44 protein-coding genes, 1 tRNA gene and 1 rRNA gene (1 of these 46 running past the window's edge) are annotated in these 57671 nt (G+C 72.8%); 18 read left to right on the top strand and 28 right to left on the bottom strand.

What is annotated here, in order from left to right; all coding sequences use genetic code 11:
• The 5 genes in view from ADK41_RS06130 to ADK41_RS06110 are tightly spaced (at most 44 nt apart) and all read left to right on the top strand, a layout consistent with a single transcriptional unit that may run on beyond the window.
• A protein-coding gene (locus tag ADK41_RS06130) for a lantibiotic dehydratase (RefSeq protein ID WP_030826047.1) crosses the window boundary here: on the top strand, positions 1–2069 show its 3' portion. The gene continues 541 nt to the left of window position 1, outside the view; 2069 of the gene's 2610 nt are visible here — the last part of the coding sequence; its start codon lies beyond the left edge, outside the window; its stop codon occupies positions 2067–2069.
• Positions 2066–3994: a hypothetical protein gene (locus ADK41_RS06125; RefSeq protein WP_051843147.1), complete on the top strand. Its 1929-nt coding sequence runs from the start codon at positions 2066–2068 to the stop codon at positions 3992–3994. The genes ADK41_RS06130 and ADK41_RS06125 overlap by 4 nt, the downstream gene beginning before the upstream one ends.
• On the top strand, positions 3981–5900 hold the full coding sequence (locus ADK41_RS06120; protein ID WP_030826041.1) for a TOMM precursor leader peptide-binding protein: 1920 nt from the start codon (positions 3981–3983) through the stop codon (positions 5898–5900). Before ADK41_RS06125 ends, ADK41_RS06120 begins: the two co-directional genes overlap by 14 nt.
• Positions 5897–7402, top strand: a complete 1506-nt coding sequence (locus ADK41_RS43850) for a nitroreductase family protein (protein WP_030826038.1) — start codon at positions 5897–5899, stop codon at positions 7400–7402. Before ADK41_RS06120 ends, ADK41_RS43850 begins: the two co-directional genes overlap by 4 nt.
• 44 nt (positions 7403–7446) lie before the next feature.
• A complete protein-coding gene (locus tag ADK41_RS06110) occupies positions 7447–8376 on the top strand; it encodes a thiopeptide-type bacteriocin biosynthesis protein (protein ID WP_030826035.1) in 930 nt (309 codons plus the stop codon).
• Between the two features lie 88 nt (positions 8377–8464).
• Here ADK41_RS06110 and ADK41_RS06105 read toward each other — a convergent pair whose 3' ends face one another.
• The 3 genes from ADK41_RS06105 to ADK41_RS06095 all read right to left on the bottom strand — a co-directional run bounded on the left by ADK41_RS06105 (position 8465) and on the right by ADK41_RS06095 (position 10926).
• Entirely contained in the window at positions 8465–8989 is a 525-nt protein-coding gene (locus tag ADK41_RS06105) for a YceI family protein (protein ID WP_030826032.1), read from the bottom strand.
• 108 nt (positions 8990–9097) lie between these two features.
• The gene (locus ADK41_RS06100; RefSeq protein ID WP_030826029.1) at positions 9098–9931 is read right to left on the bottom strand and encodes an ABC transporter permease; all 834 of its coding nucleotides are present in this window, start codon (positions 9929–9931) and stop codon (positions 9098–9100) included.
• Positions 9928–10926 carry an ABC transporter ATP-binding protein gene (locus ADK41_RS06095; protein WP_030826026.1) on the bottom strand — a complete coding sequence of 333 codons (999 nt, stop codon included), beginning with the start codon at positions 10924–10926 and terminating at the stop codon, positions 9928–9930. The genes ADK41_RS06100 and ADK41_RS06095 overlap by 4 nt, the downstream gene beginning before the upstream one ends.
• A 299-nt stretch (positions 10927–11225) precedes the next feature.
• On the opposite strand from ADK41_RS06095, the gene ADK41_RS06090 reads away from it, so the two are divergent.
• Positions 11226–12506, top strand: a complete 1281-nt coding sequence (locus tag ADK41_RS06090; RefSeq protein ID WP_051843146.1) for an FAD-dependent monooxygenase — start codon at positions 11226–11228, stop codon at positions 12504–12506.
• Positions 12507–12677: 171 nt separating this feature from the next.
• Here ADK41_RS06090 and ADK41_RS06085 read toward each other — a convergent pair whose 3' ends face one another.
• Positions 12678–13085 carry a MazG nucleotide pyrophosphohydrolase domain-containing protein gene (locus ADK41_RS06085; RefSeq protein WP_030826020.1) on the bottom strand — a complete coding sequence of 136 codons (408 nt, stop codon included), beginning with the start codon at positions 13083–13085 and terminating at the stop codon, positions 12678–12680.
• Between the two features lie 85 nt (positions 13086–13170).
• On the opposite strand from ADK41_RS06085, the gene ADK41_RS06080 reads away from it, so the two are divergent.
• Positions 13171–14166, top strand: coding sequence for a TAXI family TRAP transporter solute-binding subunit (locus ADK41_RS06080; RefSeq protein WP_030826017.1), 996 nt, complete (start codon positions 13171–13173; stop codon positions 14164–14166).
• On the opposite strand, the gene ADK41_RS06075 is transcribed toward ADK41_RS06080, so the two are convergent.
• Both ADK41_RS06075 and ADK41_RS06070 read right to left on the bottom strand, forming a co-directional pair.
• Positions 14145–15578, bottom strand: coding sequence for a sensor histidine kinase (locus ADK41_RS06075; RefSeq protein ID WP_030826014.1), 1434 nt, complete (start codon positions 15576–15578; stop codon positions 14145–14147). The two genes, ADK41_RS06080 and ADK41_RS06075, sit on opposite strands and share 22 nt — an antisense overlap.
• A gap of 9 nt (positions 15579–15587) precedes the next feature.
• A complete protein-coding gene (locus ADK41_RS06070) occupies positions 15588–16274 on the bottom strand; it encodes a response regulator transcription factor (RefSeq protein ID WP_030826011.1) in 687 nt (228 codons plus the stop codon).
• 285 nt (positions 16275–16559) lie between these two features.
• On the opposite strand from ADK41_RS06070, the gene ADK41_RS06065 reads away from it, so the two are divergent.
• The 5 genes from ADK41_RS06065 (at position 16560) to ADK41_RS06045 (ending at position 21881) form a co-directional block, all read left to right on the top strand.
• On the top strand, positions 16560–17336 hold the full coding sequence (locus tag ADK41_RS06065) for an amino acid ABC transporter ATP-binding protein (protein ID WP_030826008.1): 777 nt from the start codon (positions 16560–16562) through the stop codon (positions 17334–17336).
• 80 nt (positions 17337–17416) lie between these two features.
• Positions 17417–18259: a glutamate ABC transporter substrate-binding protein gene (locus tag ADK41_RS06060; protein ID WP_030826005.1), complete on the top strand. Its 843-nt coding sequence runs from the start codon at positions 17417–17419 to the stop codon at positions 18257–18259.
• A gap of 132 nt (positions 18260–18391) precedes the next feature.
• Entirely contained in the window at positions 18392–19069 is a 678-nt protein-coding gene (locus ADK41_RS06055) for an amino acid ABC transporter permease (RefSeq protein ID WP_030826002.1), read from the top strand.
• Positions 19066–19968, top strand: coding sequence for an amino acid ABC transporter permease (locus ADK41_RS06050; RefSeq protein ID WP_030825998.1), 903 nt, complete (start codon positions 19066–19068; stop codon positions 19966–19968). The genes ADK41_RS06055 and ADK41_RS06050 overlap by 4 nt, the downstream gene beginning before the upstream one ends.
• A gap of 293 nt (positions 19969–20261) precedes the next feature.
• Positions 20262–21881, top strand: coding sequence for an FAD-dependent monooxygenase (locus ADK41_RS06045; protein WP_030825995.1), 1620 nt, complete (start codon positions 20262–20264; stop codon positions 21879–21881).
• 97 nt (positions 21882–21978) lie between these two features.
• Here ADK41_RS06045 and ADK41_RS06040 read toward each other — a convergent pair whose 3' ends face one another.
• Positions 21979–23025 carry a TerC family protein gene (locus tag ADK41_RS06040; protein WP_030825992.1) on the bottom strand — a complete coding sequence of 349 codons (1047 nt, stop codon included), beginning with the start codon at positions 23023–23025 and terminating at the stop codon, positions 21979–21981.
• A 470-nt stretch (positions 23026–23495) separates the two neighbouring features.
• On the opposite strand from ADK41_RS06040, the gene ADK41_RS06035 reads away from it, so the two are divergent.
• Complete coding sequence (locus ADK41_RS06035) at positions 23496–23834, top strand: helix-turn-helix transcriptional regulator (RefSeq protein WP_234318745.1); 339 nt, start codon at positions 23496–23498, stop codon at positions 23832–23834.
• Positions 23835–23957: 123 nt separating this feature from the next.
• On the opposite strand, the gene ADK41_RS06030 is transcribed toward ADK41_RS06035, so the two are convergent.
• Positions 23958–24485 (bottom strand): universal stress protein, encoded by a 528-nt coding sequence (locus ADK41_RS06030; protein WP_234318742.1) that lies wholly within the window; start codon positions 24483–24485, stop codon positions 23958–23960.
• A 492-nt stretch (positions 24486–24977) separates the two neighbouring features.
• On the opposite strand from ADK41_RS06030, the gene ADK41_RS06025 reads away from it, so the two are divergent.
• The gene (locus ADK41_RS06025) at positions 24978–25823 is read left to right on the top strand and encodes a DUF4397 domain-containing protein (RefSeq protein ID WP_030825986.1); all 846 of its coding nucleotides are present in this window, start codon (positions 24978–24980) and stop codon (positions 25821–25823) included.
• 5 nt (positions 25824–25828) lie between these two features.
• A complete protein-coding gene (locus tag ADK41_RS06020; RefSeq protein WP_030825985.1) occupies positions 25829–26509 on the top strand; it encodes a class F sortase in 681 nt (226 codons plus the stop codon).
• A gap of 86 nt (positions 26510–26595) precedes the next feature.
• Here ADK41_RS06020 and recX read toward each other — a convergent pair whose 3' ends face one another.
• From recX to ADK41_RS05985, 7 genes are all read right to left on the bottom strand, one after another.
• Positions 26596–27381, bottom strand: a complete 786-nt coding sequence (gene recX / locus ADK41_RS06015; protein WP_030825983.1) for a recombination regulator RecX — start codon at positions 27379–27381, stop codon at positions 26596–26598.
• A gap of 3 nt (positions 27382–27384) precedes the next feature.
• Positions 27385–28503: a recombinase RecA gene (gene recA, locus ADK41_RS06010; protein ID WP_030825980.1), complete on the bottom strand. Its 1119-nt coding sequence runs from the start codon at positions 28501–28503 to the stop codon at positions 27385–27387.
• Between the two features lie 242 nt (positions 28504–28745).
• Positions 28746–30005 carry an AI-2E family transporter gene (locus ADK41_RS06005; protein ID WP_199822380.1) on the bottom strand — a complete coding sequence of 420 codons (1260 nt, stop codon included), beginning with the start codon at positions 30003–30005 and terminating at the stop codon, positions 28746–28748.
• Between the two features lie 59 nt (positions 30006–30064).
• The gene (locus ADK41_RS06000; RefSeq protein ID WP_030825974.1) at positions 30065–30259 is read right to left on the bottom strand and encodes a DUF3046 domain-containing protein; all 195 of its coding nucleotides are present in this window, start codon (positions 30257–30259) and stop codon (positions 30065–30067) included.
• Positions 30260–30709: 450 nt separating this feature from the next.
• Entirely contained in the window at positions 30710–31018 is a 309-nt protein-coding gene (locus ADK41_RS05995) for an AzlD domain-containing protein (protein ID WP_030825972.1), read from the bottom strand.
• Positions 31015–31635 (bottom strand): AzlC family ABC transporter permease, encoded by a 621-nt coding sequence (locus ADK41_RS05990; protein WP_030825969.1) that lies wholly within the window; start codon positions 31633–31635, stop codon positions 31015–31017. Before ADK41_RS05990 ends, ADK41_RS05995 begins: the two co-directional genes overlap by 4 nt.
• Positions 31632–32630: an AraC family transcriptional regulator gene (locus ADK41_RS05985; RefSeq protein ID WP_030825966.1), complete on the bottom strand. Its 999-nt coding sequence runs from the start codon at positions 32628–32630 to the stop codon at positions 31632–31634. The genes ADK41_RS05990 and ADK41_RS05985 overlap by 4 nt, the downstream gene beginning before the upstream one ends.
• Positions 32631–32709: 79 nt before the next feature.
• Between ADK41_RS05985 and ADK41_RS05980 the strand changes: the two genes are divergently transcribed.
• Both ADK41_RS05980 and ADK41_RS05975 read left to right on the top strand, forming a co-directional pair.
• Complete coding sequence (locus ADK41_RS05980) at positions 32710–37581, top strand: ATP-dependent helicase (RefSeq protein ID WP_030825963.1); 4872 nt, start codon at positions 32710–32712, stop codon at positions 37579–37581.
• Between the two features lie 61 nt (positions 37582–37642).
• Entirely contained in the window at positions 37643–38473 is an 831-nt protein-coding gene (locus tag ADK41_RS05975; RefSeq protein ID WP_030825959.1) for an Fpg/Nei family DNA glycosylase, read from the top strand.
• Here the strand turns inward: ADK41_RS05975 and ADK41_RS38795 are convergent.
• The 10 genes from ADK41_RS38795 to ADK41_RS05930 form a co-directional block, all read right to left on the bottom strand.
• A complete protein-coding gene (locus tag ADK41_RS38795) occupies positions 38441–38716 on the bottom strand; it encodes a hypothetical protein (RefSeq protein WP_078661928.1) in 276 nt (91 codons plus the stop codon). The genes ADK41_RS05975 and ADK41_RS38795 overlap by 33 nt on opposite strands.
• Positions 38717–38842: 126 nt before the next feature.
• Positions 38843–39313, bottom strand: a complete 471-nt coding sequence (locus ADK41_RS05970) for a Dps family protein (RefSeq protein WP_030825957.1) — start codon at positions 39311–39313, stop codon at positions 38843–38845.
• A gap of 185 nt (positions 39314–39498) precedes the next feature.
• Positions 39499–39879 carry a helix-turn-helix domain-containing protein gene (locus tag ADK41_RS05965; RefSeq protein ID WP_030825954.1) on the bottom strand — a complete coding sequence of 127 codons (381 nt, stop codon included), beginning with the start codon at positions 39877–39879 and terminating at the stop codon, positions 39499–39501.
• 109 nt (positions 39880–39988) lie between these two features.
• Positions 39989–40534 (bottom strand): CinA family protein, encoded by a 546-nt coding sequence (locus ADK41_RS05960; RefSeq protein ID WP_030825952.1) that lies wholly within the window; start codon positions 40532–40534, stop codon positions 39989–39991.
• Positions 40531–41403: a CDP-diacylglycerol--glycerol-3-phosphate 3-phosphatidyltransferase gene (gene pgsA, locus ADK41_RS05955; RefSeq protein WP_030825949.1), complete on the bottom strand. Its 873-nt coding sequence runs from the start codon at positions 41401–41403 to the stop codon at positions 40531–40533. Before pgsA ends, ADK41_RS05960 begins: the two co-directional genes overlap by 4 nt.
• Entirely contained in the window at positions 41400–42875 is a 1476-nt protein-coding gene (rimO, locus tag ADK41_RS05950; protein WP_030825947.1) for a 30S ribosomal protein S12 methylthiotransferase RimO, read from the bottom strand. Before rimO ends, pgsA begins: the two co-directional genes overlap by 4 nt.
• Positions 42876–42968: 93 nt before the next feature.
• A complete protein-coding gene (locus tag ADK41_RS05945) occupies positions 42969–43805 on the bottom strand; it encodes a helix-turn-helix domain-containing protein (protein ID WP_030825944.1) in 837 nt (278 codons plus the stop codon).
• Positions 43806–44057: 252 nt separating this feature from the next.
• Positions 44058–46805, bottom strand: coding sequence for a DNA translocase FtsK (locus ADK41_RS05940; protein WP_030825942.1), 2748 nt, complete (start codon positions 46803–46805; stop codon positions 44058–44060).
• Between the two features lie 156 nt (positions 46806–46961).
• Positions 46962–47639, bottom strand: coding sequence for a response regulator (locus tag ADK41_RS05935; protein WP_030825940.1), 678 nt, complete (start codon positions 47637–47639; stop codon positions 46962–46964).
• Between the two features lie 307 nt (positions 47640–47946).
• Positions 47947–53418 carry a HAMP domain-containing protein gene (locus tag ADK41_RS05930; RefSeq protein ID WP_106979453.1) on the bottom strand — a complete coding sequence of 1824 codons (5472 nt, stop codon included), beginning with the start codon at positions 53416–53418 and terminating at the stop codon, positions 47947–47949.
• Positions 53419–53831: 413 nt separating this feature from the next.
• Between ADK41_RS05930 and ADK41_RS05925 the strand changes: the two genes are divergently transcribed.
• Positions 53832–56585 carry a SpoIIE family protein phosphatase gene (locus ADK41_RS05925; protein WP_030825937.1) on the top strand — a complete coding sequence of 918 codons (2754 nt, stop codon included), beginning with the start codon at positions 53832–53834 and terminating at the stop codon, positions 56583–56585.
• A gap of 62 nt (positions 56586–56647) precedes the next feature.
• Here ADK41_RS05925 and ADK41_RS05920 read toward each other — a convergent pair.
• The 3 genes from ADK41_RS05920 to rrf form a co-directional block, all read right to left on the bottom strand.
• Positions 56648–56720: transfer RNA gene (locus tag ADK41_RS05920), tRNA-Thr, on the bottom strand.
• A 78-nt stretch (positions 56721–56798) separates the two neighbouring features.
• Entirely contained in the window at positions 56799–57461 is a 663-nt protein-coding gene (locus ADK41_RS05915; protein ID WP_037804189.1) for a DegT/DnrJ/EryC1/StrS family aminotransferase, read from the bottom strand.
• Positions 57462–57576: 115 nt separating this feature from the next.
• Positions 57577–57671, bottom strand: a 5S ribosomal RNA gene (rrf, locus tag ADK41_RS05910); the annotation flags it as partial.

Raw genomic sequence — 57671 nt, 5'->3', positions numbered from 1 at the left:
TGGTGCGCACCAGCCCGCTCTCCCGGTTCACCGCGGTGGGCATCGCCGAACCCGCCCCCGCCGGCGACCCGGAGGCCGTCCGCCCCGGCGACGTGTCCTTCACCGGCGCGCTGGCCGTACCGGGCCTGGACCGGGTGATGCTGCACTACGTGCTCGGCGGCCTGCCCACCGCCGACGGGGCGGACCCGACGGACCTGTGGATCGGCCTGCCGCCCACCTCGGCGCCCGACCCGGAGAGCGGCAAGCTGTTCTTCCTGAAGTTCTCCGAGCAGGGCATGCACCGGCTCGCACTGCCGCTCGACGGGCCCGTCGCCGACCTGCTCGACGCGCTGTCCATGGGACCGCGCCGCTTCCCGGCCGTGGTCGCGCACGTCGCCACGCGGGCCGGCTGCTCCGAAGGGGACGCCGACCGGCGCGTGCGGCAGGCGCTCCAGCAGGGCGTGCTGTGCACCTTCGGCCAGCCGGAGGAGCGCGCGGGGGCCGCCGACTACGACGAGCTGCTCCCGGCGGCGCGGGACACCCCCGCCGGGGAGCTCGCCGACCGGGTCCGTGCCGGACTGCCCCGGGTCGCCGAGGCGCCCGCCGGGGAGCGGGGCGCGGTCCTGGCCGGACTGCGCGGGGACCTCGGCCGGTTCAGCCAGGCCGCGGGCCGCCCGGCGCACATCACGGTCGAGGAGGACTACGTCATGCCGCCGCTGAAGGTGGCCACCTCCGACTGGCACGCCCCGCTGACCGACCTCGGGCCCGCCGTGGAACTGCTGTCGGTCTTCGACTGGCTGCACGACGTACGGGTCCTGATGACCGCCGCGTTCACGGAGCGGTTCGGGGCCGGGGCCAACGTTCCGCTGGCCGAGCACGCGCCGTTCGTCGTCGGGGAGGTCTCCCGGCGGGCCGCCGCGATGGCCGCCGTGTACGGACCGCAGGGCTCGGGCGAGCCGGCCGCGCTGACCGGCATCGGCCCGGCGGACGGCTCGCTGGAGCGCATGTACCTGCTGCGCCGCGAGCTGTCCGAGGAGGTGCACGCGCTCCTCACCAAGACCGCCCGGGCCGGCGAGGACACCCTGGCCCTCAGCGCGGCGGACGTCGCCGGGCTGACCCGGTCGCTGCCCGACCGCTTCCGCCGGGACCCGCTGATCTACGGCGTGCTGCTCCAGCAGGCCGGCGGCAAGCTCGTCCTCAACGACGGCCTGCCGGGCCACGGCATGCTGTACGCGCGGTTCCTGGAGGCCGACCGCCGCCAGGGCGGCCGGGCGCTGCCCCGGCTCGCCGCCCACCTGCGGCGCTTCTACGGCCACGACGGCGCCCGGGTCACCGAGGACCTCGGCCTGCACCGCCTCAACGTCAACGCGCACGCGCCGGTGCTGCCGGGCGGTCTCACCCCGGAGGACTGGTTCACGCTGCGGCTGGCCCACGACCCGGAGACGGACTCGCTGCGGGTCGAGGACGCGGACGGCGCGCCCCTGCGGGTGCTGCCGCTCGGCACGGGCCATCCCGGCCTGTTCCCGCCCCCGCTGTCGGTGGCCTCCGGGCTGGCGATCAGCGGCCGGCTCTTCAACAGCCTGCCCAACTCCTGGCACGCGGCCACCCCGTGGGACGGCGAGCGCACCCGCACCGCACCGCGCATGGCGGTCGGCGACGTCCTCATCGGCCGCCGCCGCTGGTACGGCGGGGCCGAGCTGGACGCGGCGGTCGCCGCCGGCCCCGACGAGCACGAGCGGCTCCTCGCGCTGACGGCGTGGCGGGCCCGGCACGGGGTCCCCGAGGAGGTCGTCATCAAGGCGGCGCCCGAGGACGAGGGCCCGCTGTCGGTCGGCGCCCCGGACGTCCAGTCCAAGCGCCTCCAGCAGAAACCGCAGTACGTCGACCTGTCGAGCGCCCTCGCGGTGCGGGTCCTGCCGCGGATGCTGGAGCGCCGCGGGGAGGGCGCGAGCTACCTGGAGGAAGCGCTGCCCGGCGTCACCGACGGCACGCACGCGACGGAATGGGTGCTCGAGGTCGGGCGCACGGCCGGCGGACGGTTCGTGTACGACCCGGCCAACCACACGGAAGCGGAAGGAGCTCGGTCGTGACGGTGACCGATCTGGACAGGGCCCCGGCCACGACGGCTCCGGGGACGGACGCCCCGCTGCGGGCCCGGCCCGGGCTGCACTACGCGCCGGTGCCCGGGGGCGTGTACTTCAGCGGCACGCGCGGGCAGTTCGTGCTGCGCGGCTCGGAACTCATGTACGCGGTGGCGGACGGCTGCGTACCGCTGCTGGAGGCCGGGACGACGGAGGACGCCCTGGTCGCCGAGTTCGGCACGGAGCGTGCCCGTCCGGCCGTGCGGCACCTCGTCGCCCGGCTGCGGGAGAACGGCCTGCTGCTCGACCCGGCCGCGTTCACCGAGCCGGAGCCCCCGGCCGAGGTGCGCGCCCGCCACGCCGACGCCCTGGCCCGTCTGACCGCCCGCCTCGACGACCCGTACGCGGCGTTCGCCCGGCTGCGCCGGGCCCGGGTGGAACTGCGGGGCCCGGACACGGCGACCGCCCCGGCCCGGCGCGGCCTGCTGCGCACCGGCGTGACCCGGGTGACCCCGGCCGACGGGAGGGCCACGCCTTCCCCGGCCCTCGTACCGGTCTGCGACCCGGCCATGTACGCGGACCCCTCCCTCCTGGTTCCGAATCCCGCCGGCGGCCCGGCGGTGCGCGAACCCTCGACCCCCGCCGGCGGCCCGGCGGTGCGCAAGCCCGGAATCCACACCCCCGCCGGCGGCCCGGCGGCGGAAGGGACCGGCACCACGACCCCCGTCGGCGACCCGGCGGTGCACAGGGACCGGGCGGCGATTCCCGTCGGCGACCCGACGGTGGACTTCCCGGGGTCCGGTGGTGCGCCCCGTGCCGTCGTCGAGTTCCTCACCGGCGACGAGACCTGGACCGAGCGGCACGGGACGCTCCACGTGCCCGTGCTGCTCGGCCCGGGTCCGGTCCTCGTCGGACCGGTCGGGACGTCGCCCGCCGTCTGGACGGCGTTCCGGGACCGGGCCCGCGTCTGGGCCGGCGCCGAGGGTGTCGAGCCCCCGGCCGGACCCGTCGCCCACTCCCTCGCGGGAGCCCTCGCCGCCCAGCTCCTGGCCGACACCCTCACGGGTGTCGCGGAGCCCGGCGAGGCCCATGTCGTGCACGGCCCCGACCTCACCGCCGACCGCGTCACCGTCACGGGCGGCCCCGTGGACGAAGCGGTCGTGGTCCGGCTCGACGACGCCCCCGCCGAACCCCTCCCCGAACCGGCGGCCGCACTGGAGGAGGCCGCCGTCCTCACCGCCCGCTGGACCGGACTCTTCGCCTCCGCGCAGGGCGAGCACCTGCCGCAGATGCCCCTCGCCCTGCGCGCGGCGGAGCACCGCACGGACCGCACGGACACCGTCACCGCCTGGGCGACGCACCAGGAGACGGCGACCGTCGCCGCCGCCCTGGCCGCCCTGCGCGACCGCGCCGCCGGCGCCGCCGGGCTCACCCGCGAACACTGGCTGCTGGACGGTGCGCTGCGGCGGCTCGCCGAACGCCGGGACCGGTTCGAGCGGCTCACCGACACCGCTCCCCCGCTGCACGCCGAGGGCGAGCGCATCCTCGCCGCCCTGCGCGCGCGGCTCGGGCCGGCCGTCCCCGTGCTCACCCTGGCCCGGCCCGCCGGAGTCGACTGGCCGCTGGCCGAGGTCACCGCCGACGGCCGGCCGCTCGGCGCCGGCTGGGGACCCACGGCCGTCGACGCGACGTACGCCGCGCTGTGCACGGCGCTCGCCGCCGTCCAGGCCGACGGCACCGTCGCCGCCCTGTCCACCGACGCCCTGCTCACCGCCGACGACACCACCCGCACCGCACTGAGGAGGCAGCTCACCGCGCTCGCCACGATCCGGGGACAGGCCCGCCGCACGGACCCCGTGCTCGGCGGACTCCCCTTCTGGCACGGCCCGGTGACCGCCCGGACGGCCCAGGAGCCCACCGATGCCGACCACTGACCCGATCACCGAGAACCCGGTCCAGGCGGGCCCCGCGCTGCCCGCGGCGGCGCACGACGACTGGCTGCCCGCCTTCGCCGGACTGGCCCGCGCCACCGGGGCGACCGTCTCCGTCAACCTCGGCTGGGACCTCGCCTGGGAACGCGGCCCCATCGACGCGGCGCACGGCCCTCACCTCTCCGTCCGCCTGTACGACGACGAGGCGATGGTCGGCCCGCTGTGGGCGCCGGGCACCTCGTCCGGCTGCGCCGCCTGCGCCGAGGTGCGCGAACGCACCGTCCTCGACCACCCGCTCGTCGGCGACCTCACCCGGGCCACGCGGGTCCCCGCCGCCCCCGCGCCCCTGCTGCCCGAACTCCTGCGCACCGGCCTGGCCCACCTGGCGGACCGTCCCCTCGCACCCGGCGAGGCCTACTCGGTGACCGTGCGCGGCACCCGCCGCCACCGCATCGCACGCAGCTTCCACTGCCCGGTGTGCGGCCCCGCCCCCGAGGACCTGGTCAGCACCGGAGCCCCGGCGCCCCGCGCCCTCCGCTCCCGCCCGGCCGTCCCCGGTGACGCCACCCGCACCGCGGCGAGCCGGCTCGTCGAGCCCGGCTTCCTGCGCGACCGCCTGGTCGACGACCGCTTCGGACCGGTCCGGGCGATCCTGCGCGAGTCCCACGCCCCGTTCGCGATGAGCATGGCCGTCGTCGCCGACGCCCCGGCGATGGGCCACGGCCGGGCCCGTACGTTCGCCGAGACCGAACCGGTCGCCGTCCTGGAGGCCTACGAACGGCTCGCCGGGTACCCCTACGACATCCCCCTGGTGACCCGGCGCTCCTACCGCGAGGTCGCCGGCCACGCGGTCGACCCGGACACCCTCGGCCGCTACACCGCCGAGCAGCTCGCCCACCCGACCAGCAGGGCGACGCCGTTCACGGCCGACACTCCGATGGACTGGGCCTGGGGACACGACCTCGCCGATGGCCGCCCCCTGCTGGTCCCGGCCGACCACGCCTTCTACCAGTACGAGTACGCGTTCCGCCGGGACCGCAGGGCGGCCCGCGTGGCCGGCGCCGCGAACCGGCGGCACTACTTCTTCGACTGCTCCAGCGGCTGCGCGGTCGGCGCCAACTACGAAGAGGCCGCCCTGCACTCGCTGTTCGAACTGGCCGAACGGGACGCGTTCCTGACGTCCTGGTACCGGGCCGCGCCGCTCCCCCACGTCCCGGTCGCCTCCCTCACCGATCCGACCAGCCGGGCCATGGTCGAGCTGATCCGGGCGCGCGGGTTCGACGTCCACCTGCTGGTCGCCACCCGTGACATCGGCCTGCCGGTGGTGTGGGTCATCGCCGTCAACGAGAAGAACCCGTTCCCCGCCACCTTCTCCTCCGCCGGTTCGGGGGCGGACCCCGAGGCGGCGATCCGGGGCGCGCTGCGCGAGGTGGCCCAGCTGGTCACCAACCCGGTCGACTGGACCCGCGAGCAGGCCGAGCGGATGGCCGAGGATCCGTGGCTGGTGGAGGAACTGGAGGACCACGTGCGGTTCTCCTCGATCCCCGAGACCCGCGACCGCGCCCTGGCGGGGCTCGGCGGCCCGGCCGTCACCCTGGAGGAGGCCTTCCCCGACTGGCCCGGCCGGCTCGAACGGGCCGCGGCCGGCGACGTGCGCGGCACGCTGGAGTACGTCGTCTCCCTGTTCGCCGACGCGGGCCTGGAGCGCATCGTCGTCGTCGACCAGACCACCCGGGAGCACGCGGACGCCGGCATCGCGGTCACCCGCGCGGTCGTCCCCGGCATCCTGCCCATGTGCTTCGGCCACGCCCAGCAGCGCCTGGACGGACTGCCCCGGCTCCAAGCCGCCCTGCGCGGCACGGACCAGGAGCACCGGGCGATCCCCTACGACCCCCACCCGTTCCCGTGACCGCCCCCGCCCCGGAGTGGACCCGGCGCGCCCCGGTCGACCTGCCGGGTCCCGAGGGCGACAACAGCATCGCGCGCGAACCGCTCTGGCACGCGTACGGCCGGGGCGACGACCGCCCGGAGCCGCCGCCCTGGACCTGGGCGAGCACGCCCCCGCCCGACAGCCACGTACCGCCGGATCCGCCGCGTCCCGCGGGGCCGAGCCGGGTGCTGCCGACGGGCACCGCCGAGCGGCTGTCGGCGCTCGCGTACCCGCGGGTCCCGGCCGCCGGGCCGATGGCGCCGGACGCCCTGCCGCACGCCCTGACGGCGGCGTTCGGTCCCGTGCGCCGTGAGCCGGAGAACCCGTACAACGAGCACCGTCCGTACGCCTCGCCGCGCTGCCTCTTCCCCGTCCACGCCTTCGTGGGCGACGGGGCGGCGTGGCGGCTGCTGGAGCCGACCCGCCACGCGCTCACCGGGCCGGACACCGGAGCGCCGCCCACCCGCATCGCGCTCACCGGCCGCTACACCGCGATCCCGGTGGCGTACCAGTGGTTCCGCGGGTCGCTCGTCTCCATCGAACTCGGCATGGTGCTGAGGGCGTTGAGCCTCGGCCTCGAACTGTTCGGGGTACCGGCGACCCTCACCCCGCCCTCCGGCGGCGGGGCCGGACTGCTGCGCGAGCTGGGTCAGGAGCGGACCTGGGAGTGGTCGCTGCCCTGGCTCGTCGACGTGGCCGGGCCCGGTCCCGTGGCGCGTGCCGGGCGGGACGCGCCGGCGCCCGCCGGCGATCCCTCGCTGGCGGACGTCGTACGCGTCGACCGGGAGCAGGCGTACCCGGCGGGCGCGGCGCCGCTCACCACCGCCGTCCCGGCCGGCCTGCCGGACAGCCCGGTCGCGCCCGACTGGGCGGAACTGCTGTGGCGGCGCCACTCCGGCCGCATGCCCCGTGCCCTGCACGGCATGGACTCGGCGCCGCGTCCCGCCCCGGTCCCGGCCCGGCATCTGGCCGCCGCCCTCGCCTGGCTCGGCGTCCCGCCACCGCACCCGGTGCTCGCCGCCGCCTTCGACGCGGTCACGGTCACCGCCGTGGTGCAGCACGTCGAGGGGTACGCGGCCGGGGTGCACCGCTTCGAGCAGGGCGCGGCACACCTGCGAAGGGCCGATCCGACCGCCCCCGCGGGGCTGGAGGCGAACTACGGCTACGGGTTGTCCCCCGTCAACGGCTGCGGCATCGCCAAGGCCCCGCTCACCGTCTTCTTCTCGGTGCGCCCCCGCGAGCTGTCCGCCCGCCTCGGTCCCACCGGCTGGGGCGCCGCTCAGCTCGCCTGCGGCTGGGCCGTCCACGGACTGTGCCTGGCGGCGGCCGCCGCCGGTCTCTTCGCGCGGCCCGTCCGGGCGTTCAAGGAGATCCCCACGAAGGAGGTCATCGGCCTGGCCGAGGACGAGGCGATCGTCCTGTCGGCGGTGGTGGGGGTACCGCGCGACACCGGGGGCGACCAGCTCGACCTGCGCACGTGAACCCACTTCTCCGCACGCCGTCCGGACGACAAGGAAGCCCGCCCATGCCCACACCCGCCACCACACCGCACCGCTGGAGCGCCTGGCACCTCCACCTCGCCACCACCGCCCGCAGCGCCCACGACCGTGTCCTCACCGACGTCGTCGGACCCACGGTCCGTGAACTTCCGCCCGGCGCCGAGTGGTTCTTCATCCGCTACTGGCAGTCGGGTCCCCATCTGCGGCTGCGGATCGCGGACCTCGCCCCGGACGCCCGCGCGCGCGTCGAACACGCCCTGCGCGACCGGCTCGCCTCGGCGGGCCGGCTCGCGCCCGGGGAGGAGCCGCTGGCCGCCGGCGCCTACGCGCAGAGCGCGGCCCGGCTCGCCGCCGCGGGCGAGACCGGCGTCGACTCCACCGTCCGGGCACTGCTGCCGCCCGGTGTGCACCGCGCCGGCTACGACCCCGAGTTCGAACGCTACGGCGGCCCCGCCCTCATGCCGGCCGCCGAGTCGCTGTTCCACCTCTCCAGCGAACTGGTGCTGCGGTTCGCCCCCGGCATCACCGACGAGGCGCGACGCGCCCGGCTGGCGCTGCGCGGCACCCTGTCCGCCGCCGTCGCGCTCGGCGGCGGCGTCGAGCGCGCCCACTACTTCGCGCGGGGCCTGGACGCCTGGCGGGCCTGGGCGTCCGACGCGGGCCACCCCGACGCCCTGCTCGACCGGATCACCCACGTCGGCCAGGACCCGGACGCGGTGCGGGTCACGCCCGAGGCGCACGGCCCGTTCACCGGCTGGTACGAGAAGCTGGCGGCCCACGCCGACGACGTCCGGCGGCACTCCCCGACCCACCCCGGCATGATCCTCTTCTCCCACGCCCACATGCTGCACAACCGGCTGGGCCTGAGCCTGCTGGAGGAACTGCGCACCTACGCCTGGCTGTCCCACGTGTTCCCGGTGCGGCGGCCGGCCCCCGACCCGGCGCCCGCGGGGTGATCCCCCGCACCCTGCGGGCGCCGACGCGGAGGCCCGGCCGGATTCCCCCTCCGGCCGGGCCTCTTTCCGCGTGCGTCCGCCGCAGGGCTCATGACCGCCGCACAAAGACGGCCCGCACCCGCACCAGGAGCTCCGCTCCGACCAGACCGCGCAGGGCGCCGACCCCGCACGCGTGCCGGTCGACGCGCGCGGTGGCCCGTACGGTGGCCCGCTCGCCGTCGACGGTCAGCTCGTCGACCGTGAACGTCACGGGCGTCTTGCGGCCCTTCACCTCCAGCAGTCCGGTGACGCCCGGCCCGGGGACGAGGCGCTCGCCGGTGAAGCGCAGTTCGGGGAAGCGCCCCGCGTCGAGGAACCGCGGGCCGCGCACCGCCGTGTCCCGCTGCGGGTTGCCGCTCTCGAAGCCCGCGGCGCCGACCGCGGCGTCCAGGCCGGCCAGGGTGCCGTCGGCGGCGAGTTCGGCGCGGCCCGCGCGCACGGGCAGGGAGCCCCGCACGGGCAGGAGGAAGAAGTGTCGGCCGGTGAACTCCACGGTGGAGTGGGCCGGTTCGAGGTCCCAGTGGCCGGCCGGGGCGTCGACGGTCCGCGGGCGGGCGGTGGGGTTCGTGGACATGGTGGGGGTCCTTTCAGTGCCGTGGGGGTTTTCCGATGGGTCGGGAGAGCCGCGAGGGGGCCTCACAGAGGCCCCCTCGACGTGGCGGTCCCGGACGGGCGGCCCGGTCTACTCGGGGCGCGGGTCCCAGCGGAACCGGCGCACCGCGATCAGGGCGCCGACGACGCCCCAGGCCGCGAGCACCGCGAGCTCCTTCCACTGGAAGCCGGCGCCGTGCGCGAAGGACGCCAGCATGGCGTCGTTGAAGGGCTTCACCGGCAGCAGCCCGGCGATCTCGTTGAGGACGCCGGAGTGGATGGGGAAGTAGCTGCCGGAGATGAACACCAGCGGGAACTGGATGAACTGCACGACCGCGGGCGCCGCCTCGGAGTTGCGGATGAGCGAGGCGACCCCGACGCCGAGCGCGCAGAAGCCGGCCGCGCCGAACACCAGGGTGACCGCGAGCGCGGCCCACTGGGTGGGCCACGGCACCCCGTACAGGCGCCCGATGCCGATGACGAGCGCGACGTCGACGATGCTCACGACGACGCAGTGCACCAGCAGGCCCGCGAAGTACACCCAGGCGGGCAGCGGGGTCGCGTGCAGCCGCTTGAGGACGCCGGTCTGCCGGCGCATGGCGAGCACGATCGCCAGCTGGCCGTAGCAGGCGCCCAGGACGGACACGGCGGCGATGGTCGGCGTGTAGTACTGCATGCCGCTCATGCCGAAGAAGAAGTCCTCGCCCTGGCCGCCGCCGAACACGGCGCCGAAGATCGCGATGATCACGACGGGCAGGACGAAGGTGAACACCATCGACTGCGGGTTGCGCCAGAACGACAGCTGCTCGTAGCGGATCTGGTGGGCGAGCAGGACGAACGAACCGCGCTCGTCCGGCCGTTCGGCGCCGGGGCGCGCGGAGCGCCGGCCGGGTGCGGTGGCCGTCGGGGGAAGGGTGCTGGTCATCGGCTGCTCCGTCCGGGTCGGCGCCCACGGCGTCCACGGACCGCCGGGGCCGGGTCCTGGCCCCGTTCGATGGACGGGGACGAGGCGTCCTGCTGTGCGTACGAACTGGTCAGCCCCAGGTAGACGTCCTCCAGGGTGGGCTGTTCCACGGTCAGCCGCTCCAGCGGCGTGCCGCGCTCCAGCGCCCAGGAGGTGAGCCGGTGCAGGACCGCCGTCGGCTCCTCCGCCTCGGCCGTGACCAGGCCCTCCTCGGCGTCGCTGACCGGGATCGGCAGGTCGCCGATGGCGGCGCCGGCCGGCAGTGCGAACCGGATCCGGGCCAGCGCGCTGTCCCGGCCGCCCAGGGTGTCCGGTGTGCCGGAGGCGACGATCCGCCCGCCGGCGATGACGGCGACCGAGTCGGCGAGCGCCTGCGCCTCGTCCATGTAGTGCGTGGTCAGCATGATGGTCGTACCGGCGTCGCGCAGGTTGCGCACGACCTCCCAGGCGCCGCGTCGGGCGCCCGGGTCGAAGCCGGTGGTCGGCTCGTCCAGGAACAGCAGCCTCGGGTCCCCGATCACGCCCAGGGCGAGGTCGAGCCGCCGCTTCTGCCCTCCGGACAGGTCCTTGACCTTCGCGCCCTCCTTCTCCCGCAGCCCCACCAGGTCGATGACCTCGTCGGTGTCGCGCGGGGCGGGGTAGTAGCCCGCGTTGCGGGCGATGGTCTCGCGCACCGACAGGTACGGCTCCACGGCGATGTCCTGGAGCACGAGCCCGATGTGCCCGCGCAGCCACCGCCCGTCGGCCTTGTCGCCGGGGTCGCGGCCGAGGACGCGCACGCTGCCGCCGTCCCGCTGCCGGAAGCCCTCCAGGATCTCCATGGTGGTGGTCTTCCCGGCGCCGTTCGGTCCGAGGAGCGCGAAGATCTCGCCCTCCTCGACGGCGAAGTCCACGCCGCGGACGGCCTCGTGGTCCCCGTACTTCTTGAGCAGGCCGTCAACGGCCACCGCGGTCACCGCGGTCGCTCCCGTCGTCGTTCACCTGTCACCGCGTGCCTCCAAGGGTGTCGTGCGTAACCGGCTGTCTCCTCCAGGAAGTTAGGGCCGGCCGAGGGCCCGGCAGCAGGGGCGGCGGGGGGATCGATGACGTCCGTCACGCGAGCGGCGACAGTTGTCAGTGACGGGCCGGCGGACCGTTGCCGCGCGGTGCGGCGCGGCCCATGCTCGGCACACGACCGATGACAGTGCGCTCACGCCGCGCACCCATCGCGACGGTGAACGGGCGTGGAGCGAAGACGCGGAAGGCGGTCCCAGACGTGCGGTTGGGGAGCAAGAGCGGAGCGCAGCGGCGGCCCGGCGACTCCGGGAGCGCCGCGGACCGGGAGCGGCCACGGGTCGCCGTCGTCGGCGCCGGCATCGGCGGACTGGCCCTGGCCGGCGCGCTGGCCGCGAACGGCACGCCGTACGTGGTCCACGAGCAGACCCGCGTGCTGTCCGAGGTGGGCGCGGGCGTGCAGCTCTCGCCCAACGCGGTCCGCCCGCTGCTGCGGCTGGGCCTCGGCCCCGCGCTGGACGAGCACGGGGTGCGCATCGAGGCGATGGAGGTCCGCGGCTGGAACGGCCGGCCCGTCGCGCGCACGCCGCTCGGCGCGGAGTGCGAGCGCGTGTTCGCGGCGCCGTACCTGACGATCCACCGGGCGCATCTGCACGAGGCGCTGCTCTCCCTGACCGGCCGGGACCGCCTGCGCCTCGGTGAACGGCTGCGAACGGCGGAGGAGACGGCGGACGGCACGGGCGTACGGCTCGCCTTCGACGACGGCACGGTCCGCGAGGCGGACGTGGTGATCGGCGCGGACGGCATCCACTCCACGGTCCGCGAGACCCTGCGCACCGACGCGCCGGTCTTCTCGGGGCTGGGCATCTACCGCGGTCTGGTGCCGGCGGACGCGCTGCCGGCGGGGGCCCGCGAACGGCTGGTACGGCTGTGGCTCGGGCCGGGCGGGCACTTCGTGTGCTATCCCGTGGCGTCCGGCGCGTATCTCAGCTACGCCGCGACCGTGCCACTGACCACGGACGCCCCGCCGCGCGAGTCCTGGTCCCGGCCGGGCGACCCGGACGCGCTGCGCGCGGTCTTCGGCGGCTGGACGGGACTCGTCGCGGACGTCGTCGCGGCGGTCGACTCGACCCACCTGTGGGCCCTGTACGACCGTCCGCCGCTGCGCACCTGGTCCACGAACCGCATCACGCTCCTCGGGGACGCGGCCCACCCGATGCTGCCGTTCATGGCACAGGGCGCCAACCAGGCGATCGAGGACGCGATGGACCTGGCCGCCTGTCTGGCGGACGCGCCCGCCCGGGCGATCCCGGAGCGCCTGGCCCGCTACGAGTCCCTGCGCATCCCGCGCACCGCCGAGATCCAGCGCGGCTCCCGGGGCAACGCGGGCATCCTCCACCTCCCGGACGGCCCCGCCCAACGCCGCAGGGACGCCCACATGGCGGTCCACGCCGCCCTCCACGACCGCACCCCCCTCTACGCCCACGAAACGGGCCGCGACGTCGTCACACCCCCACCCCGCGAACCGGCCCCGACCGGCTGACCCCACCCCGACCGCACCGCCGTAACCGCGGGCAGCCGCACCGCCGTAGCCGCGGGCAGTCGTGCCGCTGGGGCGGCACGGGTGGGCGCGGCGGCGCCCCGCAAGCGCCGGGGCAGCGCGCCCCGCCCCGGCCGAGGGTCGCACCCCCGGCCGTGCACCCCGGGGCGCCGCTCAGGCCGCCCCGCCCGGCACCCACCCCTGCCGCCGCAGCACCGCCGACACGTCCGGCGCCTCGTAGTGGTCCCCCTTGAGCACCTTGCCGTCGGCACGACGACTGACCTGACCGTCGGGCCCCAGCTTGGTCATGTTGGAACGGTGCACCTCGGCGATCACCGCGTCGAGGTCGATCCCGTGGACCAGCGCCGTCCCGTACGCGACGTACACCACGTCGGCCAGCTCGTGCGCGAGCCGGTCGAGCGGCCCCGTCACCGCCACCTCGCCCACCTCCCGGGCCTCCTCGGCCAGCAGCTCACCGCGGTGCGCGGCGAGTTCCGGCGAGACCTCGGACGGGGTGTCCCGGGCGTCCAGCCCGAAGGCACGGTGGAACTCACGGACCAGGTCGGCGGGCGAAGAACTCATGCCGCGACTGTAGCGGCCGCCCCGGCCGCCCCTCCTGTGAGCTCCGCCCTGGTCAGCGGGCACCCCGGCTGGCAGGATCGCACGCATGTCCCCCATGCTGTCCCGGATCGGCAGGCGACGGGCCCTGCGGGGCGCGACCGCCGGTTTCGTGGTGCTCGGACTGCTGCTGTGGTGGCTGGCGCCCTGGGACGAGGAGCCGCCGGGCGGGACGATCACGCTGAGCACGGGCACCCGCGCGGGGGTCTACCAGAAGTACGGCGAACTCCTGCGCAGCTCGCTCGGCAAGCACATGCCCGACCTCGACGTGCGGCTGGAGACGAGTGACGGGTCGCAGGAGAACGTGCGCCGGGTGGCGACCGGGGAGGCGGACTTCGCGATCGCCGCGGCCGACGCGGTGGAGACGTACCGGCTGAGCGGCCGGCCGGGCGCCGGCCGGCTGCGCGGGGTGGCGCGCCTGTACGACGACTACGTGCAGCTCGCCGTCGCGCCCGACTCGGGCATCCGCTCCGTCGCGGACCTGCGGGGCAAGCGGGTGGCCATAGGGTCGCCCAAGTCGGGCGTCCGGCTCATCGCCGACCGGGTGCTCCGGGCGACCGGCATCGACCCGGAGACGGACATCAGGCCCTCCTCCGACGGCATCGACACCGGCCCGGAGCGGCTGGGGCACGGTCTGGACGCCTTCTTCTGGTCGGGCGGACTGCCCACGGACGGTCTGAAGACGCTCGCCGAGCGGTCCGCGATCCGGTTCGTGCCGATCGACGCCCGCCTCGTCTCCGAGCTGCACAGGGAGGGCGGCGCCACGCGCCACTACCGCGCCACCAACATGCCGGAGTCGGCCTACCCGGGCAGTCAGCCCGGCTCGGCCGTCCCGACGATGGCGGTGTCCAACCTCCTGATCGCCCGGGCCGACGCCGATCCCCGCCTCACCGAGTGGCTGACCCGCGTCGTGCTCAGGAGCCGGGACAACATCGGGGCGCACGTCCACTCCGCGCAGCTGGTCGACGTGCGCACCGCGATCTACACCGACCCGCTCCGGCTGCACGAGGGCGCCCGCCGGTACTACCGGTCCGTCAAGCCCTGACCCGTCGCCTCACCCGTGGGGGCGTTCCTCGGCACCGTCACGGTCACCCGCAGCCCGTGCGGTTCGTGACGCCCGTACGCGATCGAGCCGCCGCCCGCCGCGAGCAGCGCCCGGGAGATGGACAGGCCCAGGCCCGAGCCCTTGACGTTCTGGTGCCGGCCGCTGCGCCAGAAGCGGTCGCCGACGCGGGTCAGCTCCTCCTCGGTCAGTCCCGGACCGTTGTCGGTGACGACGACGGTGCACACGTCGCCGTCGGAGGCGACGGCGACCTCGACGGTCTCGCCCCCGGGCGTGAACTTCACCGCGTTGTCGATCACCGCGTCCAGGGCGCTGGACAGCGCCACCGGGTCGGCCCACGCGGTCGTCGGCGGACAGGCGCCGGTCAGCCGGACGCCCTTGGCCTCGGCGGTGGGCGACCAGGCCGCCACCCGTTCGGCGGCCAGGGCGCCGATGTCGGCGACCTGGAGGTCGGCCTCGCTGTGCTCGGCGAGCGCCAGACCGAGCAGGTCGTCCAGGACCTGCGCCAGACGCTTGCCCTCGGCCTGCACGGAGGCGATCTCCTCGTTGCCCTCGGGCAGCTCCAGGGCGAGCAGCTCGATGCGCAGCAGCAGCGCCGAGAGCGGGTTGCGCAGCTGGTGCGAGGCGTCGGCGACGAAGGCGCGCTGCTGCTCCAGCACGCTCTCGACGTTGTCGGCCATCTCGTTGAACGACCGGGCGAGCCGTCTGAGCTCCGGCGGTCCGCCGGCCGCCGCGACCCGGGACTTCAGCCGTCCGGTGGCGATGTCGTGGGTGGTGGCGTCCAGGACCCGTACGGGCTTGAGCACCCAGCCGGTCAGCCGCAGGGCCGCGCCGACCGCGAGCAGCATCGCGGCCGCCTCGCCCGCGGCGATGACCAGCCAGCCCTGGAGGATGCGGGAGCGCATCTGTCCGGTCGGCGAGTCGGTGACCACGACCGCGACGACGTCGCCGTCCCGGATGACCGGCGAGGCCACCACCAGGCTGCGCCGCTGCCACGGCCACACCTGCTCGGGGTCGTGGCTGCGGCGGCTGAGCAGCGCCTCCTCGAAGGCGTCGCGCACCTCGCCCGTACGGGGCGGGAGCCAGTCGTCCGGGGCGTGCGCCATGGGCGAGTCGTTGCGGTAGAAGACGCCCGCGCGGATGCCGTAGACCGTGTGGTAGCTGCGCAGCTCGCTGCGGAGCGTCTCGCGGCGCTCGTTGATGTCCGCGCCGGCCGGGTCGGTGGGCTCGGTGACGAACTGGGCGAGGGCCGCGAAGCGCGCGGTGTCGTCGATCCGGTCCACGACGACCCGCTGCTGCTGCGCGCCGGCCAGGCTGACGGCCAGCGGGACGCCGAGGGCGAGCAGGACGGCCGCCATCAGGACGGTGAGCAGCGGAAGCAGCCGCGTGTGCACCCGGCCCCGCTATGCCGTCGGCGCGACGAGCCGGTAGCCGACGCCGCGCACGGTCTCGATGAGGGCGGGCATGCGGAGCTTGGCCCGCAGGGAGGCGACGTGCACCTCCAGGGTGCGCCCGGTCCCCTCCCAGCTGGTGCGCCACACCTCGCTGATGATCTGTTCCCGGCGGAAGACGACCCCCGGCCGCTGGGCGAGCAGGGCGAGCAGATCGAACTCCTTGCGGGTCAGTGGGACGGCCGAACCGTTGACGCTGACCTGGCGGGTCGGCAGCTCGATACGGACCGGGCCGAGCCGCAGCTCGGTCTCCGTGCCGCCCGTGGCCTCCTCGTGGACGGTGCGCCGGCTGACGGCGTGGATCCGCGCGAGCAGCTCCCCCGTGTCGTACGGCTTGACCACGTAGTCGTCGGCGCCGAGGTTGAGGCCGTGGATGCGCGAGCGCACGTCGGAGCGCGCGGTGACCATGATCACCGGCGTGCCGGTGCGTTTGCGGATCTTGCCGCAGACCTCGTAGCCGTCCTGGTCGGGCAGTCCCAGGTCGAGCAGGACGACGCCGAAGCCGTCGCCCTCGGGGACGAGCGCCTGGAGCGCCTCCTCGCCGCTGCGCGCGTGGGTGACGTCGAACCCGTGCCGCGCCAGGACAGCCGACAGGGCGGCGGCGACGTGGTTGTCGTCCTCGACGAGGAGCAGTCTCACCAGGGCCCCCTTCGGTTCATCGGCCGTACGCCCCCCTCGGGTAGGAGAACGTGTGCACGGGCGGGTGCACCTTGCAGTGACGCCGATGAACGAGGACGGCGTCAAGAGGGTTCCGGTTGCTCTTTCGTACCGTTACCCGGCTGGAATCACCCCTGCTCGCAAGTGCTACGGCAGGTGTCCGATTGCTATCGGATCGTGATGCTCAGATTCCCCTCAGATGTAATGACGCAGGTCCGACGGGTTACTACTGTCCTCCGAAACCGAGGAGGACGGAGCCCGAGAGCGATGACCGAAGTATCGGTGGCCAAGGAAGATGTGGCCGCGACCGGCGATCTGGTCGTCCTGAAGAGCGTCAACAAGCACTTCGGCGCGTTGCACGTACTCCAGGACATCGACCTGACGATCGCCCGTGGCGAAGTCGTCGTGGTCATCGGACCCTCCGGGTCCGGCAAGTCCACCCTGTGCCGCACCATCAACCGTCTGGAGACGATCGACTCCGGTTCGATCGCCATCGACGGCAAGCCCCTGCCCCACGAGGGCAAGGAGCTCGCCCGGCTGCGGGCCGACGTGGGCATGGTCTTCCAGTCCTTCAACCTCTTCGCGCACAAGACCGTGCTCGAGAACGTGACGCTGGGCCAGGTCAAGGTCCGCAAGAAGGAGAAGAAGGCGGCCGAGGAGCGGGCCCGTGCCCTGCTCGACCGGGTCGGTGTGGGCGCGCAGGCCGAGAAGTACCCCGCACAGCTCTCCGGCGGCCAGCAGCAGCGCGTCGCCATCGCGCGCGCCCTGGCCATGGAGCCCAAGGTCATGCTCTTCGACGAGCCGACCTCGGCGCTCGACCCGGAGATGATCAACGAGGTGCTGGAGGTCATGCAGCAGCTCGCCCGGGACGGCATGACCATGATCGTCGTCACCCACGAGATGGGCTTCGCCCGCTCGGCGGCGAACCGCGTGGTGTTCATGGCGGACGGTCGCATCGTCGAACAGGCTTCGCCGGACCAGTTCTTCAGCAATCCGCGCAGCGACCGCGCCAAGGACTTCCTGTCGAAGATCCTGCACCACTGAGGCGCGCCCCGCGCCCCGACGACCTGCGTCACCGGACACCGCCCGGGCCGCATCACCTCACCAGCCAAAGGATGTGCACCATGAAGCTCCGCAAGGTCACCGCCGCCTCGGCCGCCGTGTTCGCCCTCGCCCTGACCGCGACCGCCTGTGGCGGCGACGACAGCGGTGACAACGGTTCGTCCTCCTCGGGCGGCGGCGGCAAGATCAAGATCGGCATCAAGTACGACCAGCCCGGTCTGGGACTGAAGACCCCGCAGGGCTACGAGGGCTTCGACGTGGACGTGGTGACCTACGTCGCCAAGGAGCTCGGTTACGAGCCCGACCAGATCGAGTGGGTCGAGACCAAGAGCGCCGAGCGCGAGAACGCCCTCTCCCGCGGGGACGTGAAGCTCATCGCGGCGACGTACTCGATCACCGACGAGCGCAAGCAGAAGGTCGACTTCGCCGGCCCGTACCTGCTGGCCCACCAGGACCTGCTGGTCAAGGCGGACTCGGACATCTCCGAGGCCACGGACCTGAACGACAAGAAGCTCTGCTCGGTGACCGGCTCCACCTCGGCGCAGAACGTCAAGAACGACTTCGCGCCGAAGGCCCAGCTGAGCAACCGCGGCGGCTACTCGGAGTGCCTGTCCGCCCTGCAGAACGGCCAGGTGGACGCGCTGACCACCGACGACTCGATCCTCGCCGGCTACGCCGCGCAGGACCAGTACAAGGGCAAGTTCAAGCTCGCCGGCCTGAAGCTGAGCAACGAGAACTACGGCATCGGCGTCAAGAAGGGCGACACCGAGACCGTGGACAAGGTCAACAAGGCGCTCGAGAAGATGGTCAGCGACGGTTCGTGGGACAAGGCCGTCGAGGAGAACTTCGGCCCGGCGAACTACAAGAACGAGCGCGCCCCGAAGATCGGCCAGCTCGTCCAGTAACGCGGGACTCCGCCGACGCAGGATCCCCGCGGCGGACGCGGGGATCCGCAGACGCGCCGCCGCCCACCACCGGTCCGGCGGCGGCGCGTCACGTCCGCCACGTACGTCACACACCCGGAAGCGCGGGAGATCGTGTTCGACTTTCTTTCAAAATATGACGACCCGTCCCTGCTGGGCGCTTTCTGGGTCACGGTGCAGCTCACCGTCTTCTCGGCCGTCGGCTCCCTGGTCTGGGGCACCCTGCTGGCGGCCATGCGGGTCAGCCCCGTCCCCCTGATGCGCGGCTTCGGCACCGCCTACGTGAACGTCGTCCGGAACATTCCCCTGACCGTCATCATCGTCTTCACGTCGCTCGGCCTCGCCGACATCTTCGGCATGACGATGGGCGCGCGGGACGACTTCGACCTCATGTACTTCCGGCTGGCCGTGCTCGGCCTCGTCGCCTACACCGCCGCCTTCGTGTGCGAGGCGATCCGCTCCGGCATCAACACGGTGCCCGTCGGACAGGCGGAGGCGGCACGGGCCCTCGGGCTGAGCTTCAGCCAGGTGCTCGGCCTCGTCGTGCTGCCGCAGGCGTTCCGCTCGGTGATCGGCCCCCTGGCCAACGTGCTGATCGCGCTGACCAAGAACACGACCGTGGCGGCCACCATCGGTGTGGCGGAGGCCGCGTTCCTGATGAAGGGGATGATCGAGAACGAGGCACAGACGCTGCTCATCGGCGCGGTCTTCGCCTTCGGGTTCGTGGTACTGACCCTGCCCACCGGTCTGATCCTCAACTGGCTGAGCAAGCGCCTGGCGGTGAAGCGATGACTTCTGTCCTCTACGACGTACCCGGCCCGAAGGCCAAGCGGCGCAACCTGGCCTTCTCGGTCGTCTTCTTCGTCCTGCTCGCCCTGCTGCTGTGGTGGATCTGGCAGGTGCTGGACGACAAGGGCCAGCTGGAGTGGGCCCTGTGGAAGCCCTTCACCACGTCCGAGGCCTGGACGACGTACCTGCTGCCGGGTCTGGCCGACACGCTGAAGGCGGCGGCCCTCGCCATGGTCATCGCCCTCCCGCTGGGCGCGGTCCTCGGCATCGCGCGCATGTCGGACCACCGCTGGGTGCGCGTCCCGGCCGGCGCGGTGGTCGAGTTCTTCCGGGCCATCCCGGTGCTGCTGCTGATGCTGTTCGCCAACGAGTTCTTCGCCCGGTCCACGGACGTCACCAGCGAGGCCCGGCCCCTGTACGCGGTCGTCACCGGCCTGGTGCTCTACAACGCCTCGGTGCTCGCCGAGGTGGTCCGGGCCGGCATCCTGTCCCTGCCCAAGGGACAGTCCGAGGCGGCCCAGGCGATCGGCCTGCGCAAGAGCCAGACGATGAGCAGCATCCTGCTGCCGCAGGCGGTCACGGTGATGCTCCCGGCGATCGTCAGCCAGCTGGTCGTCATCGTGAAGGACACCGCGCTGGGCGGCGTGATGCTCGGCTTCACCGAGCTGCTGAACTCGCGCGCCACGCTGGCGGCCAACTACGCCAACGTCATCCCCAGCTTCATCGTGGTGGCGGTCGTCTTCATCGCCCTGAACTTCCTCCTCACCTCGTTCGCCTCCTGGCTCGAGGGACGGCTGCGCCGCAGCAGGCGCGGCACGGGCGCGGTGCTCGGCGCGGAGGACGTCGACGACCTCAACGCGGCGGAGGTCGGCGGCACGTTCAAGACCGGCGCGGACCAGTGACACGCGCCTGACGCACGACATGACTGTGGCCCGCCGTATCCCGGCGGGCCACAGTCATGTCGCGTTGCCGGCCGCCCCCGGCGGTACGGAGGAGCGGTGCGCACCGGACTCGTGCGAGGAACGGTCGAGTGGTGTGACGGGCCCCGGCCCACTTCATGATCGCCACTGGCCTTCGGTCACTTGACGCAAGCACCGGCAATAGGTTGCATACGTTCTGTGATCGTGCACCCTGCTCCATCTTCCTGTTCCTCCACGTCCCTTCAGACGTCACTTCGAGCAGGGGGCGCCGCGCCGTGGACCCGGTGATCATCGTCGGAGCGGGGCCCGTCGGGCTCGCGCTCGCACTGGCGCTGGCACGCCAGGAAGTACCGTGCGTGGTCCTCGACGAAGGCGCGGGCAAGGACGAACCCCGCCCGGCCCGCACCATCGTCCTGCGCGAGGAGACCGCCGCGCTCATGGAGCGGCTGACCGGAGTGCCGCTCGTCCACGCCGGTCTCCGTTGGGCCGGATGGCGGTCGATGCGGCGCAAGCAGGTGACGGCCGAGGTCGCCTTCGGCGACACCGAGCCCGCTCCCCTGCACATCGCCCAGCACGTCCTGACGGGCGCCCTGCGCGCCGCCCTCGCCGGCGAACGGCTCGTCGAGGTCGCCGCGAACAGCCGGCTGGACGCCATGGAGCAGGAACCCTCGGGCGTCGCCGCCCACACCCGGGGCGCGACGGGCACCTGGTGGCGCGGCAGCTACCTGGTCGGCTGCGACGGCTCGCGCTCGACCGTGCGCAAGCTCCAGGACATCCGCTTCCCCGGCCGCACCGCGGTGGAACGTCACGCCGTGGCCGCCCTGCGCACCGAGCTCCCCTGGCACGACGAGGCACTGCTGCACCGCACGCCGCCGTGGCGCACCTCGGGCCCCTCGGCCGGGGAGATCACCGCGCGCCCGCTGCCGGACGGGGTGTGGCGCCTGGACTGGCTGCTGCCGCCGGGCAAGGACCTGGTCACGCCCGAACTGCTGCTGGGCCGGATCCGGGAGACCCTGGCCGGCTGGGCGGGCGGTCCGACCCCGCCGTACGAACTGCTGGACACCGGGGTGCACACCGTCCACCACCGGCTGGCCCGGCGCTGGCGGGCCGACCGGGTGTTCCTCGCCGGGGACGCGGCCCACCTGCTCGGCGCGCTGGGCACGCACGGGCTGGAGGAAGGGCTCCGCGACGCCGACAACCTCGCCTGGAAGCTGGCGCTGGCCTGGCATCACGGTCCGCACGAGGCGCTGCTCGACAGCTACCAGACCGAGCGCCGCGCGGTCGTCGCCGCCCGGCTGCGCGCCGCCGACCAGGCGCTGCCGCTGGTGCGCGGCGGCGGAGGGCTGCGCTCCTACGTTCCCGGGTCCGCGCGGGGGCACGACGCCCTGCTGATGGACGGCCATCTGGGGCGGGGCGCGCTGGGCGCGCCGGGGACGTACGCCGGCTCGCCGCTCACCCCCGGCCGCCTCGAGGGCGAGACACCCCTGCCGACGGCCCCCGGGTCGGCGGTGACGGACGTACGGGTCACGGCGGAGGACGGCACCTTCGTCCGGCTGCGGGACCGGCTCGGCCGGGGCGCGCTGCTGGTGGTGCTGATCGCGCCCGGCACGGGGGTGTGGGAGCGCCGGCACTGGGTGTCCGCCGGGATCATGCCCCGGCTGGCGGCGGCCGTCTCGGCGCTGCCGCACCGGGCCGAGCTGCTGGTCGCCGAGAGCTATCCGGGTGCGGCGGCCCACACCGTGCTGCTGGTGCGCCCCGACGGGCACCTGGTGACGGCGCTGAGCGGGGTCCGCCCGGCGGATCTGTACGCGGCGGCGCAGGCGGCGGTCGGCGGTCCCGCCGCGGCGGGGGCGGAGACGGACGCCACGGCGGACGCCGGGGCGGCGTCGCGCTGAGGTTCCGGCTCCGCGCGTCGCCGTGCCGCGTCGGCCCCGGCACGGACAACGGCCGTGGACGCGACGCCCACGAGAGCAGTGGAGCGGGCGGCGACCGCTACGGTCGGCGCGGTTGCGTACCGTGCGAGCGGGTGGAGGGGGGAGAGCCCGCCCCGGTCACCCGGTCGGCTTCGGCGCCGTCCGCGCGGTCCGTACCCGGCGTGGTGCCGCCGTCGTCGTCACGCGTGGCGATGAGGGACCAGCCGATGGACACCGTGATGGTGGCGGCGATGACGCCGAGGGTGAGGGGGATGGGCAGCTTGCCCACAGGGGTCTCGGACAGGATCAGCTTGACTCCCGCGAAGGCGAGCAGCACCGCGAGCCCGTAGTGGAGGTAGGCGAAACGGCGCAGCAGCCCGGCCAGGCAGAAGTACAGGCTGCGCAGGCCGAGCACCGCGAAGGCGTTGGCGGTCCACACCAGGAAGGTGCTGGTGGTGATCGCCAGGATCGCGGCGACGGAGTCGACGGCGAAGATCAGGTCGGTGGCCTCGATCGCGACCAGGGCCACGAACAGCAGGGTGGCCACACGCCTTCCGTTGATCTTCGTGAAGAACCGGCCGCCGTGGAACGTCGGGTCGGTGGGGACGACCTTCCTGACCAGACGGACGACGACGTTGCGGTCGGGGTGGACTTCCTCGTCCTTGGAGACGGCCATCTTGTAACCGGTCCAGATGAGGAACGCGCCGAACAGGTAGGCGGTCCAGAAGAAGAGCTGCAGCAGTTCGGCGCCGACGAAGATGAACACCAGCCGGAAGACCAGAGCGCCGATGACACCCCAGAACAGGACCTTGTGCTGGTAGGCGTCGGGCACGGCGAAGAAGGAGAAGACCAGGGCGAAGACGAAGACGTTGTCGATCGACAGTGCCTTCTCGATCAGGTATCCGGCGTAGTAGGTGGAGGAGACCTCTCCGCCCTGCCAGACGAGCAGGACCAGGCCGAAGGCCAGGCCGATCGCGATCCACACCCCTGACCAGACGGCCGCTTCCTTGAACCCGATGACGTGGTTGTCGCGGTGAGCGATCAGATCGACGGCGAGCATGACGGCGATGACGAGCGAGACCGCGGCCCACACCCACAGCGGAACGGGGAACGACAGATCATTCATGGGACATCGACTTCCTCGGGCACAGCAGGAGGACGGAGGGCGGTGGTCAGGCGTTGCCGGGCCGACGTCCACATGTCGCGCACCTCGGCGGGCGCCGGAGCGGCCGGTCCCGCACCGCCTCCGCGGCGGGCTCCGGCCGAGGAGGCGGGTCCCCGGCCGGAGGCGACCACCAGCGGCGGGTAATGCCGCCCGGCCGGCTGCCGCCGGACGGGCAGGACGGCGGACAACGGCATTGGCGCATCGCGGGCGGCGGCCGGGCGGGCCGCCGCGTCGACCCCAGCGAGGTCGTCGGGCCGGGTACGGAGGGACATCGGGGACCCCTTCCATCGGGACCGAGGAAGGACATCGGGGTGTGTCCAGCATCACTCGACACTTCAAAGCACGTCAAGACTTACGCGAAAAAGTTTTCATAAATCGAGTTTCGCGAAATACTGTTGGTCAGGCGAAGCCCTCTTCGTATGATGAAGGCCATGAGCCACCCTTCCTCCGCACGCGGTGAGCACTGGACGTTCCTGACCAACCACGCCCGGGTCCTGATCGCTCTCGCCCAGGACCCCGAAGCGCGGCTCCGGGACGTCACCGACCGGATCGGCATCACCGAACGCGCCGTCCAGTTGATCGTCGCCGACCTCGAAGCGGCCGGATACCTCACCCGCACTCGCGTCGGCCGCCGCAACCACTACACGATCGACCCCACCGTCGCCCTGCGCCACCCCACCGAGGCCGATCACCCCGTCGGCGACCTGCTGGCCACTTTCATCCACCGCGAGGAGCCCCCCGCAGCCGACTCCGGACACACCACCTCGTAACCCTCCCCGGCCCGGACAGCGCCCGAGGCGCGGCATCGGCCATGACCGCCTCCTGACGTGCGGGGCGCGGCCCGGGGCCGTCCCCCGTTCGCACAGCCCCTCCGGCGGCTCGATGCGTCCGCGTCAGGCGGGAGGCCGGTGCTCGACCAGCGGCGCCCAGGGCATCGGCGGAGCCGCATGGATGAACGGGCCACCCCGGATGGCGGCCGCCTCCATCACCGTGCTCGCGTCCAGCTCCGTCGGCCCACTGCGGGAGACCACCAGCCACGAACAGCCGTGGGCGACGGCCACGTCCAGCAGCCCCTTGGCCGCGCACAGCCGACCGCCTTGCCCGGCGGGACGGTGACAGACGGCCGGCTGGTACCCGATCCCGGCGCGGGCCAGGCGCGGCAGGGCACGCCCCAGCACCGCGCGAACCGTCGCCCCGTCCGGCCGGGGCGCCACGGACCGCGGCAGCAGCGGCGGCAGCACCGCGATCAGCAGGAGCGGCGCGCCACGTGCGACGGCGAGCCGGACGGCCTCGTCCACCACGGGGACGTCATCGAGCCGGTCGGCCAGCACCGCGGCCACCGGCCGCCGAGGGCGCGAACGACCGCGCGCCGCAACAGGGTGCGCGCCGGGCGAGGAGGGCGGGCGGAGGGAACTCATCATCGTCACACCTTCCGGGCGAAGGGGGAGAAATGGTCCTTCCAGGGTCCCCTCCCTCAAGAAAGCGCGTCAACAGTCACCTGAAATTTTTTTCGCGTAAGCGAAGTCTCCTGTCGGTCGGCGCCGTCGGTGAGGACGGCCGGGCGGGCGCGCCGTTTTCGATGGGGACGCACGTGACGCAAGTGACACAAGTGGCGCAATGCCGCATGGTCTCCCACAATGGATCAGGTGTCCCGGGGAGCAGGCCGCTCGACGAAGAGCACACGCACTGCCCAGTAGCCCGACCACGCACACGACATCACTCCCGACAGCGCCCCGACCCACACCCGTGATGCCGACCGCGGCAGCGCGCCACACGCGAACGGACGCCGCCGACCGGCCGGTGAGGGCCCCTGGGCATCAGGCCGAAGAACTCGTCGCGGGACGCGTCCGAGAAGCCGCTCATCCGGAAGCCGGGCCCCATGTACGACCGGGCCCCCCACGGAGGGAGTTCCGATGCTGAACTCGCGCAACAGGAAGATCGCCGCCACCACCGGTGCCTGCGCACTGTCCCTCGCCCTGGCCGTCCCCGCCTCCGCCTCCGCGGACGCTACGGCGCAACAGGACGGCAAGGCGTCCGTGTCCGTCTTCCACGGCGTCCCGGGACTCACCGTCGACGTGTACGCCAACGGGGACGAACTGCTTCCCGACTTCAAGCCTGGCACCCTGACCGAGCCGCAGCCCCTGGACCCGGGCACCTACGACATCGAGATCTTCGCCAACGGCGAGGGCCCCGACGGCGATCCCGCCATCCAGAAGAGCGTCGATGTCCCGGCCGGGGCGAACGCCACGCTCGCGGCCCACCTCGACGCGAAGGGCACCCCCACGCTCACCGCGTTCGTCAACGACACCTCCGAGGTCCCGGCCGGCCAGTCGCGGCTGACCGTCCGTCACGTGGCCGCGGCCCCCGCCGTGGACGTCCGCGCGGGCGGCAAGCCGGTCATCGAGGGGCTGACCAACCCGAACGAGAAGTCGCTCGAGGTGCCCGCCGGCACGGTGAACGCCGATGTCGTCCTGGCGGGGACCGACACCGTGGCCATCGGCCCCGTCGACCTCGACCTCGCCGAGGGCGCCCACACGGTCGTCTACGCCTGGGGCAGCGCCAAGGACGACAACCTCGCGCTGAAGACACAGACGATCAGCGGCATGGCCTCCGCCCCGAACGGTGTGAACGCCGGTGAGAGCGGTGCCATGGCCTCCGACAACGAATCCGCCACCGTCTGGCTCGCCTGGGGCGCCGCGGGCGCCGTCGCGGTCGCCGGTCTGCTGGCCGCCCGTCGCCGACGTTCCCGGAGCGGCTGACGGCCATGCGTTCCTCCGCGAGGAGCGGACGGCCCTCCGCGGCGGCCGTCGGGGCCGCCGCGGTCGCCGCCGTCGTCCTGGCGGCGCTGCTGGTCTGGTCGCTGTGGCCGTCCGGCGCCTCGGTGCCGCCGGACTTCGGCTCCCGGCCGCGGGCCCAGGAGCCCGCGGCCGGGAGCTCGTTCGGGATCCACGACGACGCACCGGGCGAGGCGGGGAACACATCCGGCCCTCCACCCGAACCGACGACACTGCGCGTCCCGCGGGTCTCCCTGGACGCCCGGGTCATGGGCGTCGGCGTTCAGGACGACGGCACGGTGGAGATCCCCGACGACGCGGAGCAGGTGGGCTGGTACCGCTACGGCCCCGCGCCGGGCGCCCTCGCCGGGTCCGCCGTCCTCATCGGCCACGTGGACGACCGCACCGGCGACCTGGGCGCTTTCGCCAAGCTGTACGGGGTCCGGAAGGGCGACGACGTCACCGTCGTCCGCGAGGACGCGCCCCCCGTGCGGTACGAGGTGACGGCCCGCGAGGTGGTCGACAAGGACAGGCTCCCCGACGAGGTGTTCCGGCGCCACGGACGTCCGGTCCTGACCCTGGTCACCTGCGCGCCCCCGTACGACCGCGAACGCGGCGGCTACCAGCGGAACCTGCTGGTGTACGCCGTCCTCGCACAGAAGAACGGCTAGGGGCGGCCCGGTCGCCGGTGGCGCCCCGCGCCCGCGTAGGGCGTCGCAGCGGAGCGACCGGTACGGGGGCCGTGTGTCCCGCCGCCTCAGACCCCCTCGCCGCCGAGGAACTCCGTGTCCTCGCCCTCCTCCTCCAGCGCCTGCCGGACGACGCGCAGGGCGAGGCCCTCGGGGTAGCCCTTGCGGGCGAGCATGCCGGCGAGGCGGCGGAGCCGCTTGTCGCGGTCGAGTCCGCGGGTGGCGCGCAGCTTGCGGACGACCAGTTCCCGGGCGGTCGCCTCCTCCTGCTCGGAGTCCAGCCGGGAGACGGCCGCGTCGATCAGCGTGGGGTCGACCCCCTTGGTGCGCAGCTCCCGGGCGAGCGCGCGCCGGGCGAGTCCCCGGCCGTGGTGCCGGGACTCCACCCAGGCGTCCGCGAAGGCGCTGTCGTCGATCAGTCCGACCTCCTCGAACCGGGACAGCACCTCCTCGGCGGCCTCGTCCGGGATCTCCCGCTTGCGGAGGGCGTCGGCGAGCTGTTTCCGGGTGCGCGGGGTCCCGGTGAGCAGGCGCAGACAGATCGCCCGTGCCCGCTCGACCGGGTCCGCCGGAGGTTCCTCCCGTTCGGCCCTCGACGAGGAGGAGTCGCCCCCGTCCTCCGCGGCCGCTTCGCCGAAGGTCCGGCGTCTGCGCCCGCGTCCACCGCGCGGCCCGCCGTCACGCGAGCCGCCCGCCCGTGCGCCACCCCCGTGACGGGGGCCGCCCCCGCCGGTGGTGTCGCCGTACGCCGCGTCACCGTCCGCGGCTGAGTCGTCGCCGCCTCCGGTGCCCCTCCCCCGTGGGGCACCGGAGGCCGCGAACCCGTCCTCGGCCCAGTCGGTTCGTCGCGTCACGGGTCAGCTCTTGGCCGCCGCGGCCTTGGACTTGGTGGCCTTGGCCGCCGGTGCCGGTACGGCGGCCGGCTCGGCCGGAGCGGTGCCCGCGGCGTCCGCGCCCGGCTCGGCGGCGGTCTCCTCGGGCCGTACGCCGACGCCCAGCTTCGTCAGGATCTTCTTCTCGATCTCGTTGGCGAGGTCGGGGTTGTCCTTCAGGAAGTTACGGGCGTTCTCCTTGCCCTGGCCGAGCTGGTCGCCCTCGTACGTGTACCAGGCGCCGGCCTTGCGGACGAAGCCGTGCTCCACGCCCATGTCGATCAGGCCGCCCTCGCGGCTGATGCCCTGGCCGTAGAGGATGTCGAACTCCGCCTGCTTGAAGGGCGGCGCCACCTTGTTCTTGACCACCTTGCAGCGGGTGCGGTTGCCGACCGCCTCGGTGCCGTCCTTCAGGGTCTCGATGCGCCGGATGTCGATGCGCACCGAGGCGTAGAACTTCAGCGCCCGGCCACCGGTCGTGGTCTCCGGGGAGCCGAACATCACGCCGATCTTCTCGCGGAGCTGGTTGATGAAGATCGCGGTGGTCTTGGACTGGTTGAGCGCGCTGGTGATCTTCCGCAGGGCCTGGCTCATCAGACGGGCCTGCAGACCCACGTGGCTGTCGCCCATCTCGCCCTCGATCTCCGCACGCGGCACGAGCGCGGCGACGGAGTCGATGACGATGAGGTCCAGGGCGCCGGAGCGGACCAGCATGTCCACGATCTCCAGAGCCTGCTCGCCGTTGTCCGGCTGGGACAGGATCAGGTTGTCGATGTCGACGCCGAGCTTCTTCGCGTACTCGGGGTCCAGGGCGTGCTCCGCGTCCACGAAGGCGACCTGGCCGCCGGCCTTCTGCGCGTTCGCCACCGCGTGCAGGGTCAGGGTCGTCTTGCCGGAGGACTCCGGCCCGTAGATCTCCACCACACGGCCGCGCGGCAGGCCGCCCACACCGAGCGCCACGTCCAGCGCGGTCGAGCCGGTCGGGATGACCTCGATGGGCTCGTTCGTCCGGTCACCCATGCGCATGACCGCGCCCTTGCCGAATTGCCGTTCAATCTGTGCGAGCGCGGCGTCGAGCGCCTTCTCGCGGTCGGTTCCTGCCATGGGTTCCACCCGATTTGCTTGATTCGATCGCTTCACGTCAAAGACGCTAACGCCTGCCACTGACAACGCGCCCCGACGCACCTCCGGCCTGTGGATAACACGGGTGCATCCCTCCCCGAACCGGGGCAGAACACCCGCCGTCGAGCCTCACCGGCACATCCATGAGAATAGATGTTCGATTTTTGTGTCAAGCGCACCACGCGGCACCACGGTCCGGTGTGTCGCGGAGGGGGCGCCCTCCCTCAGGGAGTCCCGGCGTCTCCGTCGCGGGGCCGCTGCGGGTCCGTCCGGCGGGCCCACAGCCGGCGGACGCGGGTGAGGGCGCCCGGCCCGCCGGGGCCGCGGTGGCCGAGCACGCGGGGGTCGTCCGTGACGTCGTACCGCCGTACGTACGCGCCCAGGAACGCCTGGAGGGTGGCGACGGCGGGGATGGCGATCAGCGCGCCGACGGCACCGAGCAGGGCGGTGCCCGCGACGACCGAGCCGAAGGCGACCGCCGGGTGGATGTCGACGGTCTTGGAGGTCAGCTTGGGCTGCAGCACGTAGTTCTCGAACTGCTGGTAGACCACCACGAAGATCAGCACCCACAGCGCGTACCAGGGGTCGACCGTGAAGGCGATCAGCATGGGCAGGGCGCCCGCGAGATAGGTGCCGATGGTGGGGATGAACTGCGACACCAGACCCACCCACACGGCGAGGACGGGCGCGTAGGGCACCTCGAGGAACTCCAGCAGAACGTAGTGCGCCAGGCCCGAGACCAGCGCCATCAGTCCGCGCGAGTAGAGGTAACCGCCCGTCTTGTTCACGGCGATCTCCCACGCGCGCAGCACCTCGGCCTGCCGGGCGGGTGGCAGCAGGGAGCAGACGGTGCGCCGCAGTCGCGGGCCGTCGGCGGCGAAGTAGAACGAGAACAGCCCCACGGTCAGCAGCTGGAAGAGACCGCCGAGGACCTGCGTGGAGACGTCCAGGACACCGGTGGCGCTGTTCTGGACGTAGTTGCGCAGCCAGTCGGAGCGCAGCAGGCCCTCCTGGATGTCCACGCGCCGCAGTTCGGTGTGGAAGTGCGTGTTGATCCAGTTGATCACGGAGTCGAGGTAGTCCGGGAAGTCCTCGACGATCTTGATGATCTGTCCCGCCAGCATGGACCCGAGCAACGTGACGAAGCCCGCCGCGGCGATCAGCACGCCCAGGAAGACGAGGAAGGTGCCCAGGCCCCGACGCACCCCGCGTGCGGCCATCCAGCTCACCGCGGGCTCGACGGCGAGCGCCAGGAAGAACGCGATGAGGATGTTGACCAGCAGGCCGACGAGCTGGTGGAAGACCCAGCTGCCCAGCTGGAACAAGGCGAACAGCGTGAGGGCGAGCACCATGGCGCGCGGCAGCCAGCGCGGCATGCGGGCGCCCGGCCCGGATATGGGGGCCGACGGGGGCCCGGCGGGAGGCGGCGCGCCGGGCGTGGTGGGATGCCGGGCCGCCTGCCCGGTCTCGTCAGTGGGTGCCACGGATCAAGTCTCGCCCACGCCGGCCGTGCCCATGCGCTCCCCTGCGCCCTCTGTGACGATCAGCGCTTCTCCGCGGGAACGTCCATGACCGCGCAGACCACCTGCCAGACGTCCTTGACGTTCCAGCCGGCCGCCAGCGCCTCGTGCACGGTGCGCCCGCCGAGCTCGGACATGACATGGTCGCGCGCGAAGGTGTCGGCATAGCCCGCGCCGAAGCACTCCGCCATCCGCTCCCAGAAAACCGTCAACCGCATGCGCCCAGTATCCCGCCTGCGGGGGTGGCTCCGAGCCGGGGCGGCCTGCCGGCGCCGCTCTCCGCCCGCTGCCCCCGCTCGCACGGGCGGAGCGGTTCGTCCGGCTCACCGCGCGGGTGCTCGAGCAGCATTTCTTCGCCCGCCGCTTCCGGGGCGGCGGCACCGGTGGAGGCCCGCCCACGGTGACGATCGAGTCCCCGCGCACCTCGATGGCGCACGGCCGCACCGCCCGACTGAGCGGACGGCGTGACGACCGCAGCTGCGGGCGGTCGTGCCTCCCCCCAGCGCCTTGAGGGCCTGGGAGGCACCCCCAGGGCGATGGGGGTCCCCCCGCTCATGGGGGTCCCCCCGCTCGAGCGAAGCCGAGAGTGGGGGAGAAGCCGAGCGGGGGGAGAAGCCGAGCGCGGGGGAGGCACCCCGCAAGCGCGGGTAAGCGGAATCCGCTCCCGGTCACCCGCCCAGCGCCCGCACCCCCGCCGTCACCACGACGGCCGCTCCGACGACGAGCAGGAACGGGGCGCGCAGGATCAGCGCCACGGCGGCGGCCGCCACCCCGGCCGCACGGGCGTCCAGGACCAGGGTCTGGCCGTCGGAGAAGGTCTGCTGGGCCGTCAGGGCGGCCAGCAGGGCGACCGGGAGGAGCGCGGCGAGACGCCGCACGAGGGGCCGTTCCAGGACCCCGGCGGGCACCATCAGCCCCACGAGCTTGACGGCGTAGCAGCCGAAAGCGGTCACGCCGATCGCGATCCAGATGTTCAACGGTCCTCCTCCGCCGTGTCACCGCGCGAGGCGCTCTTCCGACCCCGCGCCCACAGGACGGCCGGCGCCGCGAGCGCGGCCACCAGGACCGGCACTCCGGCCGGCAGCACGGGCAGCAGACCCAGCCCCAGGAGGACGGCGACCCCGGCGACGGTCCGCTCGGCGCCGGTGCGCAGCATCGGCGCGAGGAGCGCCAGGAAGACCGCGGGGCCGGCCGCGTCCAGTCCCCACGCGTCGGTGTCCCCGATGGCCTCGGCGCCCAGTGCGCCGAGCAGCGTGGTGAGGTTCCACAGGACGTACAGGCTGAGCCCGGTCACCACGAAACCGATGCGCGCGCCGCGCCGGCCGGGCTGGGCGAGCGAGACGGCGGTCGTCTCGTCGATCACCCACTGGGCGGCGAACGGCCGCACCGCGCGGGGCAGCGCCAGCAACTGCGACAGCCGCAGCCCGTAGAACGCGTTGCGCACCCCCAGGAAGAACGCCCCCGCGGCGGCCGTGAAGGGCCCTCCCCCCGCCGCCAGCGCCCCCACCAGGGCGAACTGGGAGGCGCCGGTGAACACCAGCAGGCTGAGCGCGCAGGTCTGGAGCAGGGTGAGCCCGCTGCCCGCCGAGGTCACGCCGAAGGCGAACCCGGAGAGTCCGACGGCGACCCCGACGCCGAGGGCGTCCCGTACGACGGCGCCGTCCGGCTTTCCTCCTCCGTCGTCCCGTACGTCTGTGAGCGTTTCCGTCCGTTCCACTGCCACGCCCCGGACGGTACGGGCGGACCGCCGCGCGCGTCTTGTACGTTCTTGCGCTCGCGCTGGTAGGCGCCCGGGGGCACACCGACGATCCGGCTGAAGTGCCGGTTCAGGTGCGGCTGGTCGGTGAACCCCACCGCGAGGGCCGCCTCCGACGGCGCCGTGCCCGCGTCCAGCAGCCGCCGTGCCCGCCGTACGCGCGCGTCGGTGAGCCAGGTGTGCGGCGGCATCCCGTAGGTGTCCCGGAAGGCGCGCAGCAGCGCGAACGGACCGGTGCCCAGCTCACCGGCCAGCCGCTCCAGGGTCGGCGGGTCGGCCATCCGGTCCTCCAGCACGGCACGCGCGCGCGTGGCGATCCGGGCCCCCGCGGTGCGCACCTCGCGCCGCGGCAGCGTCCCTCCGTTCAGCCGCAGCAGCCGGGTCACCGCGACCCGGAGCAGGGTGTCGGCGGCAAGCGCGTTGCCCTCGTCGGTGGCCCGCAGCACCTGGTGCACCAGACGGACGGCGTACGGATCGTCGAACACCGGCGTCACGAACCCCGGTGTGCCGCGCAGCGCGGTGGTCTCGGCGGCGATGGCGGCCACCACCTCGGGCGACGGGTACACCGCCCCGTACCGCCAGCCCTCGGGAACGCCCGCCCGGCCGGTGTGCGGGGTGTCCGGGTTCACCAGGGCGAGGGCCCCGGCCCCCGCGTACTGGTCGCCGCCGCCGTGGTGGAAGACCTCCACGCCGTCGGCGATGGCGGCGATCACGAAGTGCTCGTGGGTGTGCCGGACGAACGTCTTCCGTATGTACCGGGCACGCAGCAGATCGACACCGGGCAGTTCGTCGTACCGCCAGTGCCGCGCCCGCTCCTCGCGTGATTCCGCCATACGGCCATTGTCACGCGGCCCCGACTGCGCCGGTCCGGCCCCCGGCCCGATTGTCAGTGGCCGGGTGCACGATGGACGCATGGTCAGCGATCCGCACCGAGCCCTGGACGGCTTCTCCCCCGCGACCCGCGGCTGGTTCACGGGGGCGTTCTCCGCGCCCACCGCCGCCCAGGCCGGAGCGTGGCGGGCCATCGGGGAGGGTTCGGACGTGCTGGTGGTCGCCCCCACCGGTTCCGGGAAGACCCTGGCCGCCTTCCTCGCCGCCCTGGACCAGCTGGCCTCCGCGCCGCCGCCCGCCGACCCCAGGAAGCGCTGCCGCGTGCTGTACGTCTCGCCGCTGAAGGCGCTGGCCGTCGACGTCGAGCGCAACCTCCGCAGCCCTCTGACCGGCATTCGCCAGGAGTCCGTGCGCCTGGGACTGCCCGAACCCGAGGTGAAGGTCGGCATCCGCTCCGGCGACACCCCGCCCGCCGAGCGCCGCGCCCTGGCCACCCGGCCGCCGGACATCCTGATCACCACGCCCGAGTCCCTGTTCCTGATGCTGACGTCCGCCACGCGCGAGGCGCTGACGGGCGTGGAGACGGTCATCCTGGACGAGGTGCACGCGGTCGCCGGCACCAAGCGCGGCGCGCACCTCGCGCTCACCCTGGAGCGGCTGGACGAGCTGCTGCCCCGCCCGGCCCGCCGCATCGGCCTGTCGGCGACGGTGCGCCCGGTCGACGAGGTCGCCCGCTTCCTCTCCCCGCGCCGCAAGGTGGAGATCGTGCAGCCGGAGTCCGGCAAGGAGTTCGACCTCTCCGTGGTGGTGCCGGTCGAGGACCTGGGCGAGCTGGGCGGTTCCCCGGTCGCCGACGGCTCGGAGGGCGCCGAGCGCCCGTCGATCTGGCCGCACGTCGAGGAGCGGATCACCGACCTGGTGCAGTCGCACCGCTCGACCATCGTGTTCGCGAACTCCCGCCGCCTCGCCGAGCGGCTGTGCAACCGGCTCAACGAGATCGCCTACGAGCGGGCCACCGGCGAGCCCCTGGCCGAGCACCACTCCCCCGCCGAGCTGATGGGCGGCTCCGGGGCCGCCCAGGGCGCACCCTCGGTCATCGCGCGCGCCCACCACGGCTCGGTGTCCAAGGAGCAGCGCGCCCTGGTCGAGGAGGACCTCAAGGCGGGCCGGCTGCCCGCGGTGGTCGCCACCTCCAGCCTGGAGCTGGGCATCGACATGGGCGCCGTCGACCTGGTGGTGCAGGTCGAGTCACCGCCGTCCGTCGCCTCCGGTCTCCAGCGCGTCGGCCGCGCGGGACACCAGGTGGGCGCGGTCTCCACGGGCGTGGTGTTCCCGAAGTACCGGGGCGACCTGGTGCAGGCGGCCGTGGTCACCGAGCGGATGCGCACCGGGGCGATCGAGTCCCTGAGGGTCCCCGCCAACCCCCTCGACGTCCTGGCCCAGCAGCTCGTCGCCATGACGGCCATGGACACCTGGCAGCTCGACGACCTGCTCGCCGCGGTCCGCCGCGCGGCGCCCTTCGCCTCCCTGCCCGAGTCCGCCTTCACGGGCGTCCTGGACATGCTCGCCGGCCGCTACCCCTCCGACGCGTTCGCGGAGCTGCGCCCGCGCGTGGTGTGGGACCGGGTCACGGGCGAGATCACCGGCCGCCCGGGCGCCCAGCGCCTGGCCGTCACCTCCGGGGGCACGATCCCCGACCGCGGCCTCTTCGGGGTGTTCCTGGCGGGCGCCGACCCCAAGAAGGGCGGCGGACGGGTCGGCGAGCTGGACGAGGAGATGGTCTACGAGTCCCGCGTGGGCGACGTCTTCACCCTCGGCACCAGCTCCTGGCGCATCGAGGACATCACGCGCGACCGGGTCCTGGTCTCCCCGGCGCCGGGCGTGCCGGGCCGGCTGCCGTTCTGGAAGGGCGACCAGCTGGGCCGCCCGCTGGAGCTGGGCCGCGCGGTGGGCGCGTTCCTGCGCGAGGTGGGCTCGCTGTCCCGGGACGACGCCCGGCTGCGGCTCCGCACCGCGGGCCTCGACGCCTGGGCCGCGGACAACGTGCTGTCCTACCTCGACGAACAGCGCGAGGCCTGCGGCCACGTCCCCGACGACCGCACCATCGTCGTGGAGCGCTTCCGCGACGAACTGGGCGACTGGCGGGTCGTCGTGCACTCCCCGTTCGGCGCCCAGGTGCACGCCCCGTGGGCGCTCGCGCTCGGCGCCCGCCTCTCCGAGCGGTACGGCATGGACGCACAGGTGATGCACGCCGACGACGGCATCGTGCTGCGCCTGCCGGACGCCGACCTGATGGGCCTCGACCTCCTCGACCAGGAGCCGGTGAGGACCGGCCCGGAGTACGACGCGGACCAGGCCCCCGTGGGCGCGGCCGACGTCGTCTTCGACAAGGGCGAGGTCGACCAGGTCGTCACCGACCAGGTCGGCGGCTCGGCCCTGTTCGCCTCCCGGTTCCGTGAGTGCGCCGCCCGCGCGCTGCTGCTGCCGCGCCGCAGCCCCGGCCGGCGCACGCCGCTGTGGCAGCAGCGTCAGCGCGCCTCCCAGCTGCTCCAGGTGGCCGGGGAGTTCGGCTCGTTCCCGATCGTCCTCGAGGCCGTCCGCGAATGCCTCCAGGACGTCTTCGACGTACCCGGACTCGTCGAGCTGATGGGCGACCTGGAGGCGCGCAAGGTGCGCCTGGTCGAGGTCACCACCCCCGAACCTTCCCCCTTCGCCCGTTCCCTCCTCTTCGGATACGTCGCCCAGTTCCTGTACGAGGGCGACTCCCCGCTCGCCGAGCGCCGCGCCGCCGCCCTGTCGCTGGACTCGCGGCTGCTGGCCGAGCTGCTCGGCCAGGCGGAGCTGCGCGAACTGCTCGACGCCGAGGTGCTGACCGAGCTGGAGCGCGAGCTGCGGTGGCTCACCGAGGACCGGCGCGTCAAGGACGCGGAGGGCGTGGCCGACCTGCTGCGGCTGCTCGGTCCGCTCACCGACGCCGAACTCGCCGAGCGCGGCGCCGAGCCGCAGTGGGCGCGGGAGCTCGCCTCCGCGCGGCGCGCCATCCGGGTGCGGGTGGCCGGCGCCGACCACTGGGCGGCGATCGAGGACGCCGGCCGGCTGCGCGACGCGCTGGGCACGGCGCTGCCGGTCGGCGTGCCGGAGGCGTTCACCGAGCCCGTCAAGGACCCCCTCGGCGACCTCCTCGCGCGGTACGCGCGCACGCACGGCCCGTTCACGTCGGCGACGGCGGCGGCCCGCTTCGGCCTGGGCGTGGCGGTCACCGAGGGCGCCCTGCGACGGCTCTCGTCGGCGGGCAGGGTCGTCCAGGGCGAGTTCCACCCGGCCGGCATCGGACAGGAGTGGTGCGACGCGACCGTACTGCGCCGGCTGCGCCGCCGCTCCCTGGCCGCGCTGCGGCACGAACTGGAGCCGGTGCCGCCGCCCGCGCTCGCCCAGTTCCTCCCCCAGTGGCAGCACGTCGGCAAGGGACACTCCCTGCGCGGCGTCGACGGCCTGGTGCGCGCGATCGAGCAGCTGCAGGGCGCCTCGGTGCCCGCGTCCGCCCTGGAGAAGCTGGTCCTGCCGTCCAGGGTGAGGGACTACGTCCCCGCGATGCTGGACGAGCTGACGGCCACCGGGGAGGTGGTGTGGGCCAGCGCCGGTTCGCTCCCCGGGAAGGACGGCTGGATCTCCCTCTACCTCGCGGACGCGGCCCCGCTGCTCCTGCCGCCCCCGCACCCCCTGGAGCCGACCGCCCTCCACCGGTCCGTCCTGGACGCCCTCTCCGGCGGCTACGGCCTTTTCTTCCGCCAGATCGCCGACCAGGTCCGCGCCACCACCCACCCCGAGGCCACCGATCCCCAGCTGGCCGACGCCCTGTGGGACCTCGCCTGGTCCGGGCGGCTGACCAACGACACGCTCGCGCCCCTGCGCTCCCTGCTGGGATCGGGCCGCACCGCGGGCTCCACCGCCCACCGCGCGAAACGCTCCGTTCCGCGCGGACGCTACGGCTCGCTCACGGCCGCCGCCCGCAGCGCCTCCCGCACCGGTCCGCCGACCGTCGCGGGCCGCTGGTCCCTGCTTCCGGACGCGGACACCGACGCCACGGTCCGCGCCCACGCACTGGCCCGCACCCTGCTCGACCGGCACGGCGTGGTGACCCGGGGGGCCGTCGCCGCGGAGGGCGTCGAGGGCGGCTTCTCAGCGGTGTACCGCGTTCTGTCCGCCTTCGAGGAGACGGGTCAGGCACGGCGCGGCTACGTGGTGGAGGGGCTGGGCGCCGCCCAGTTCGCGATGGACGGGGCCGTGGACCGTCTCCGCGCGGCGGCCAACGCGCGCGAGCGGGGCGACGGCCTCCCGGCCCCGGGCGCGCCCGGCCCCTTCGACGCCGGGCCGGACCCCTTCGGAGCCTCTCCGGGCCACGACGGCCCCTCCGCCCCGGACGACCCGCCGTCCCCCCGTCCCTCACCGGGCGACTACGTCTCCCCGCGCGACCTGGCCCCGCAGTCCCCCGCGCCCCGGCAAAGCGGCGGGCGTCCCGCGTACGACCCCTTCGCCGGCCGCCGTACCGGTGCGGACCGTGCCGCACGCGCCGTGGTGCTGGCCGCCGCCGACCCGGCGAACGCCTACGGTGCCGCCCTGGGCTGGCCCGAGCCGCCGACCGGGGCCGGACACAAACCAGGTCGCAAGGCGGGCTCGCTGGTGGTGCTGGTGGACGGCGAGCTGACGCTCTACATGGAGCGCGGCGGCAAGACGTTGCTGGCCTGGCCCGCCGGCCCCGACGGCGAATCCGCCGACGACCCGCGCCTCCCGGCCGCCGCCGAGGCCCTCGCCACGGCCGCCCGCGCGGGCTCCCTCGGCACGGTCACGGTGGAGCGCGTCAACGGCGCCTCGGCGCTGACGTCCCCCCTGGGCGCCCTCCTGGAGACCGTCGGCTTCGTCGCCACGCCCAGAGGCCTGCGTCTGCGCGCCTGACGCGTTCGCCGGCCCCCGCCCGTCCGAGCGTTCCGGACGCCCGACGTGTCACCCTTGACGCATGCCCGAAGGAGACACGGTCTGGCAGGCCGCACGGCGACTGCACGACGCCCTGGCCGGCAAGGTGCTGACCCGCAGCGACCTCCGGGTGCCGAGGTTCGCCACGGCCGACCTCACCGGCCGCACCGTGCTGGACGTCACCCCGCGCGGCAAGCACCTTCTGACCCGCGTCGAAGGCGGCCTGACGCTGCACTCGCACCTGCGGATGGACGGCTCCTGGCGGGTGTACGCGCCGGGACAGCGCTGGAACGGCGGCCCCGCCCACCAGATCCGCGCCGTCCTCGGCACCGCCGACCGCACGGTCGTCGGCTACCGGCTCCCCGTCCTGGAACTGATGCGCACCAGCGACGAGGACCGCGCGGTCGGCCATCTCGGCCCCGACCTCCTCGGCCCGGACTGGGACCCCGGCCTGGCGCTGGCCAACCTCCTGAAGGACCCGGCCCGCCCCCTCGGGGAGGCCCTGCTGGACCAGCGCAACCTCGCCGGCATCGGCAACATCTTCAAGAGCGAGCTCTGCTTCCTCCTCGGCGTCACCCCCTGGCTCCCCGTGGGGGAGCTGCCCGCCGACCGGTCCGTGAAGCTGCCGGAGCTCGCCAGGAAGCTGCTGGAGTCCAACCGCGAGCGCCCGGTCCGCAACACCACGGGCCGCCGCGGCCAGGACCTGTTCGTGTACGGCCGTGCCCGCCGCCCCTGCCTGCGCTGCCGCACCCCCGTCCGCCTCGCCGACCAGGGCGACGGCTCCCGCGAACGCCCCACGTACTGGTGCCCCACCTGCCAGCCGGGCCCGGCCCCCGCCCGGTCATCCGGCGGCCTCCCCCGAACCGCCCGCTGATCGCACACGGCCCCGGCGGGCCGAACTCCAGGCCCGTCGCCACCGCCCCGCCGCGAGTGCTCCCTCCGCCCGCGCCTTGGGCACGCAGCGCACCGGCAGCAGGCTGAGCCCCCACCCGCCGGCCGCGACCGCCCCTTCCACCACTCCGGCGTCGGGCGCCAGCAGCAGCCGTGCCGCCGCCCACCACCACAACGCCCCGAACCCCAGAACGGCCCCCCGGCGCAGCACCCGCCCGGTCGTCACGGCTCCCACCCCCGGGCCGACGCTATGAGACCGCTCGCCCCCGCGCACAGGGCGCGCCAAGGGCACACGGGCGCATCCGGGCCTCCGGTCCGCCGTACGAGGGCACCACGGCCCCCGAAGGCCACGTCACCCGTTCTCGGCCTGGAACATCCAGTGCTGCTTCTCCAGGTCCGCGGTGATCGTGATCAGGATGTCCTGGCTCACCGGGTCCGGTTGGTCGGTCGCCGTGACCCGCTCCCGCATACGGGTGATCACCGCGCCCAGTGCCTCCACGAGCGCGCCCACCGCGGCCGTGTCGTCGACCCAGCCTTCGGGCGTCACCCCGATGCCGCTGCCGACGGCCACCGTCGCGGCCCGCCCGTCGGGCGACACCCCCAGCGCCGCGGCGCGCTCCGCCACGGTGTCGGAGTGCGTGCGTGCCAGGGCCACGACCTCGTCGAGCTGGAGGTGCACGGAGCGGAAGCGTGGCCCGACCACGTTCCAGTGGATCTGCTTGGCCACCAGGGCGAGATCCACCAGATCGACCAGGGCGCCCTGCAGCGCCTCGGACACGGTCTTCAGGTTCTCGTCGGACAACGGGCTCTTCACGACGTACATCCGCACCTCCGTGGCTGGCCCCCCGCCTCGTCCCTCCACGATGACCGCCGTGCGCCGCACCGGCAAACGCACAGGAGAAGGCCCCGCACACGCGAAAACCCCGGCGGCACCCCTCCGGATCTCCCGGAAGGGCCCCTACCGGGGCATCTCACACCTTCACACCGCGCGTGCGCGGAGCGCCACGCTCACGCGGCGACGACGTCCACCGCCTCGGCGGGCGCCTTGATGGTGACCCGTTCCGGTGGCACACCGGTCACCGAAACGGAACCCAGCATCGGACGAACCGGCGTGGGTACGGACTCGCTGGGGGTCGCTGCAGCAGACTGGGCCAGTTCGGCGAGAGCGAGCTCGTCGCTCACTTCCCGCATGAGCTCGGACATCCGTACGTCCAGCGCGTCGCAGATGGCGGAGAGCAGCTCGGAGGAAGCCTCCTTCTGCCCCCGCTCCACCTCGGAGAGATAGCCGAGTGAGACTCGGGCGGACGAGGAGACTTCGCGCAGAGTACGGCCCTGGCGTTGGCGCTGCCGACGCAGCACGTCACCCAGCAGGCGACGGAGCAGAATCATCGGTGGCTCCCTCCTCGGACCGCGTAGCCGCATCCTTCTCGCCCCACCGTACCGCCTTGCGCCGCGGCCGTGCGGGGAGCGATGTCGTGTTCACTCAGGGCTGCAAACATCAAAACCCCCCGTTCCGTTCCGTATCCTGTGCCCGCTCATTCCCGGTCTGTTCGCCCGCAAGCTCCGCCAGAAGCAGCGCGAGTACGCTCCGTACACTCTCCATACGAATTTCCGCGCGGTCGCCGTTCAACCGCAGATGCTCCACTTTTCCGCCGCGGGCGGAACCCGTTCCCGTCCTCGAAGGGCCGTCCACGGCCACGAAGACCGTGCCGACGGTCTGGCCGTCCTGGGGGTCCGGCCCGGCGACGCCGGTGGTGGCGACGCCCCAGTCGGCGCCCAGCGCCTCGCGGACGCCGGCCGCCATCTGGGCCGCCACCTGCGGATCCACCGCTCCGCGCTCCGCCAGCAGGGTGGCGTCCACACCGAGCAGCCGCTGCTTGAGCTCGGTGGCGTACGCCGTCACCGAGCCCCGGAAGACCTTGGACGCCCCGGGAACCGAAGTGATCTCCGCCGCCACCAGGCCACCGGTCAGCGACTCGGCGACGGCGAGCGTCCCACCGCTCACGGTGAGTAGTCGCACCACGTCGACGGCCTCGGAACTCACGCTTCCGTCTCCTCCAACGCCGCCTGGCGCTCGGCGATTCCCCGCCTGCGCAGCACAATGGCCTGTTTCACGTAGTCGAGTCCGGTCGCCACGGTCAGCACGACCGCCGCGGCCATCACCCACCACCGCAGTGTGGCCAGCCACCCCGTCAGCGCCAGTACGTACATACCGACGGCGATGCCCTGGGTGAGGGTCTTGAGCTTGCCGCCCCGGCTGGCCGGGATCACCCCGTACCGGATGACCAGGAAACGCAGCAGGGTGATCCCGAGTTCCCGGCCGAGGATGACTCCGGTCACCCACCACGGGAGATCGCCCAGCGAGGAGAGACAGATCAGCGCCGCTCCCATGATCGCCTTGTCGGCGATGGGGTCGGCGATCTTCCCGAAGTCGGTGACGAGGTTGTACGTGCGCGCCAGATGACCGTCGAACAGGTCGGTGATCATGGCGATGGCGAAGGCCGCCCAGGCGAACGACCGCCACGCCGGGTCGTCACCGCCTTCGGCGAGCATCAGCACGACGAACGCCGGCACCAGGAGCAGCCGGAGCATGGTCAGCAGATTGGCGATGTTCCAGACGCTGGCCTGGTTGACGGCAGCCGCCGCGATCTTCGCGCCGCGCGCGGGCTTCGCACCGTCCTCGGCGTCGACGCCGTCACGCGGTGCGGTGGCCGGCGCCGCCGCGTCACCGTGCGCCCGGACGCCGCCGGACGCGTCGCGCCGGGCCGGGCCGCCGCCGGAGGGTCCCGGAGCCGTGCCCCGTGCCTCCCGCGCGACCACGCGGCCGGACGCCGACATGCCTCCGGGCACGGCGCCCGCCACCCTCCTCGTGCCGGAGGGGCCTCCCGCCGCCGATGCCGGGACACCCGTCATCTGCCCGCCTCCTCATTGCACGCGGGCGAACCCTGGAACAGCGGCTCGGCCACCAGATCGACACCTTCCGTGCCGACCACCTTCGCCTCGACCATACGGCCGACGCCCAGACCCTCGCCGCTCGTGAGCAGCACCTGGCCGTCCGTCTCGGGGGCCTGGTGGGCCGCCCGGCCGTACACGCCCTCCGCCTCGTCGACGGACTCCACCAGCACGTGCACGGTCTCGCCGACCCGCTCCTCGGCACGCTGCGAGACCAGTTCCTCGGCCAGCCGGGAGACCCGGGCCAGCCGCTCGGCGACGACCTCCTCGTCCAGCTTGCGGTCGTAGGTCGCCGCCTCGGTGCCCTCCTCGTCGGAGTAGCCGAAGACGCCGACGGCGTCCAGCCGCGCGTGGTTCAGGAACCGCTCCAGCTCGGCGAGGTCGGCCGCGGACTCGCCGGGGAAGCCGACGATGAAGTTGGAGCGCACACCGGCCTGGGGCGCCTTGCTCCGGATGGTGTCGAGCAGCTCCAGGAACCGGTCGGTGTCGCCGAAGCGGCGCATCGCCCGCAGCACGTCGGGCGCGGAGTGCTGGAAGGACAGGTCGAAGTACGGGGCGACCTTCGGGGTGGAGGTCAGCACGTCGATCAGGCCGGGCCGCATCTCGGCCGGCTGGAGGTAGCTGACGCGCACCCGCTCGAGACCGTCGACCTCGGCCAGCTCGGGCAGCAGGGACTCCAGCAGGCGGATGTCGCCGAGGTCCTTGCCGTAGGAGGTGTTGTTCTCGGAGACCAGCATGATCTCCTTCACGCCCTGTTCGGCCAGCCAGCGGGTCTCGTTCAGCACGTCGCTGGGGCGGCGCGAGATGAAGGAGCCGCGGAAGGACGGGATGGCGCAGAAGGAGCAGCGCCGGTCGCAGCCGGAGGCGAGCTTCACCGAGGCGACCGGGGAGCCGTCCAGTCGGCGGCGCAGCGGTGCACGGGGGCCGGAGGCCGGGGCGAGGCCCTCCGGCAGGTCCACCGGTCCGTGTCCCGGAAGGGCGACGGCGGTGGCGGAGTCCTGCCGCTCGGCCGGGCTGATCGGCAGCAGCTTGCGCCGGTCGCGCGGGGTGTGGGAGGCGTGGATGCCGCCGTTCAGGATGGTCTGGAGGCGATCGGAGATGTCGGCGTAGTCGTCGAAGCCGAGCACGCCGTCGGCCTCGGGAAGGGCCTCGGCGAGTTCCTTCCCGTACCGCTCGGCCATGCAGCCCACCGCCACGACGGCCTGGGTTCTCCCGTGTCCCTTGAGGTCGTTGGCCTCCAGGAGGGCGTCGACGGAGTCCTTCTTGGCGGCCTCGACGAAGCCACAGGTGTTGACGACGGCGACGTCCGCTTCCTCGGCGTCCTCCACGAGCTGCCAGCCGTCCGCCTCCAAGCGGCCTGCGAGCTCCTCCGAGTCCACCTCGTTACGGGCGCAGCCAAGGGTGACCAGTGCGACGGTACGGCGTTCAGGCATGGGCTCAAGACTACTTCGTCCCGCTGACGCCCCACGTCGACGGGGTTGGCCGATCATGGCCAACCCCGTCGTCGAAGCACCCTTTGCGCCGGATCATCCGGCCTGCGGGTCGCCCTTGGTGTAGGTCAGGCGCTCGACGGCGCCCGGCTGCCAGTCGTCCTCGATCTTCTTGCCGTTCACGAACAGGTCGATCGCACCGGCGTCGCCGAGGACCAGGTTGACCTTGGTGCTGTCCTGGAAGGTCTTGGATTCGCCCTGCTTGAGCAGTCCGTCGAACAGCAGCCGTCCGTTGTGGTCCTTGGCGGAGATCCAGCTGCGCCCGTCGGCGGCGCTGACCTGGACCGTCACCTTGTCCTGCGGCGCGGCGGCGATGGCGCTGTCCGACGGTTCCGGCTCGGGCGCGACGGGCTTCTCGGACCTGGGGGTGGGCGAGGCCGGCTCGGTGGGCTCGGCGCCGTCGGCGACGTTCGCCTTGCCGCCGTCGTCGCCCTTGACCATCGTGAACCCGACGAAGCCGATCACGACGACGATCGCGGCGACCATGGCCGCGGTCCAGTTGGGTCCGCGCCGCTCCGGACGGATGCGTTCCGCTTCGAACAGCGGGGCGGCCGGGGTCGGGGCCGGACGGCCGCCGCCGTGCTCGGCCTCGTACTGGGCGATCAGCGGCGCCGGGTCGAGGTCCACGGCCCTGGCCAGGGTCCGGATGTGCCCGCGCGCGTAGACGTCGCCGCCGCAGGGGGCGAAGTCGTCCGCCTCGATGGCGTGCACGATGGCGATCCGGACCCGGGTGGCGGTACTGACGTCGTCGACGGTGAGCCCGGCGGCGATGCGCGCCTGCTGCAGCGCTCGGCCGACGGGGACGGAAGGGCGGTCTTCCTCGGAAACGTCTTCGAACGGACGCTCGTCTTCAGGGGAGTTGCCGATGGACACGGGGGCGCCTTTCGAGCGTGTAGCCGCCTGTGCTGGAGGTTCAGTCTAGGAGGGGTACGAGAGGGTGGGGCAAGCGGGCGGTAGCACTTTGTACGCCATCGGAATGGCCCGACACTCCGATGATGGGACTGCAGTTCGTCGTTTCCCTCACCTTGACGTACACCGACGGGAAACGGTTGCCCAATGATCGCTCACGGGTGGGTCACGATCGAACACCCGGGTGACCGGAGGCGACGACCGCCTCCGGTTCGCCTACCCTTCAGACTCCCCCCGGATCAGCGCGAGCACGCCATCCAGTTCATCGGGTTTCACGAGAACGTCACGAGCCTTCGAACCCTCGCTCGGTCCGACGATGTTCCTCGACTCCATGAGGTCCATCAGCCGGCCCGCCTTGGCGAAGCCGACGCGCAGCTTGCGCTGGAGCATGGACGTCGAACCGAACTGGGTGGAGACGACCAGCTCGGCCGCCTGGCACAGCAGGTCCAGGTCGTCGCCGATGTCCTCGTCGATCTCCTTCTTCTGCTTGCTCCCGACGGTGACGTCGTCCCGGAAGACGGGCGCCATCTGCTCCTTGCAGTGCCGGACGACGGCCGCGACCTCCTCCTCGGTCACGAACGCGCCCTGCAGACGCGTCGGTTTGTTCGCGCCCATCGGCAGGAACAGCCCGTCGCCCTTGCCGATCAGCTTCTCGGCGCCGGGCTGGTCGAGGATGACCCGCGAGTCCGCGAGCGAGGAGGTGGCGAACGCCAGCCGGGACGGCACGTTCGCCTTGATCAGACCGGTGACGACGTCGACCGAGGGCCGCTGCGTGGCGAGCACCAGGTGGATGCCGGCCGCCCGCGCCAGCTGCGTGATCCGCACGATGGCGTCCTCGACGTCGCGCGGGGCGACCATCATCAGATCGGCCAGCTCGTCGACGATCACCAGCAGGTAGGGGTACGGCTGGAGTTCCCGCTCGCTGCCCTCGGGCGGCTTGGCCTTGCCCTCGCGCACCGCGCGGTTGAAGTCGTCGATGTGCCGGTAGCCGTAGGCCGCGAGGTCGTCGTAGCGCAGGTCCATCTCGCGTACGACCCACTGCAGCGCCTCGGCGGCCCGCTTGGGGTTGGTGATGATCGGCGTGATCAGGTGCGGGATGCCCTCGTACGCCGTCAGCTCCACCCGCTTGGGGTCGACCAGGATCATCCGGACGTCCTCCGGGGTCGCCCGCATCATGATCGAGGTGATCAGGCAGTTGATGCAGGACGACTTTCCGGAGCCGGTGGCGCCGGCGACCAGCATGTGCGGCATCTTCGCCAGCGAGTCCATGACGTAGCCGCCCTCGACGTCCTTGCCGAAGGCGACCAGCATCGGGTCGTCGTCCTCGGCGGACTCCGCGAGCCGCAGGACGTCGCCGAGGTTGACCATCTCCCGGTCGGTGTTCGGGATCTCGATGCCCACCGCGGACTTGCCGGGGATCGGGCTGATGATCCGCACGTCCGGGCTGGCGACGGCGTACGCGATGTTCTTGGTCAGCGCGGTCACCCGCTCGACCTTCACGGCCGGGCCGAGTTCCACCACGTAGCGGGTGACCGTCGGACCGCGGGTGAAGCCGGTGACGGCGGCGTCCACCTTGAACTCCGTGAAGACCTTCCGCAGCGCGTCGACGATGACGTCGTTGGCGGCGCTGCGCGCCTTGCCGGGGCCGCCGCGCTCGAGCAGGTCGAGGGAGGGCAGCGAGTAGGTGATGTCGCCGGAGAGCCGGAGCTGCTCCGCGCGGGCGGGCAGGTCGCGGGGTTCGCGGGGCGGCTCCTTGGTCATGTCCAGGACGCCGGCCGGCGGCTTGTCCCGCTGCGGCCCGTCCTGCGGCTTGTCCGCCTTCGGCTTCTGCTGCTGCGGGCGGGCGGCCGGGACCGGCGTCGGTGTGGTCGGTTCGCGGTCGCCGGTGCTCACGCCCTGGGTCAGGTCGGCGACGACCGGCGAGGGCGGCATCCCGTGCAGCACGGCTCCGTCCAGCGCGGCGGCCGCGGCGGCGGCCACGTCCACGGCGTCCATGGGCCGGTCCATGGAGGGCCGCGGCACCGCGGGCCTGCGGGACCGGCCCCGGCGCCGGGACAGCGCCTCCTGCTCCGCGCCGTCCGGGTCGTACTCCTCGGGCGCCGGCCGCCGGCCACGGCGGCTCGCGGGCAGCGACTCGCGCCACTGCTGCTCGTAGCGCTCGTCGTCCTCGCCGAACTCCTCCGGCTCGGCTTCGTGGACGAGCCCGAGCCGCACACCGAGCCGGCGCAGGCGCTGCGGAATGGCGTTCACCGGGGTGGCGGTGACGACCAGCAGTCCGAAGACCGTGAGCAGCACCAGCAGCGGCACGGCGAGGACGTCGGTCATGGTCGACGACAGCGGTGTGGCCGCACCCCAGCCGATGAGGCCGCCGGCGTCCCTTATGGCCTGCATGCCGTCGCTGCGCGCGGGCGAGCCGCAGCCGATGTGGATCTGCCCGAGCACGCCGATGACGAGCGCGGACAGACCGATCACGATCCGCCCGTTGGCCTCCGGCTTCTCCGGGTGCCGGATGAACCGTACGGCGACGACCGCGACCAGGACCGGCACCAGCAGGTCGAGCCGGCCGAAGGCTCCGGCGACCAGGATCTCCACGAGGTCGCCGACGGGGCCTTTCAGATCGGCCCAGGTGCCGGCGGCGACGATCAGGGCGACGGCGAGCAGCAGCAGCGCCACGCCGTCCTTGCGGTGCGCGGGGTCGAGGTTCTTGGCGCCCTGCCCCACACCGCGGAAGACGGCGCCGACGGCGTGCGCGAGGCCCAGCCACAGGGCGCGCAGGAGCCGGTAGACGCCGCTGGTCGGATTCGGGGCGGCCGGTGCGGGCGCGGGCTTCCTCGCCGCGGCCTTCCTGGCGGGAGCCCTCTTCGCCGGAGCCTTCTTGGCAGCGGCCCTCTTCGCCGGGGCCTTCGCGGAAGCGGGCGCCTTCTTCGCGGGCGGCTTCTTGGCAGCGGAGGGACGTGAGGCCATGGGTGTGAGGTTACCGGTGGAGAGGGTTGGGGACACGTGTGCCGGGCGCTTCACCCGTTCGTGTCGCTCTCGTCGAGGCGTGACGTTGACGCGCAGGTGACCCGGTCTCGCGCCCACGGCGCGTCGGGTGTGCGGGCAATGCCCTTTCCCCCGGGGTCAGTTCGGCGACGGCACCGACGACGCGCTCCCGGTTCCGGGCTCCAGGGCGTCCAGCGCCCGCCGCAACCCCGTGAGCTTGCGCTCCAGATGAGCGGCCGTGGCCACCGCGGCCGCGTCGGTCGACTCGTCGTTGAGCTGCTTGGTGAGCGCCTCGGCCTGCTCCTCGACGGCCGCGAGCCGCGCCGAGAGCTCGGCGAGCAGCCCCGCCGGCTCCTTGGACTCGGCCGTGTCCTTCTCGCCGCCCTCCAGCTGGAGCCTCAGCAGCGCCGCCTGCTCCCGCAGCTGACAGTTCTTCATGTACAGCTCGACGAAGACCGAGACCTTCGCCCGCAGCACCCACGGGTCGAACGGCTTGGAGATGTAATCGACCGCACCCGCCGCGTACCCGCGGAAGGTGTGGTGCGGACCGTGGTTGATCGCGGTGAGGAAGATGATCGGGATGTCCCGGGTCCGCTCCCGCCGCTTGATGTGCGCGGCGGTCTCGAAACCGTCCATGCCCGGCATCTGGACGTCCAGCAGGATGACCGCGAAGTCGTCCGTGAGCAGTGCCTTGAGCGCTTCTTCCCCGGACGATGCCCGCACCAGCGTCTGATCGAGCGCCGAGAGGATCGCCTCCAGCGCGAGCAGATTCTCCGGCCGGTCATCGACCAGGAGGATCTTGGCCTTCTGCACCATGGCCCGCCCTCCTCGCCCCGGCTTGGGGCCTCCCCTGTCCTCAGGACCTGGGGATGTACCCGTGGGTACCGCCCCAGGGGACGACTCCCTTGCGCCGCCCGTCCTTGTGCCGGTCATCGTAGCCGCACCCCGCCCGTCACCACACCCTGTCACCGTGATGTCACTGTGCACGTAGCAGAAACGCGGCGGGAGACCAGAAGGTTCCCCGATTCCCACGCTTCTACACGACTTCGCGCACACCACGTCAGCGACAACGGGCGGACACCGAAGCTTCCCGTCACGTTCGCGCCCCCTCCGGACGCCGGTCTCACTCCCCCCGCATCCACTGCTCCATCACCGACAGCAGGTGATCGGGGTCGACCGGCTTGGTGACGTAGTCGGAGGCGCCCGACTCGATCGCCTTCTCGCGGTCGCCCTTCATCGCCTTCGCGGTGAGCGCGATGATCGGGAGCCCGGCGAACTGCGGCATCCGGCGGATCGCCGTGGTCGTGGCGTACCCGTCCATCTCGGGCATCATGATGTCCATCAGCACGACCGCCACGTCGTCGTGCTGCTCCAGCACCTCGATGCCCTCGCGGCCGTTCTCCGCGTACAGCACGGACAGGCCGTGCTGCTCCAGGACGCTGGTGAGCGCGAAGACGTTGCGGATGTCGTCGTCGACGATCAGCACCTTCTGCCCGCCGAAGTGGATGCCGCGGCCCGACGGCCGGGGAGCCGGCTCCTGCTGCTCCACGCCCGACCACTGCTCGGGCTCCAAAGCGGGCCGCGGTTCCAGCGTGATCCTGCGGCGACGCCGGAACAGCGCGGCCGGACCGTTCCGGGTGTCCTGGTACGACTTCACCTCCGCCGGCGTCCCGGCCTCCGCCGGGGGCAGCTCGGCCGACGCCACCAGGTCACCGGCCTCCAGCGCGGGCATGGGCTGCTGGTAGCCGTTCGGCGGCAGCTCGCTCGGGTGCAGCGGCAGGTACAGCGTGAACGTCGAGCCGCGGCCCGGCTCGCTCTGCGCGTGGATCTCGCCGCCGAGCAGCTGCGCGATCTCCCGCGAGATGGACAGCCCCAGCCCCGTACCGCCGTACTTGCGGCTGGTGGTGCCGTCGGCCTGCTTGAACGCCTCGAAGATCACCCGCATCTTGCCGGCCGCGATGCCGATGCCCGTGTCGCTCACCGAGAACGCGATCAGGTCCGCGTCCGGGTCGGTCAGCGAGCCGGCCTCCAGCAACTGCTCCCGGATGGCCTGCGGGACGTCGTCCCGGGCGGGCCGGATGACCAGCTCGACCGACCCGGAGTCGGTGAACTTCACCGCGTTGGACAGCAGGTTGCGCAGCACCTGGAGCAGCCGCTGCTCGTCGGTGTGCAGCGTGGCCGGCAGCTCCGGCGACACCCGTACGGACAGGTCCAGGCCCTTCTCCGCGGTCAACGGCCGGAAGGTGGCCTCCACGTAGTCCACGAGCTGGACCAGCGCGATGCGTGTCGGGGAGACGTCCATCTTGCCCGCCTCGACCTTCGACAGGTCGAGGATGTCGTTGATGAGCTGCAGCAGGTCGGACCCGGCGCCGTGGATGGTCTCGGCGAACTCGACCTGCTTCGGGGAGAGGTTCCCCTCCGCGTTGTCGGCGAGCAACTTCGCCAGGATCAGCAGCGAGTTGAGCGGCGTACGCAACTCGTGCGACATGTTGGCCAGGAACTCGCTCTTGTAGCGCATGGAGACCGCGAGCTGCTCGGCGCGCTCCTCCAGGACCTGCCGCGCCTCCTCGATCTCGGTGTTCTTCACCTCGATGTCGCGGTTCTGCCGGGCCAGCAGCTCGGCCTTCTCCTCCAGCTCGGCGTTGGACGCCTGGAGCGCCTTCTGCCGCTGCTCCAACTCCGCGGACCGCTCGCGCAGCTGCTCGGTCAGTTCCTGGGACTGCGAGAGCAGCCGCTCGGTCCTGGTGTTGACCGAGATGGTGTTGACGCTCGTCGCGATCATCTCGGCGATCTGGTTGAGGAAGTCCTTCTGGATGTGCGTGAACGGCGTGAACGAGGCCAGCTCGATGACGCCGAGCACCTTCCCCTCGAACAGCACCGGCAGCACGATCACCTGCGCCGGCGGGGCCTCCCCGAGCCCCGAGGAGATCTTCAGGTAGCCGCTGGGCACGTCCTGCACGAGGATCGTGCGCTTCTCCGTGGCGGCCGTCCCGATGAGCCCCTCACCGGGCCGGAACGACGTCGGCATGGAGCCCATGGAGTAGCCGTACGAGCCGAGCATGCGCAGCTCGAACTGGTCGTCGTCCGCGGCGTTCAGGTCCTCGCCGTCGACCAGCGGCATCGCGAGGAAGAACGCACCGTGCTGCGCGGACACCACCGGCGTCAGCTCGCTCATGATCAGCGACGCCACGTCCTCCAGGTCGCGGCGCCCCTGCATCAGCGCCGAGATGCGGGCGAGATTGCCCTTGAGCCAGTCCTGCTCCTTGTTGGCGATCGTGGTGTCGCGCAGGTTGGCGATCATCTTGTTGATGTAGTCCTGGAGCTCCTGGATCTCCCCGGACGCGTCCACGTCGATCTTCAGGTTCAGGTCGCCGCGGGTCACCGCGGTCGCCACGCGCGCGATGGCACGCACCTGCCGGGTCAGGTTCCCGGCCATCTCGTTCACGGACTCGGTCAGGTCCCGCCAGGTGCCGTCGACGTCACGCACGCGTGCCTGGCCGCCCAGCTGCCCCTCGGTGCCCACCTCGCGAGCGACGCGCGTGACCTCCTCGGCGAACGACGACAGCTGGTCCACCATCGTGTTGATGGTGGTCTTCAGCTCGAGGATCTCCCCGCGCGCGTCGATGTCGATCTTCTTCGTCAGGTCGCCCTTGGCGATGGCCGTCGTCACCATGGCGATGTTGCGGACCTGACCGGTCAGATTCGACGCCATCTGGTTCACCGACTCGGTGAGGTCCTTCCACGTCCCCGCCACGCCCGGCACGTGCGCCTGCCCGCCGAGGATGCCGTCCGTGCCCACCTCGCGGGCCACCTTGGTGACCTGCTCGGCGAACGCGCTCAGCGTCTTCACCATGATGTTGATGGTGTCGGCGAGCTGCGCCACCTCACCGCGCGCCTCGATGCTGACCTGCCGCGTCAGGTCGCCGTTGGCCACGGCGGCGGAGACCTGCGAGATGTTCCGCACCTGCGTGGTCAGGTTCTTGGCCATCAGGTTGACGTTGTCGCTCAGGTCCTTCCAGATGCCCGTGACGCCCGGCACGTTCGCCTGGCCGCCGAGGATGCCCTCGGTGCCCACCTCGCGGGCCACCCGGGTCACCTGCTCGGCGAACGACGACAGCTGGTCCACCATCGTGTTGACGGTCGTCACCAGCTCCAGGATCTCGCCCTTGGCGTCGACGGTGATCTTCTTCGACAGGTCGCCCTTGGCGACCGCGGTGGTGACCTCGGCGATGTTGCGCACCTGGAGGGTCAGGTTGTTCGCCATGCCGTTCACCGACTGCGTGAGGTCCTTCCAGGTGCCGGAGACACCCTGCACCTCGGCCTGGCCGCCGAGGATGCCCTCGGTGCCCACCTCGCGGGCCACCCGCGTGACCTCCTCGGCGAACGACGACAGCTGGTCCACCATCGTGTTCAGCGTGTTCTTGAGCTCCAGGATCTCCCCGCGCGCGTCCACGGTGATCTTCTGCGACAGGTCACCGCGCGCCACCGCCGTCGCCACCTGCGCGATGTTGCGCACCTGCCCGGTCAGATTCGACGCCATGCCGTTCACGGAGTCCGTCAGGTCCCGCCACACACCGGCGACCCCGGGCACCTGCGCCTGACCGCCCAGCCGGCCCTCCGTGCCCACCTCGCGGGCCACCCGCGTCACCTGGTCGGCGAAGCTCGACAACTGGTCCACCATCGTGTTGATGGTGTTCTTCAGCTCGAGGATCTCCCCGCGCGCGTCGACGTCGATCTTCTGCGACAGGTCACCGCGCGCGACGGCCGTCGTGACCTGGGCGATGTTGCGCACCTGCCCGGTCAGATTCGACGCCATGGAGTTGACGGAGTCGGTGAGTTCCTTCCAGGTGCCCGACACGCCGTCCACGCGCGCCTGACCGCCCAGCCGCCCCTCCGTGCCCACGTCCCGGGCCATCCGCGTGACCTGGTCGGCGAAGCTCGACAACTGGTCCACCATCGTGTTCACGGTGTTCTTCAGCTGGAGCATCTCGCCGGAGACGTCCACCGTGACCTTCTGCGACAGGTCGCCGTTGGCGACCGCCGTCGTCACCTGGGCGATGTTCCTCACCTGCCCGGTGAGGTTGCGGAACGCCGTGTTGACGGAGTCCGTCAGGTCCTTCCACGTCCCCGCCGCCCCCGGCACCTGCGCCTGACCCCCCAGCTCGCCCTCGACGCCGATCTCGCGCGCCACGCGCGTGACCTCGGCACCGAAGGAGGACAGCTGGTCCACCATCGTGTTGACGGTGTTCTTCAGCTCCAGCATCTCCCCGGCCACGTCCACCGTGACCTTCTGCGACAGGTCGCCGTTGGCGACCGCCGTCGTCACCGCCGCGATGTCCCGCACCTGGGTGGTCAGGTTCCGGAACACCGTGTTGACGGAGTCCGTCAGGTCCTTCCACGTCCCCGCCGCCCCCGGCACGTTCGCCTGACCCCCCAGCCGCCCCTCGGCCCCGACCTCGTTGGCGACCCGCGTGACCTCGTCCGCGAAGATCCGCAGCGTCTCGGTCATCTGGTTGATCGTCTCGGCGAGCTGCGCGACCTCGCCGCGCGCCGGCACCGTCACCTTCCGCGACAGATCACCGTTGGCGACCGCGGTCGTCACCTCGGCGATCCCACGCACCTGCGCGGTGAGGTTCCCGGCCATGGTGTTGACGGAGTCGGTGAGCTCCTTCCAGACGCCGTCCACCCCGGGCACCTGCGCCTGACCGCCCAGGGCGCCCTCGGTGCCCACCTCGCGCGCGACGCGCGTCACCTCGGAGGAGAACGCGGAGAGCTGGTCCACCATCGTGTTGACGGTGTTCTTCAGCTCCAGCATCTCGCCCTCGACGTGCACGGTGACCTTGCGCGACAGGTCACCGCGCGCGACGGCCGTCGTCACCAGCGCGATGTCGCGCACCTGCGCCGTCAGCCGCTCCGCCATCGTGTTGACGGAGTCCGTCAGGTCCTTCCACGAACCGGACATGCCGCGCACCTGGGCCTGACCGCCCAGCTTGCCCTCGGTCCCCACCTCGCTGGCCACACGCGTGACCTCGTCGGTGAACGTCGACAACTGGTCGACCAGGTTGTTCACCGTCCGCGCGACCTTGAGGAACTCGCCCCGCAGCGGATGCCCCGCCCCTTCCGGCGCCGCCTGCGTCCGCAGCTCCATGCGCGGCGACAGGTCCCCCTCGGCCACCGCCGACAGCACCCGGCTCACCTCGGACACGGGCCGCACCAAGTCGTCCACCAGCGCGTTCGAGTTGTCGATCGCGGTCACCCAGGAACCCTCACAGGCCCCGGTCTCCAACCGCTCCGTGAGCTTTCCCTCGCGCCCCACCGTGCGGCGCACCCGTGCCAGCTCACCCGTCAGGTGGAGATTGCGGTCGGCCACCTCGTTGAAGACCGCCGCGATCTCCGCCATCACGCCGTCGCCGGACACCGTGAGCCGCTTGCGGAAGTTACCGTCCCGCATCGCCACCAGCGCCGTCATCAGCCGGTTCAGGGCCGCCGTGTCCACCGTCGTGGTCCCGCCCCGCGCCCTTCCCGGCTTACTCAGGGACTGTCCGCCTTTCGCGCGCGTCGTCTTCGTGCCCCGCGTCGCTGCGCCAGACTCCACTGTGTCCCTCCCGCAGGGGTCGACCGTTACCGCTGTGCCCGGGCACACCGCCAGAGGCGTTCCCGGTCTTCCTGTGCTTTCCCGTACTACTGCGATGTCCTGCCCGACGTTCCGAGGCACCGCCAAGGGGCTGCTGCCCACCCGGCGCGGAAGGCACACGGCCTGCCCGGACCTTCACCACAAGCCTGCCCAGTGTTTCACCCCCGTGGAACCAGGCCACAACAGTCCGGCAGCTTCGCACACCGCCCGCACGCCCACCGGACGGAGAACACCTCCGGACGGAAACACCGCAGACCGGCATTCGCTCGGACCGCGAAGGTAAGTAACCTTGCATCCGGCTGTCCAGCCACGCCGGTCCGCCCGGCCTGGGCGGTGGCACGGGAACGAGCGGGCATCGGAGGGCGGCCGCACACATGACCACCGGACTGATCCCGGGGGAGCAGCCCCCGGACCCACGGCCGACTGACGGCGTGCCGCAGCAGCGGCACGAGCCGGTCGGCCAGGGAGCCATGCCCGTCGAGAACCGGTCGAGGAGTTCTGTGATCACCGCGCGCGCGGCCGCCAGCTTCGAGCCCGTGGGGCGATCGGTCGCGAGCGCCCGCTCCTTCGTCCGCGACACCCTGCAGGGCTGGGGATTCGGCGACATCGTCGACGACGCCGTGGTCCTCACCAGCGAACTGGTGACCAACGCCGTGGTCCACGCCGGCACCTCCGCCGACCTCCTCTGCCTGCGCAGCGACGAAGGCGTACGGGTCGAGGTGGCCGACCGGTATCCGGAACGGGAGATCCCGCTCCAGGGCTCCGCCATCAGCATGGGCAGTCCCGACCGCGAGGGCGGCCGCGGGCTCCAGCTGTGCGCGGCCCTGGCCGGCCACTGGGGCGTGGACTACACCCCCACCCACAAGACCGTCTGGTTCCGGCTCGACCTTCCCGAGCGCCCGGTCGGCACCCGCACCGCCGGCCCCTCCCTGCCGGCCCACCTCCTCCCGCTCGCCGACACCCGGGTCCGCGTCGCCGTCGTCCAGATCGACCGGGCCGGCTCCGTCACCGCCTGGAACGAGGACGCCGAGGAACTCTTCGGCTACTCCGCCGAGCAGGTCACCGGCAAGCCGCTGACCGACATCGCGGCCTGGCCGCACACTCCCGGCACCAGCACCGGCATCGCCGACGCACTCCGGCTCTCCCGCTGGGAGGGCAGTTACGGCATCAGGGGCTCCCACGGCCGAGTGATCCCCGTGTACGCCTCCCATCTGCGGGTCCGGGACACCGACGGCGAGCCGTCAACGGTCTGTCTCCTGGTGCGGGACCACGAACGGGCGGTTCTGCAGACCCCGCTGCGCGGCCCCGCACCCGACAAGTCCGGCACCTCCGAGGGCCAGAGCACCGACCCCTTCGAGGTGTTCATCGGCTCCCCGGCCCCGGACGACCTCGACGGCCTGCTCCAGCGCACGGTGGAACGCGCCCGCGACATGCTCGACGGCGACTCCGCCTTCCTGCTCCTGGCCACCGACGACGAGACGGAACTGGAGGTCCGCGCCTCCACCGGCCTGCCCTCGGCCCGCCAGCGCTTCGCCCGCGTCCCCGTCGAGGCGGGCCCCGGCCGCTACGGCTCCGCCCGCATGCCGGCCGTCCACGAGGATCTCACCGCCGTCCCCGGCGCCGTCCCCCTCCTCAACGGCACCGGTATGCGCTCGGTCGTCACCGTCCCGTTGAAGGTCGAGGGCCGCCTCACCGGCTCCCTCGGCGTCGCCGCCGAGGCACCCGGCAGATACTCCAACGAGGAGGCGCTGCGCCTGCAGTTCGCGGCGGACCGCATCGCGCTCGCCGTCGAGTCGGCCCGCCTGGGCGAACTGGAGCGCCTGCGCCGCGGCTCGCTCAGCTTCCTCGTCGAGGCCTCCGACCTGCTGGCCGGCACCCTGGACCGGGACCAGACCCTGGCCCTGATGGCCCAGATGACCGTGCCGACCCTCGCCACCTGGTGTGCCGTCTACACGATCGCCGACCAGGCCTCCGAGCCGTACCTCTCCTACGTGCTGCACGAGGACGAGGAGCTGATCGACGGCATCAAGTCCCTGCTGTCGAAGATCGCCCCGCCCGACCCGGTCCCCACCCCCGGCGCCCGCGTCTGGTCCGCGCCCGCGGAGGTCGCCCACCGGGCGGCCCTGCGCACCTCCATGCGCAGCCTCGGCCTCAGCGGCGGCCCGACCCGCCAGATCACCACGGGCATCGGTCCGACCCTCGCGACGGCCTCCGCGGTCGGCGGCGAGACGGTGGTCCTCCCCCTGGTCGCCCGCAACCGGGTCATCGGCATGCTGACGCTCGGCAAGCCGACCGACGAGCACTTCCGCCAGGAGATCCTGGAGCTCGCCGAGGACCTCTCCCGACGGGCCGCCCTGGCCCTGGACAACGCCCGCCTCTACTCGGAGCGCACGGCCATCAGCCAGTCCCTCCAGCGCAGCCTCCTGCCGCCGGAGCTGCCGACGATCGACGGCGTCGAGGTCGAGGTCATCTACCGCGCGGCCGGCGAGGGCAACGAGGTCGGCGGCGACTTCTACGACCTCTTCCCGATCAGCGACGGCGCGTACGGTTTCGCCATCGGCGACGTCTGCGGCACCGGCCCCAACGCGGCGGCCGTGACCGGTCTCGCCCGGCACGCGCTCCGGCTGCTGGCCCGCGAGGGCCTCAGCGGCCCGGCGGTCCTGGAGCGCCTCAACTCCGCGATCCTCGACGAGGGCGCCCGCAGCCGCTTCCTGACCCTCCTCTACGGCGAGATGCGTCCGCAGGACGACGGCAGCGCGGAACTGAAGGTGGTCTGCGCCGGCCACCCCCTCCCGCTCCGCCTGCGCCAGGACGGCACGGTCGAACCGGCGGCGGAGCCGCAGCCCCTCCTCGGCGTCATCGAGGACCTGGAGCTGTACGAGGAGACGGTCACCCTCGATCCCGGTGACGTCCTCCTCTGCGTCACCGACGGTGTCACCGAACGCCGCGAAGGCCCCCGCATGCTGGGCGACGACGGCCTCGCCGACGTCCTGACCACCTGCACCGGTCTGACGGCCGGCGCGGTCGCGGCCCGCATCATGCGCGCCGTGGAACGCTTCGCCTCCGAGCCCCCGTCCGATGACATGGCGATTCTCGCCATGCGCGTACCGGGCCTGCACACGGACTAGTCGGCACCCTCCCGCAGGACATGAGAAAGGCCCCGCCCGAATGGGCGGGGCCTTTCTGTCCGAGCCCCCAAACGGAATCGAACCGTTGACCTTCTCCTTACCATGGAGACGCTCTACCGACTGAGCTATAGGGGCCTGTTGCCTTCTGTGGGGTTTCCCCCTCGGCAACGGAATAGATCATACCCCGAACGGGGCCGTGCTCCCAACCGCCGCTCAGCCGACCGGCTGGAGCAGCCCGCCCAGCGCATTGCACGCCGCCGCGATCCGCTGCATGTCCCGTTTGGTCAGCGACGCGTCCACGGGAAGCGCGAGCGTCTCGTCGGCGGCCCGCTCGGTCTCGGGCAGGGACACGCACCGCCGGAACTCGGGCGTCCGGTGCACGGGGGTCTTCACCGGCACACGGCACTCAACGCCCTTGCCCCGTATGGCGCGTGCGAAGGCGTCCCGGTCGGGCCGGCCGTTCCCCGGCACCCGCACGACGTACTGCTGATAGGTGTGCCCGGCTCCGCCCTCGGGCGTCCGCACGCCCCTCAACTTGGCGTCGAGGAACGCCGCCCGCTCCCTCCGCCGAGCCATCTCGTCGTACGGCGCCTCGGATTCTCCGTGCTCCAGCACCAGCAGCCCGTGCCGGCGGCCGAGCGCGTGCAACCGCCCCATGTCGGCGGGCATTCCGAAGCGGTGTACGACAACGACGGCTGCCGTCCGCGAAGTCACGGCCGCCTCCACCGCGGCCGGCTCCAGACAGTACGTCGCCGGATCTATGTCGGCGAACACCGGCAGCGCACCTGCCATCGTCACGGCTGCGGCGACTTCCACGTTCCCGAAGGCCGGTACGACGACCTCGTCACCCACTCCGACACCGGCGGCCCTGAGCAGTGCAGCAGTACTCATGGGGTGGATGCTCGTTGCGCAACGTGAACGTCAAGTGACGCAGAACAAAAAAGGGTTGGACCCAGAACCGAAGTTCTGGGTCCAACCCTTTTGAAGAATTGTTCGGCGGCGTCCTACTCTCCCACAGGGTCCCCCCTGCAGTACCATCGGCGCTGTAAGGCTTAGCTTCCGGGTTCGGAATGTAACCGGGCGTTT

The sequence above is a fragment of the Streptomyces caelestis genome (assembly GCF_001279005.1).
Lineage (GTDB): Bacteria > Actinomycetota > Actinomycetes > Streptomycetales > Streptomycetaceae > Streptomyces > Streptomyces heliomycini.
This window is presented reverse-complemented; position numbering and strand designations above follow the sequence as displayed.

Bases quoted from the DNA above. Each gene is read 5' to 3' on its own strand.
- ADK41_RS06120 (WP_030826041.1), top strand. From the start codon at position 3,981: ATGCCGACCACTGACCCGATCACCGAGAACCCGGTCCAGGCGGGCCCC.
- ADK41_RS06110 (WP_030826035.1), top strand. From the start codon at position 7,447: ATGCCCACACCCGCCACCACACCGCACCGCTGGAGCGCCTGGCACCTC.
- ADK41_RS06105 (WP_030826032.1), bottom strand. From the start codon at position 8,989: ATGTCCACGAACCCCACCGCCCGCCCGCGGACCGTCGACGCCCCGGCC.
- ADK41_RS06100 (WP_030826029.1), bottom strand. From the start codon at position 9,931: ATGACCAGCACCCTTCCCCCGACGGCCACCGCACCCGGCCGGCGCTCC.
- ADK41_RS06085 (WP_030826020.1), bottom strand. From the start codon at position 13,085: ATGAGTTCTTCGCCCGCCGACCTGGTCCGTGAGTTCCACCGTGCCTTC.
- ADK41_RS06080 (WP_030826017.1), top strand. From the start codon at position 13,171: ATGTCCCCCATGCTGTCCCGGATCGGCAGGCGACGGGCCCTGCGGGGC.
- ADK41_RS06065 (WP_030826008.1), top strand. From the start codon at position 16,560: ATGACCGAAGTATCGGTGGCCAAGGAAGATGTGGCCGCGACCGGCGAT.
- ADK41_RS06060 (WP_030826005.1), top strand. From the start codon at position 17,417: ATGAAGCTCCGCAAGGTCACCGCCGCCTCGGCCGCCGTGTTCGCCCTC.
- ADK41_RS06050 (WP_030825998.1), top strand. From the start codon at position 19,066: ATGACTTCTGTCCTCTACGACGTACCCGGCCCGAAGGCCAAGCGGCGC.
- ADK41_RS06040 (WP_030825992.1), bottom strand. From the start codon at position 23,025: ATGAATGATCTGTCGTTCCCCGTTCCGCTGTGGGTGTGGGCCGCGGTC.
- ADK41_RS06035 (WP_234318745.1), top strand. From the start codon at position 23,496: ATGAGCCACCCTTCCTCCGCACGCGGTGAGCACTGGACGTTCCTGACC.
- ADK41_RS06030 (WP_234318742.1), bottom strand. From the start codon at position 24,485: ATGATGAGTTCCCTCCGCCCGCCCTCCTCGCCCGGCGCGCACCCTGTT.
- ADK41_RS06025 (WP_030825986.1), top strand. From the start codon at position 24,978: ATGCTGAACTCGCGCAACAGGAAGATCGCCGCCACCACCGGTGCCTGC.
- ADK41_RS06020 (WP_030825985.1), top strand. From the start codon at position 25,829: ATGCGTTCCTCCGCGAGGAGCGGACGGCCCTCCGCGGCGGCCGTCGGG.
- recA (WP_030825980.1), bottom strand. From the start codon at position 28,503: ATGGCAGGAACCGACCGCGAGAAGGCGCTCGACGCCGCGCTCGCACAG.
- ADK41_RS06000 (WP_030825974.1), bottom strand. From the start codon at position 30,259: ATGCGGTTGACGGTTTTCTGGGAGCGGATGGCGGAGTGCTTCGGCGCG.
- ADK41_RS05985 (WP_030825966.1), bottom strand. From the start codon at position 32,630: ATGGCGGAATCACGCGAGGAGCGGGCGCGGCACTGGCGGTACGACGAA.
- ADK41_RS05980 (WP_030825963.1), top strand. From the start codon at position 32,710: ATGGTCAGCGATCCGCACCGAGCCCTGGACGGCTTCTCCCCCGCGACC.
- ADK41_RS05975 (WP_030825959.1), top strand. From the start codon at position 37,643: ATGCCCGAAGGAGACACGGTCTGGCAGGCCGCACGGCGACTGCACGAC.
- ADK41_RS05970 (WP_030825957.1), bottom strand. From the start codon at position 39,313: ATGTACGTCGTGAAGAGCCCGTTGTCCGACGAGAACCTGAAGACCGTG.
- ADK41_RS05965 (WP_030825954.1), bottom strand. From the start codon at position 39,879: ATGATTCTGCTCCGTCGCCTGCTGGGTGACGTGCTGCGTCGGCAGCGC.
- pgsA (WP_030825949.1), bottom strand. From the start codon at position 41,403: ATGACGGGTGTCCCGGCATCGGCGGCGGGAGGCCCCTCCGGCACGAGG.
- rimO (WP_030825947.1), bottom strand. From the start codon at position 42,875: ATGCCTGAACGCCGTACCGTCGCACTGGTCACCCTTGGCTGCGCCCGT.
- ADK41_RS05940 (WP_030825942.1), bottom strand. From the start codon at position 46,805: ATGGCCTCACGTCCCTCCGCTGCCAAGAAGCCGCCCGCGAAGAAGGCG.
- ADK41_RS05935 (WP_030825940.1), bottom strand. From the start codon at position 47,639: ATGGTGCAGAAGGCCAAGATCCTCCTGGTCGATGACCGGCCGGAGAAT.
- ADK41_RS05925 (WP_030825937.1), top strand. From the start codon at position 53,832: ATGACCACCGGACTGATCCCGGGGGAGCAGCCCCCGGACCCACGGCCG.